The organism is Priestia sp. D51 (assembly GCF_053345675.1).
This window is the reverse complement of the sequence record NZ_JBLTIR010000002.1, coordinates 902401-956693: the sequence shown is the minus strand read 5'-3', so window position 1 is coordinate 956693 and position 54293 is coordinate 902401. Positions and strand designations below refer to the sequence as shown.

Below are 54293 nucleotides of genomic sequence, written 5' to 3'. Positions count from 1 at the left end.
CCTTTTTTGTTTGGGCATTTTTATATATAGTAGAAAGAGATAGTTATATATAATAGAAGCTTTTAGAGAAAAAAGAGAAATACATAATGAGAGGAATCGTTTCAATGATTATAAGACAAGTGGATGAAAAAGATTTAAACCAATTAATTACGTTAGAAAACAAAGGGTTTACACCTGAAGAAGCTGCCTCAAAAGATGCATTTATCACGCGAATTAAAACCATTCCTGATACGTTTATCATCGCCGAAGAAAATGAAGAAATAATCGGATATGTGAACGGACCCGTCATTTCAGCTCCGTTTATTACGGATGATTTGTTTGAAAAAACGATTTCCAACCCTGAGACAGGCGGTTATCAAAGTATTTTAGGTATCGTTGTAAACCCCAAGCATCATCATAAAGGAATCGCCAGTATGCTGCTAAAAGAGTTTGAAAAACAAGCGCGGAACAAACAGCGCGTAACGGTGACTTTAACGTGTAAAGAAGAATTGATTCCGTTTTACGAAAAAAATGGATATGTGAATCAAGGAGTTGCGCAGTCCCAGCATGCAGGCGTGCAGTGGTTTAATATGAGTAAGGAGCTTTAATGTTACTACTATGAATTGCTTGTTACACCGCTAATGATTTCCGTGCAAGGCTTCGCTTTCCGCGGGCGGCCGCTGAGCCTCCTCGTCGCTTGCGCTCCTGCGGGGTCTCACCTGTTCCGCTTTTTCCCGCAGGAGTCTTCGCCTTGCCCTCCAATCATCAGCTAGAAGCACCTACATACACGAAACCTACGTTCATCATACCCATAAAAAAATTAGCAAGAGGTGAATTCTTAACCAAACTCGTTCGCCTTGTCCTTCAACTAACCTACTTTTGTTCTAACCTCTATTTCAGTTATGTAAAAGACGCTACTTTGTCAAACATATTTGACAGTAACAAGGAAGATAATATAAGATATGAGTGTAAAAAGTTTTTTACATTTTAGAGATGAGTGATGAATGGTGGAAAACCGAATTAAAGAACTGCGTAAAGTTAAGCGGATGTCTCAAGATGAACTGGCGAAAGTATGCGGCGTATCGAGACAAACGATTAACGCAATTGAAAACAATAAGTATGATCCAAGCTTAGCGCTGGCTTTCCAGCTGGCCCAAGAACTGGGAGCAACAGTAGATGAGCTGTTTTTATTTCATAAATCATGAGTTAGTTAAAAAAAGGTAATGTGAAGCAACGATCTTCCTAGTAGGCGTGTTGACGATTCTGTCTTATACGCGAACAATACATAAGTAGGTAGAAGATTAATACTATTTCTATTGCTTCATATAAAAAATTTACCAAGCGATGGTGGTGAAATGAATGGAAAATCGAGCTGCAGGAGTAGCTCTTACAAGTACAGGCATGTTACTGTTGATGATAACGTTAATACTTCCTGTTCCGGGATTAATCTACAGTCTGCTTGTAGGAAGCAGCATTGTACTAAAAGGATGCGGAACAGGAGGAATAAAAAGGTGTATCACCTGAATGCAGCGTGATGTAGAAAAGGAGGTTCCTTTTGAAAAAAAGAACGATTATTATAGCTGCACTTCTATTTATCGTCATATTTTATTTTACATATACCGGGAAAGCCTATCAGTTAAAAGACGTCATAAAAGTAGAGGAAGCAAACGTTACGCGTATTGAAATAGATACGGACGAAGGAAAACGTGTAGTAGATGACAAAAAAGCGATAAAGCAAATCGTACATTCTTTGGCAAAAATAGAAGTGAAAAAAAGCAAGGAGCTGGACCCAAAGTTTGACCAGGCGTACTGGGTAAAAATCGTCGAAAGCGGAAAAGATGCGTACGGCTTAACGATTTACGATAATGACTACATAAAAGCGTTTAACTTTGAAGATAAAAAACAGGCGACATATACGATTGTTAAAGATCAAAAAGTAGATGTTAAAAAGCTGTTTTCAACTAAATAAAAAACCTACTAAAAAAGACAGCCTGTGCTGTCTTTTTTTAAAAAAATAATAGATTGAAAATTTTGACTATTTTAAGTGGAATTAATCCTTGCCTATATAATTAATAAATGATTGAATTAGGTCAATATCGGGGTTAACTAACAGTGCTGGAAGAAGGCCAAATGTTAATAATACAAGGACGTTTGATCCAATAAAGATGCGAAGTGCTTTTTTGATTTTCATGATATTTCCTCCCTTTTTTATATTTTCGTATAAAAAGAGAAAAAAATCAATAGAAATGTGACGAAAATGTGAACTTTTTGTCTGGTAGTCCCTGATAGATTATAAAAATTCCCTCTCTATACTAGATAAAGAGGGGATATAGTAAATCATAAAATATGTAGAAACATTAAAAGTACATGCGCAGATTCCCGATAAATCGGTAGAGAAAATAGCATGAAAAGCCAATTAAGATACATCCAGCTGCAATAGAAACCCATTTGATATAAAGCTGATTCAGCACTTTTCTAGTTCCAGAGACAATTGTCATTAAGCCCAGGTCATGAATTAAAATTCCCGTTAATATTCCGGCAGCAATTACTAGGAAATGAAAAGAGTGAGAGGATTGAAGCGAATTTGTCAGCACCGTTCCAAACACGCTCAGCCAAAAAATGAGATTGCTAGGAGAAATGGCAACAAAGATTCCGTTCACATAAGAAGAGGCAAACGACTTTTTTACGTGTTCTCCAGGAGCCGTTATATCATGATCCGCGTGTCTAATGCTGTCATAGCCAATATAAAGTAAAAAAAGTGCCCCTACAAGCCACATAACAAGCTGGATAAAAGGAGCAGACAAAAAAGAAGCCAGTCCAGAGTAAAGAAGCACAATTAGCAACAAATCAACCGTCATGCCTCCAAGTCCCACAACCCAGCCGTGAAGAAAACCATTTTTTAAACCTTGCTTCGTCATTTCAATCGTTACCGTACCAACGGGAAGGGCAATCGAAAGACCGAGCAGCACATTTGTTAAAAATAACGTCACCAAAAACAAAACCTCTTTCAATCTCGTATCTACTATCGTTTTCCGTTTAAGTGGTCTTTCATTATATAAAAATATGTAATAAAATTCAATATTATGTATAAAAAAACATGTAGTGAATATAAAGGAGGAAAAAAATAAATGAAATTGATTTGTGAATCGTTGGAAAAAGAAGACTACACGCAAGAACTTCCTGAAGTGAATTTTACACATTCTTTGATTCAACAAAAGGTATGTGAACTCAAAAGCGGCTCGTCTTATTCTCCAATAGCGTACATAAAAAAAGCGTATGAGTTTGTGAGAGATGAAGTTTCTCATTCATGGGATATTCAAAGCAGAATCATCACAAAAACGGCTTCAGAGGCTTTAAAAGAAAAGGAAGGAATTTGTTACAGCAAATCTAATCTACTAGCCGCTTTGCTGCGTGCAGAAGGGATTCCGACAGGCTTTTGTTATCAAAGATTAATCCTTGGGGATACGATAGACACAGGCTACTGTATTCATGCGTTAAATGCTGTCTACATCAAAAGTGAAAAGAAATGGATTCGATTAGACGCGAGAGGAAATAAAGAAGGAGTGCAAGCCGACTTTTCGCTAAAAAAAGAAAAACTGGCTTTTCCAGTAAATCCTGCACAGGGTGAAGTAGACTATGCGACTATTTATACAAAACCTCGCAAAGAAACAATGGACGTGTTGTCTCAGCACGAAGACTGCTTGGATATGTATTTGCACTACTTGCCTACCGAGCTATAAAAAGAGGCTGGGATAAACGTATTTTAGTTGAAGGAAGATCCGAACGATGAATGGAGAACCTTAATAGAGAATGAAATTCGTTCGGATTTTTTATTGATAGTTTCATGTATGTGGCTGCTTCTAGCTGGTGATTGGAGGGCAAGACGAAGACTCCTGCGGGGAAAGCGAAGTCTTGCACGGAAATCAACAGCGGTGTAACAAGCGGTTCAGCTCATTTCTCCATTTTATTCGTCTTTAACTGAAAAATTAGTATGCCATCTCTTCACCATTTTAAACGCTTTCCTGCACGGTGGCTGACGGTCTTTTAAACGCAGCAACAAACCACACAATATTCGTAATCAGTAAGCCTAAGCAAGAAATCATTACTCCTATGATGGAAGCTAAGTTTCCTGAGAAATCTTCCAGTCCAAATAAAAACAGAGCCGGCATTAGTAATAGAGTACTAGCAGCGATTAAAAGTCCAATGCTGCAAAAAGCAGTCATCACAAATTTTAAGAAATGCATTCCCAGCATATAAAATGCTAAAGGCAACAGATATAAAAATAGAATCATGCCAAGAGATAACCACATCCCAACTGAGCCGAACATATTAACGTTGGGGCCTGAATCTGCTAAAGGAGAAAGCGAAGCAAGAACTATGATAGAGCAGAAAAATAGGGCGGAAAGCAAGGTGGTGATCGCCACACTATTTTTTGCTGTAGAATTACGCACTGTTTGTTAACCTCCTTTCCAAATTAAAAGTATATGGATTAATTTTACAATATAAAAGTCCGGAAATCACCAATTTTTTACAAAAATGTTCGATAGGCTGGATAATAATGAAGAGAAGATGGGTTGAGATAATACACGTGAACATATTTTTTGTGTGGACCTGGATAGTGGGTTTCGTGCCAGTATTGCGTCAGTATTGTTTGAATAGGGTGCGAATGAGGGGCCTCTCCGTAATGTCCGTAGTAGATACCGCTGCCTGAATAAGGAGAATACATAAAATCACCTGCCTGCTTAAATGAATGTGTTACACGGTATGTTTTTATACGGATCAACGTTCTTCTAAAGTGTAAAAAGGGCACAAATAGTTCGTTTGCTGTATAAATGCCTCACTCCAGTAAAAAAGACCTCTAAAAGCACGAGGTCATAAGCTAAGCATCTGTATGTTCTTTACTTGGATTCCTTTGAAAATCCAAAAAACGAGTTCCTTGAAACGTCAGTATTCCTTCGTCTCCTTCTGCAAGCTTGCCGTACTGGCTGCCTGAAACAGTAAATTCAGAGCGGTCGGTGCTTTCAAATTGAAAGGTTACGTAGTAAGTTGTAGACGTATGAGAGTGGTGATGTTCGTGAGCATGGCTGTTATGGTGCTGGACGTTTGTCCGTTTGCCCGTAATTTTTGCTTTTACGGATAGACGGGGAGACTGCTCATTTTTGCTCCACGTGCTGATTCCTTTAAAAATAGAAAATAAGAAAATACCAATAACAATAACAAAAAATAGCATAACAAACGTAGGCATTCCGTTAAGTAACGCATCGTCTGGAAAAAAAGCGCCTCCGCTTAGGTCAGCATCACCTTCAAAAACAATGTCATCTCCGGACGGATCATCTTCAAATATCATTTCATCTTCAAACATTCGTATTCCCCCTTACTATAAATACGGTTCCTGAATGGAAAAAGTTTCATCTTTATAGTAGTCTTATGATAGGATAGCTAGTTACTATTCATACATATGAGTGAACAAGGAAAAGGAGAGATCAACATGGGGAAATACAAAGTTGTTATGTCTGGAAAGACGTGGCCAAACGCTTACGAAAAGCTAGCGGAACACTGCGATATTCAAATGTGGGAAGGAGAAGGGAAGATTCCACAAGAAACGCTGCGCGACTGGCTTCGTAATGCTGACGGCTTTTTTAATATCGGCCACATTACAGTAGATGAAGAATTGTTAGAAGCAGCACCGAATCTGCGCGTTATTTCTCAATCAGGCGTCGGGTATGACAGTGTAGATGTCGAAGCGTGTACCAAAAAAGGCGTGCCGTTTAGCAATACGCCAGGAGTGCTAGTAGAAGCAACGGCAGACTTAACGTTTGGTCTCTTATTGTCAGCAGCTCGCCGCATTCATGAAGGCTATGAAAAAGTGAAACAAGGAAACTGGGAAACGGTATTTGGCGTTGATTTATTTGGAAAAACGCTTGGTATTGTTGGAATGGGCGATATCGGAAGCGCCGTTGCCAGACGAGCAAAGGCATCGGGGATGAACATCGTTTACCACAACCGAAGCCGCAAGCATGAAGCCGAAAAAGAGCTTGATGCCGTATATCTTTCGTTTGAAGAACTGCTTCACACAGCTGACTGTATCGTATGCTTAGTACCGCTTTCAGATCAAAGCAAAGGCATGTTTGGAGAAGCGGAATTTAAAGCTATGAAAAACAGCGCGTATTTTGTAAACGCAGCGCGCGGAGGATTAGTGGACACGGAAGCACTGTACGAAGCGCTGAAAAATGAAGAAATTGCGTATGCCGCACTGGACGTAACAGACCCAGAGCCGCTTCCGGCAGATCACAAGCTGCTGCAGCTTTCAAATGTGCTAGTAACGCCGCATATTGGAAGCGCTACGTACGAGACGCGCAATCGTATGGCAGATCTAGCCGTACAGAACCTGCTTTTAGGTCTTGAGAAAAAGCCTTTAGTGACGTGCGTGAATGAAGAAGTGAACTACAAGTAAGGAGAGATTTTTTGTTAAAAGCATTACAGCTTATTTTTTCAATTATTACCGTTGGACTGGCTCTTTATATGATGCTCACTCACAATGACCAGTTCCTTTCGCTTTTAAATATACTTCTAGGCTTAACGATGCTAGTTTTAGGAGCAATTGAATGGCAAAAAAGAAAGAAAACCAGCGCGTGGCTGCTGTTTTTCGTTGCGCTATTCAGCTGGTTTGTCGGTCTTTATCGCATGACCATTTAAAAACGCTTGGCATACGCCAAGCGTTTTTTTAATGTGCTTTTAGCTGCGTTTCTAACACGTTTTCAATAACGGAAGCTACTCCGTTTTCATCGTTTGTTAACGTAACGTCATCAGCTAGTGCTTTAATTTCTGCGTGCGCATTTGCCATAGCGATTCCTTTTCCAGCTCTTTGCAGCATCGATACGTCGTTAAAGCTGTCTCCAATGGCAATGGTATCGTGAAGAGAAGCGCCAAGCTCTTTTACAACGTAGTTTAATGCGTTTCCTTTTGACGCATCTTTGTGTTCGAGTTCAAAGTTATGATCAGCGGAAGAGACAAGCGTCATGTCGTGCTGCTTGCTAAAGTGATCCCAGCCTTTTTTTCGTTTTTCATCATCAAATGAAAAAGCTAATACGTTATAAAGCTCAGCGTTTGTATTTAAAATATCTTCATACGATGCAACAAAGGCAAATCCCGTTTGGCTGTACTGCTTAGCCGCCGCGTGATGAAGTCTTTGTTCGTCCACGTTTTTGTTGGCGCTTTTTACCCGGTCAATTTCAATGGACAGTAGCTCACGGCCTGAGTTTGGTGTATAAATCGCATGTTCAGCAAACACTTCATAATAAAATTCGTTTGCATCTAGCCACTGAAGCGCTTCTTTTACGTGCTGGTCATCAATTGGAACAGAACGTCTGAGCTGTCCGTCCGGGTCATGAATAGTCGCTCCGTTTGCGGCAATCACCCAAAGGTTGGAAAGCTCAGCTTTTTTTAAAATTTCCTGCACGTCGAAATAAGCGCGCCCCGTAGCAACCACGACTTCAACTCCGTGTTTTTGCGCTTTTTTAATTGCTTCTGCATTAATTGTGCTAATTTCACTGCTGCTATTTAAAAGAGTTCCATCTAAGTCTGTAAAAATCATCTTCATAAACTATCTCTCCCTTTGATTATTATTACTTGTTTTTGCGTGTTTTATCTTGTTTATCCTACAATAAACGAAAAAACACTGATAATCAAGCGTTTTTACATTGTTTTTACAAAAGAAACAAGTATAATAAAGTAAAAAGCAGAAAGAAAACAGGTGAACAAGCAATGTTAAAACAAGAAAGACGCAAACAAATTATGAATTTGCTTGAAAAAGAAGGGCGCATTGTAGCTACGACGCTTAGCCAAACGCTGAACGTTTCAGAAGATACAATCCGCAGAGATCTGCGGGAAATGGACGCGCTTGGTCTGTTGCAGCGCGTACACGGAGGAGCGCTTCCGCGTTCCACGTCTGCGGTTGATTACAAAGAGCGTAAACGTGAATTGATGGATGTTAAGCATTCACTTGCCGTTGCGGCGCTTCCGTTAATTAAAGACGGGCAGGTGCTCTTGATGGACGGAAGTACAACAAATATTCAGCTCGTCAAAGCTTTTCCAAAGAATTTAAACGTTACGGTTATTACAAACAGTCCGTTAATTACCGTTGCACTAGCGGAACATGACTTTGTAGAAGTTGTTTCTCTTGGAGGAACGTTTCGAAAAGAATCGATGGTTACAGTAGGACAAAGCGTGGTTGATACGCTTAAGCAAATTCGAGCGGATCTTTGTTTTTTAGGCGTATACGCAATCGATCCTAAAATCGGTATGAGCATTCCTTTGCTTGAAGAAATGCACATCAAAAGTCAAATGATAAAAAGCGCGAGTGAAGTAGCGGCTATTGTAACAGCTAAAAAACTCAATACGTCTTCAACGTACACGTTCAGCTCAGCCAACTCACTAGATTGGCTCATTACAGAAGAACATGTGAACGAAACCGTGTTAAATGCTTATCGCGAAATCGGCATTGAAGTGATCACAAATAAATAGTAGTTTTGGTAAGGAAGTATATGGTAATGTAGAGTAAAAAAGGAGCTTGAGCGATGAGCGAACAAATAGATGTTACGCAGGAATTAGCGAAGCTTCAGCAAAGAGTCGAACACCTAGAGGAAAGAGTGGAAAAAGCAGAGTCCAGGCAAGGCCCTTTATGGTTTCTATGGGAAGCTATACGATCAATTTTAATTGGACTATTTATTGTAGGACCTGTGGTCGCCATTATTTTTGGCGTGTTAGGGGCACTATCCGGAAAATAAAAGACCCGTTTCTTTATTGAAACGGGTTTTTTATTATTATTTGTTTTCTGAATCAGAACGAAACTTCGTGCTGACAAAAATGATAATGGCTAATAGAATCACAATTGGCAGCCAAATAATTTCAAATTTATAAGCTGGCTCTGCAAGTGCGGCGATAACAGCGCCAAAGCAGTAAAGCACAAGAGACAGCGCGCGAAGAATCGCATCGGTGTTAAACGTTTTGCGGTAGCGAGGGCTGCGAAAACGTGCCGTTACGTCTTCAAAGAAGTTAGCAAGCGTCCCTGTTAATACAGTTGTAGAAATTCCGGCTACGCCAAGCTTTCGAGCAGCCGTTGTTTGAAGACCCATTGCTGAGCTTAATAAGAAAATAAATAAGTAAGTTAAGTGTAAAGAAGGAGAAAACGAAGATAAAAGTGCAAAAACAAGTAAAATCAATCCTTCTATTCCAAGGGCAATCGTTACGGCTTTAGGCCAAAACGTTTTTTCTTTGTTTCCAACTAGGATTGCAGCTCCTACAACTCCTACAATAAAACCTCCTAAAGCTGTGAGGGAATGAAAAACAGTTGTTTCAAGCGAGTTTCCGATTGCTAACCCAAGCAGCACGATGTTTCCCGTCATATTTGCAGTAAAGATATGGCCAAGGCTTAAGTAGCCAATCACATCGACGATACCTGCTGTTACGCAAAGAACGAGCAAAATAATGTTTCGATAAGTAGAATTCGTCACGGTAAGTCATCCTTTCTTTTTATACCAACTAAACAGTTTACCGTGAAGAAAAAAATCTGTCCAGAGAGTTGTCCTACAAATTTTCAAGTGTGTCCCACCCAAAAGCCACTTCAGATAGAGATGTACCATCAATGATAACGTCGGCGCGATCGATTCTTTTTCCGCCAAGCGCTTCATAAAATTGACAGGCGCCGTTTTGTTCAAAAGCCCATGTGAGCATCGTATGTATATCACGGTCTACAAGCTCTTGCGCTATTTTATGCATAAGCGCTTTGCCAATTCCTTTTCGCTGATGCTCTGTGAGTAAATACATGGCATACAGTTCTCCGGTATAGGAAGGATGCTTGTTGGTTCTTTCTTTACCATAAGAAGCAAAGCCTACGATTTGACCGTTTTCTTCTGCAACGAAAACAGAATTTGATTCCAGCTGCTTTTTCCAGACGGCTTTTCGTTTTTCAGCGTTCAACGAATGTAAAAAAGAATCCGGAACAAGTCCTTTATAAGTCGATTTCCAGCTTTCTACGTGTACGTGGGCAATGCCCGCTTCGTCACCAATTCTCCCTTGACGTATCATCTGCTCACCTCGTTTTTTTTTTTTTTTCTATATTTTAACATAAACCTAAAGGTGATATCCCCGTTTTTCCGTTTTCTTTGTATATATATAGTAGCTATTTTACATAACAAAGGAGATGACGTAATGAGTAAATCATTATTAAAAGATCAGCCGTTACTTGTACTGCCGGCGCTTGCAGTCAAAGTAGGAGTGAACGGAGCGTTGTTTCTTCAGCAGCTTCACTACTGGCTTGAAAAAAGCGTAAACGTGCAGGACGGATATACGTGGGTATACAATACCAATCAGCAGTGGCTGCAGCAGTTTCCGTTTTGGTCGCTTTCAACGATTCAACGCATCATTTCAAAGCTTGAAAAAGAAGGGTTAATTGTAAAAGGAAAATACAACCGCTCTAAATTTAACAACACGGTTTGGTACCGAATTGATTATGAGCAATTAGAAAAGCTTATGCCAAGCGATGAATTTGAAGAGCTCGAAGATGTCAATATGACAGAAAGGGCTAGTCAAATTGAAGCAGCGGAGCCGGTCACAGTGACGGCGTCATTAACAGAGACTACAGCAGAAAATACAAATCAAATAAAAAGAGAAGAAGACGCGCATGACGCTTACGTCCGAACGTTAGAAGGCGCTTTTATCGCTAGAAGAAACCGAGGGATGTATCCTTCAGCGAATGACTTGAAGCATATGTACGAAGTCGCAAAAAGCGAAATACCACTAGAAACGGCGCTATCAGGACTGCACGAAGCATTCGATCACTACGTACCTAAATACAGCGGTGATACGATTCGAGCGTTTGCTTATATTAAACAGCATCTTTTTCATAAGCATTACGTAACATCACAGCGTACGCTAGCGAGTCAACAGACTGAAAAGCCGATTTCCTACGTCAATAAAAAGCGTGTCGTTCGCAGAGAATTGACGCCGGATTGGCTAAGAGAAAATGAAGAGGCAGCGCCTTTAGCTCCAGCTTTTAAAGACGACGCTCACTTTGAAGAAGAAAAGAAAAAGCTCGCAGAAAGTCTTCGCGAGCTGGAGCAAGAATTAAAAAATAATTGAAAATAACACTGGACTTTTATAAGATAAAAGATAGTAAACCTTTTGAAGACGAAAGGTTTACTTGGTAAAAGAAAAGCGGCTTTTAAAGAAGGTGCGCCATAAACGTGATAAAATTTTTGTTTTTGCTGTTCATGCCTACAATCTTTGTTTTTTTCGGTTTGTGGCTTATCCAAAATGTGTTGGTAACATTTGTTTGCTTTTACGGCTGGATGTTTATGATTTTATATGCGAATAATAAAATTAACTTTAAGGTAGCGCTTACAAAGAAATCTCTGTATGTGGGAACTCTCAGCGGAATTCTATGTGCTGCTGCGATAATTGGAAGCAGCCTGCTTTTTTCTGGTAAAATCTTTCATGTGAAAGATATGCAAGCGGTTTTGCAAATATGGGGATTTAGCGGGTGGAAAGTTGCCGTTTTAGCCGTCGTTTTGATTTTTATTAATCCTGTTTTAGAAGAAATGTATTGGCGGGTGTATATACAAAATAAAGTGAAAAAGCATGTTTCTGTACTTGCTTCGAGCACTGTTACATCAAGCTTTTATACGCTTTATCACGTATTCATTATCCTTCCTGTTTTCGTATTTCCGTTTAATATGATCTCGGTAATAGGCGTCTTTTCAGCAGGTATGATGTGGGCGTATATAAGAGAGCGATATGGTATCAAAGGGGCCATCATCAGTCATGCGCTAGCGGATGCGGCGATTATGATTGTATACGGATTATATGTAAGATAGTGGTATTATATCAAAAAACCATGAATCGTTATTCATTTATAACTTGTTTTCATGGTATAATAACAATAATAGTAAAATTTTATCAACACATTTGAATTGAAATAATGTATACTTGTAATACAAAGATTGAAGCGTTTACATAAATCGGAATACACATAGTTAATCTGGGTCCGATGAACACTAAAAAAAGAGAGAGAGATAATTACTTGGAGGAGGAATAGAAGTATGTTTGTACCTATTGAGCGTAAAAAAGTATCTAGTCAAGTGCTTGATCAATTAAAGAAGATGATTAAAGAGAAAACGTTCCCGCCAGAGTCTCGTTTACCGTCGGAACATGAACTGTCAAAAATGTTTGGAGTGAGCCGCGCACCGATTCGTGAAGCGCTAAGCGTTCTTTCTGCCAGTGGATTGATTGAATCAAGACAAGGCGGAGGAAGCTACGTAAAGCGTGTAAACTTAGTGGGCATGCTTGATCCAATGACGTTTGAAATGGTTGAAGCAGATCAGGTTCTTGAACTAATTGAAATGCGTATTATCATTGAGTCGCAGGCAGCAAGCTTAGCCGCGCTGCGCCGCACAGATGAAGAACTGATTGAAATTAAAGAATCGTTAGAAGCATTTAAAAAGACGGTTCATAACAGTGAAGAGATTGGACATGAAGCAGACTATCGTTTTCACCATGATATCGTGAAAGCAGCTCATAATTCATTCCTTCTTCATGCTGTAGAAGATTTAGGGCATTTATATCGAAAAGCGCTTGCTTATTCATTAAATAAAAGCCAAAAAGAAAATCGCAAGCAAACGGATGCTGACCATGAACGCATTTTTGAAGCGATTAAAAATGGAGAGCCAGAAGAAGCAGCAGAAGCGGTCCGTGATCACTTAGAGCACGTTCGCCAAAAAGTAATGGTATCTCAATAATAAAAAAACGACAGCCCGAGTGGCTGTCGTTTTTTATTACTCAGACCATTCATGTGAGGAAATAGCACACGATGGAAACGAAAATTTATGCTTAAGCCGGTGCAAATGTGCCGGCTTTTTTGTGTGTGGAAGGAGAAAATATCTAATTATACTCTTTTGGCGTTTGGCTGGCTGATTATCGCAGGGATTTGTATTATTGTCGGGCCTGTGGTGGAGTTCGTGAGGGAGAAGAAGGATAGAGATACAGTTTAATTTGTCAAAACAATACGAATTTCAAATGTGTTAGTTATAAAAAAGATCACAAATCATATTCTAGTGAATGTGGTTTGTGATTTTTTTGTAAAGATATTTAAAATTAGGTTAATTTTATAAAACTCCACCATGGATTTAAGTGGAATTTTATCGCTGTATTTGATGATCTTTTGACGTAAATGAAAGGAGGTGAAGTAATTGCATATCGTCTCTTTAGAAAAAGCATGTTATGCAGAACTTCAAGCAGTAGGTTCAAAAGCTTACAATCTTTCAAAAATGATTCAGCACGTTTCTCATATCCCTAAAGGATTTGTTTTGACATCTCACGCATTACTTTCCTTTTTAACATTTAACCAAATAGAAATAAAAACAGAAGATAGCAGCGTCATAGAAAAGAAGATTCAAAGCGGTACGTTTTCTGCAGCTCTGCAAAAAGAAATTGTTTCTTCGTATGCTAACGTTCAAGGTGCTGGTATAAAAGCCGTAGCCGTAAGATCTTCTTCCGCACTTGAAGATTTGGAAAATGCGTCTTTTGCCGGACAGTATGAAACGATATTAAATGTAAGAAACAGCGAAGAACTTTTGGCAAGTATAAAAAGATGCTGGGCTTCTTACTTTTCATCCATGGTTCAAGCGTATGCCGAAGATAAGGAAATTTCGCTTTCTAATCCCCAGATGGGTGTCCTTGTACAAGGAATGGTTGAAGCCGATGTATCGGGAGTAATTTTTAGCGTAAATCCTATTACAGAAAGTGAAGATGAAGTGGTCATTAACGTGGCGTACGGCTTAGGAGAAGGAATCGTATCAGGTGGTGTTACGCCGGATTTATTTATTATTCATAAACAGACAAGGAATATAATGAAAGAACTAGGATTAAAAGAATATAAGCTAGTGTCAGGTTTTACAGGAATAACAAAAGCGATGACAACGAATAAAGAAAAAAATGAATTTTCTATATCAGATGAAACAGCACTACAGCTGCTTCGTCTAACGAATCAAGTAGAGGAGTATTGCCAGTACGCTGTAGACATTGAATTTGCCATAAAAGATGAAAATATTTATCTGCTTCAAGTAAGACCGGTTACTACATAATGAAAAGGAAAGGGGAAATCAAATGAACGTATTATCTGCATTTCAAAACGACCTATTTTTAAGTGAGGAAGAAAAACAAACGGGGTTTTGGGTACAAGATAATTTACATATCGCACATGCACTAAGCCCTTTATACGCTTCTTTTCAGCTTCCGGCAATGACGTATGGGACAAAGCAAGGTTTTGAAACGTTAAAACTGCCTATTGCTCAATTTGTAGTGAAATTAGCTGATGGAAAAATGTATCAGCAAAATATCCCGTTTCCTGGTGACATAAATTATCGCTTAAAGGAGCACCAAGAAGCAGTGAAGCCGCTGTTGCCTCGACTTAAACCTAGATTATACGAGTACGTTAATGAGGTGTTTTTACCTTTTTATAAGGAAGTCAAAAGAAATGCGGAACGTCCTTTATCTTTAAAAGAAGCAGGGAAAAAAGTAAAAGAGCTGCATGATTTTTATAAAAAAGCTTGGCAGCTTCACTTTGAAATTGTCATGCCAAGAAGTGATTTAGGAATGATTTTAGAAGAGCTATATGGAAACTTGACCGGAGACGCGAATACCGCCTACGTATATGATCTGCTGGAAGGCGTGATGAACAAGTCACTTGAAACGGATCAAGCACTGTGGGAACTAACTGACACGGTAAAGCGTTCCGGCCCGTTAAAACAAGCTTTTACGGAACAAAGGTCAGAAGAAATAGAAGCAAATCTATTAGGCACAGCTGAAGGCAGAGAATTTTTAAAGAATCTGCAAAGCTTTTTAAATGAGTATGGCTATCGTTCTGCAAATTCGCACGAGTTTATTGATGAGACGTGGGTAGAAAATCCTTTACATGCGCTATCGATTATTGCTGGCTATGTGCGTAAAGATTACGACTTTAAGAAAAATTATGAAGACGTCGTAAAAAAGAGAGAAGAAAGCTATCGTGATGTACTCGCAAACATGCCGGAGTGCGAAGAAAAAGAGCAGTTTAAGCTGTTTTATGGATGGGCTTTGGACGCATGGGGGTTGGACGAAGATCATCATTTTTATATCGATGCGATGCTGCCTGCTACAGCAAGACTTTTTTTGCTGAATGTAGGAACTCTTTTAGCTGATCACCAAGTGATTCATCAGCCTCAAGATATTTTTCATTTTTATTACGATGAATTGCTGGAAGTATTAAAAAAACCCGTGGCATCTCATGAACTTATCGCCAATAGAAAGCAGGAGTTTAAAGAAAATCGTCATAAAAAAACGCCGCCTGCTTATGGAACGCCTCCTCAAACAGGAGAAGATCCTTTATTGGAGCGGGTATTCGGAAAAATGGGGCCTCCAGAAGTAGATGAAACGCAAAAAATCTTTAAAGGAAGTGCCGCTTCAAGAGGTGTTTATACGGGAGTGGTAAAAATCATTTCAGATCCAAGTCAATTTTCTAAGCTTAAACAAGGAGATGTTCTTGTGTGTGAAACAACAGCACCTGCTTGGACCACGTTATTTTCGCTTGCTGGCGCGATTGTAACCAATGCAGGAGGAATTTTATCTCATGCAGGAACAGTGGCTCGTGAATATAAACTTCCAGCGGTTCTTGGCACAAAAGTAGCCGTGGATCTACTAAAAGACGGAGATGTTGTTACCGTAGACGGAACTAACGGAGTGGTGACGATTGAACAGCAGTAAGCCGTCTTTGATTATCTTTTCTATTTTAACGGGAACTTTTTTAATTCCCGTTAATTTCACTATGATTGCGGTAGGCTTACCGTCTATTGCCAAAGCGCTTCATCTTTCCATCGTACATGTATCAGTAGTGGTAACTATTTATTTAATTGTGATGGCAGTTGCTCAGCCCATTGCGGGGAAACTTGGGGATTTGTATGGAAATAAAACGATGTTTGTAGCTGGAATGATTATTTTTCTAGTAGGATCTGCCGCCTGTGTGTTTTCATATAACTTACTTTCGCTCACCGTTTTTCGAACGCTGCAAGCATTAGGAGGTGCACTGGCTACTCCTAATGCAACAGCGATTATGAGACACAGTTTACCAAAAGAAAAGCTTGGAAGAACGCTTGGGTTATTTGGATTATCAATGGGGCTAGGAGCAGCTGTAGGGCCTGTATTAGGTGCTTTTTTAATCAAGTATCTTGGATGGACGTCGATTTTTTGGTTTAACGTTCCTTTTGCTGTGCTATCGCTGATTTGTTCATTTATATACGTGCCGTCTAACGTAAAACAAAAAGCAAAAATGCTGGATATAGGGGGCGCTTTATTGCTTGGAGTAAGCATGACGAGCTTTACGCTAATGCTGACGCACCGTGATTTGTTTAATGCTTGGACTATTTTTATATGCATAGCGTCTATCGTTCTTTTCATTGTGCAAGAACGCAAAGTCCAAGAGCCGCTGATTGATTTTAAGCTTTTTAAGGTTCGTCCCTTTTTTTCGTCAAATCTTTCTATTCTATGCAGTAATTTTATGATGTATAGTACTATTTTGTTTGTTCCTCTTTTGCTAGAGAAGCAGTATGATATTCGTTTAATTGGTTTGCTTCTTTTCTTTTTTTCATTAGCCATGTCTATTTCTTCTTGGCTAGGAGGATTGTTAGCGGAAAAGGTAGGAAAAGAACATCCGATCCGATTATCGTTTCTTATTTCACTGCTTGCGGCGATGCTTTATTTCCACTTAGCGAATGCATCCATTTCTTATACCATTGTATCTTTATTAGTAGGAGGAGTGGGAGCAGGAATTGGTGTTTCATCTATGCAGGCTATGAATATTCAATCTGTCAGAAAAGAGCAATCGGGGACTGCATCGGGCATTTATTCCACTTTTCGTTATATTGGAGGAATGTTAGCGTCAGCTGCGGTGAGCCTGTTAGTAGGTACTACTGGTCTATTGGTGGTTTTATGTATAGCTGGAATAGCAGGATTCCTTGTGTCGTTAGTTGGAAAAGAAAAGCAAGTTTCCTTGTCCAAAGACGTTTTTAAATAAAAAGGGAATAGCCAGCGGAGAAGCAGACATTCGTTTTATTGCGCGTGCTGAAAATGATGATGTGCTGGTCCAAAGGCTATTCTATTTTTAAGTGATCGCTCTTTCTTCAATTTTACACACCCACCGGTAATACTGCACCACCATCCAAAACAACAGTGGATTTAAGAGGAGCGAATACCACCACGCCCACCATCCGTAGTGAAAATAACCCCAAGGAGCAGGGAGAAGAGCCACTACTTCATAAAGTAAAACAGCAACCGACCAAAATAAAATATAGGCGGCTTTTTTTGTGAGTTTCCCGGCAAGGGGATAGTAGGTAAGAAAAAGCATGTTTACAGGCGGAATGAGAACAGTATAAGCAAAGATACCTTGCCAGTCCGTCTCTTGTGTAAAATACCAGTAGCCGTGAAATTTGAAATTAATAAAGACGTCAAAGATGTGCTGAGCAGCAATGGTGAACATCCAAATGTGTACAATTTGATTTACTGTGAAGCGCTTGTTTGTTTTAAAAGCAAGAATATTAAATATTAAAATAGAAAGAATTAATCCAATCATATTGGTTCTCCTTTTGGCTTCTTGACTATATTGTATAATTTTAGGAGATTAAATCCAATAGAGAAATGGACATACTATGAATTTTCTGCGGTATTTTTTACAGGGACGGACTGTGTTTTTTTTCGATTTCTTAAAAATGCGATCACGAGTAAAAAAGCAGGAATGACAATTTGAAACGGAAGATGTAAAGTGAACGGAATAATTTTTAAACCTTCATAGACATGTTCGAAATAGTTTTGAGCAAGAGACAATGAATAAAACAAAATGACCAAGCCGATTGGAAATACAAGCGGTGACGGGTTTTTAAGCTCAAACACGTGGGAAAGGCCCAGCACAGTGGCGTAGAAAAACAGACCGATTTTAAAGAAACCGCCAGTGATTAAAGCCACCATAAAAAATACATCAAGCCGCTCTAAAAACCCTACAAATTGAATGCTTTGAACGGTGCTTAAAAGCGGAAAAGCAGACCTCGACGTTAAGGTAACGCCCAGCACACCTATATTCACAATCATTGTGATCATAAGATTAATACCGTTTAACGTGATTGCGCTGAATACAATCAGAGCGGTCTTTTTCACATTTTTTGTATACGGGAAAATCATTGCAAATACAATCACTTCACCAAAAGGAAAATAAAGCGTTTGGCTGTAGGCAACGCGAAGCACCGGAGCGATGCCTTTTTCAAGAATCGGCCGCAGGCTTGTAAAATCAATGAGGCCGGAAACAAAAATAAGAATAAAGCCAGCAACGGCGAGTACGTAAATGAAGAAAAACAGCAGTTCCGCCGAACGTGCCATTACTTCAATTCCTTGGCGAACGGTATAGATAATTCCGAGCATCAGTAAAGCGTTCACTATAAAAAGCGGCGTATCGGGATAGACGAACGTAAGAAGCATCGCGCCAAAATCGCGCAGCACCCGCGCGGCTCCATTCGCAAAATATAATATGTAAAGAAAAGCAAGTATGCGTCCCGGCACTTTTCCAATAATTTTTTCGATATACTCCGTCAGGGCTAAATCCGGATAATAGCGGTGCAAGCGAGAATACATAAAAATAAGTGCATAGCTGCTGATCATACCAACTAAAATAGCAATCCAAGCATCTTGCTTAGCGTCCATTGCTAAGCCGACCAAAAAGGCGCTGCCAATCTCAAAGAGCGTAATTAACACAAACAGCTGCCATCCGCTAATTCGAGCTTTTTCCACTGCCTATCCGCCTCCTTTTCTACAGCTAGTATGCGCTTTTTAACGTGAAGCATATGCATCATGTAAGTAAAGAGTTGGAAAGGAAATAGGGATATTTTGTTAAAAACTAAGTGCGCTAGCCGAAGATATAAGAGAGAAGTACGTAAAAGGAGAGAGCGTATTGGATTTATTTGAAGTTATATTGAGTATCCATATTGGACTCGGAATGATTTGTTTGCTTTCAGGAGCGGTGTCCATGCTAGCGGCTAAGAAAAAAGGAGGGCATACCAAATGGGGAGAAGTGTACCACGGTGTTTACGCAGCCCTAGCCGCTACAGCTATCATGTTAGCGATTTGGAAATGGAATGAAATTGCCTATTTATTTTATATTGCGGTGTTTTCATACGGATTAGCGGTATACGGGTACTTAGCACGCAAGCAAAAATGGAAGAGCTGGCTTCAGCATCATATTCGCGGGATGCTGGGGTCTTATATCGGAGCGGTTACCGCGCTGCTTGTGAATATTGGAGACAGTATTCCGCTGTTAAATATGCTTCCGCCTCTTTTTTATTGGTTTTTGCCGACGATTATTGGCAGTCCGCTTATTTACTTAGTCGGAAGACGCTATCGAAAAACTCCTTCCGTTTCTAAAAAAATATCATACTAACGAAAAAAGCCTTTTCTCTATAAAAGGCTTTTTTCTATGGCGAACATTTGTGCTATGATAGAGAAGCAAGGAGGATACAGCATGAAAGAAAATCATCAGTTTACCATACATACAGATAAAGAAAAGCTTGATATAGATGTCATCTACTCGTACCTTCATCATGAATCGTACTGGGCAAAAGGAATTCCGCTTCACCTTGTTCAAACATCTATTGAACATTCCGTTTGCTTTGGCGTATATGATGAGTGTGATAAACAAGTAGGATTTGGGCGAATTATTTCAGATTTTGCGACGTTTGCTTATTTGGCGGATGTGTTTATTCTTCCGTACGCGCGAGGCAACGGCCTTGGAAAAGCATTGGTACAAGAAATGATTCGCTATCAGCCGATTCAACACGTACGAAAAATTTTACTAGCGACAAAAGATGCTCACGGTTTGTACAGTCAGTACGGATTCAAAGAAGTCAAAAACAAGCAGCTGTTTATGCAAATTTTTAAAAAAGGCATGTACGAGCGGGCGCTTTATTCAAAGGAAGATAAAATACTGCCTGGAAAAGAGGGATAGGTATGGCTGAAGAGTTACGTAAAAGCGTATTTAATGAAGCGTTGATTACGCACTTAAGCGACACTTTTTCACGTGAAATGAGCTCATTTGATCAAAAAGCGTTTCATGAGCTGGTTTTTCAACAGGACTGGGAAGACTTAGCGCTGAAAGAGCGCATGAGAAGAATTACGCTTTCCATGCATGAAGTGCTGCCAGATGATTATGAAGAAGCGCTTCATATTTTATATAAAGCGGCTCCAACGGTAGGAGGGCTTCAAGGCACGGTTTTTCCAGATTACGTGGAACTATACGGATTAAACGATTGGGAAGCTTCCATAAAAGCACTCGCGTTTTTTACGCCGTTTTCCACATCAGAATTTGGGGTGCGTCCGTTTTTAATTCAAGATAAAAACCGAATGCTTGAACAAATGATTGAGTGGGCAGGAGATGAAAACCATCATATTCGCAGATTAGCAAGCGAAGGGAGCCGACCTAGACTTCCGTGGGGACAATCAGTACCTGCGTTAAAGCAGGATCCAAAACAAACGCTGCCGATTTTAGAGCAGTTAAAACGAGATGAATCGCTCTATGTCCGCAAAAGCGTAGCCAATCATTTAAACGATATTTCGTACATAGAAAAAGATTGGATGCTTGATGTGATGAAAAGCTGGTACGGAAAAGACGCTAAAACCGACTGGATTCTTAAACACGCGTGCCGTTCACTGCTGAAAAAAGGAGATTCTGAAGCCCTGTCTCTTTTTGGCTATGGAGATGACCCAGGCGTAATTGTCACAGGTCTTGGCTTACATCCACATACGATTACAATCGGTGATAGCATTGACTTTTCATTTGAGCTATCCGTGGAAAAAACCATGCCGCTTCGCATAGAGTATGGAATTCATTACGTAAAAGCAAAAGGAAACCGCACTCAAAAGGTGTTTATGCTAAAAAATGTTCAAGCAAAAGCAGGCCAAACGCTTACCGTCATAAAAAAGCATGCATTTAAAGATTTAAGTACAAGAAAACATTACAGCGGTACGCATACGCTTTCTGTTATTGTAAACGGAGTAGTAAAAGCAGAAGCGGACTTTGTGATAGAGTAGCTCTTTCCTTATGGAGAGAGTTTTTATTGAAGAGTTTAACTATATGAAAAAAGGAAAGGTCGATGTGCACTACGATCTGGGCGCGACTGTTAAAAACAAAGAAATGCCTCTCGCTCCGTCCGATCAGAAATTAAAAAACCTCCAAAAGGTGGCGAGGTATGGAAAGCTCGTCATTACAAGAAATAACAAAGAAATTGGTCGATATGATTTAGAGACGTTAGAATCTGTAAAGAAATGATCAATAGCTGCATGGAGTATGTGCAGCTAAATTACGGACAGTCGGGGCTCAATGAAGGGCTAAAGTTTATAGCAGTTCATACATAAAAGAGAGGCTGGACCAAATGTATTTTAGCCGAAGGGAAAAATGAATCATTGATCAACATGTTTGATTAGTGGTTCGTTTTTTTGTTAGGGTGAACATAGATTTCATTTGTTTAGTTGCTTCTAGCTGTTGCTTGGAGGGTAAGGTGAAGACTCCTGCGGGAAAAGCGGGACAGGTGAGACCCCGCAGGAGCGCAAGCGACGAGGAGGCTCATCGGCCGCCCGCGGAAAGCGAAGCCTTGCACGGAAATCAACTGCAGTTGAACAAGAAGTCCGAATTGTTAATCCAGATTATTTGTCTTCAGATTGAATTGATTCTGCTATGTCTCAATCCTTTTTTTATATAAATGCACTCATTTGATACATTAAAAATAGTCAAAAAGGTTCAGCTCCCTTATCTTGAAGTTATTTCCTTAAACGGTATAATTATTTATGTAACATTTTAAATATTTTAAAAATTTAAAATGTCTAATCAAGGGGATGGGGAGGAGTAAATGAATGAAAAAAACTGTAAAACGAACGGCCGTGCCGGCGATTTTGTCAATTGGATTATTGTTGTCGCCGCTTGCGGTACAAGCTGAGATGCCTTACTACGGAAAAGACTACAGTCAGCCGGAAAAAATTAAAGCGCTTTATCCAGAAATAAAGGTGGATGAAGCAACGCCGGCATTTCTGAAAGGGCAAGACGCATTTACGACTCAAGAAGAAATGATGAGCTATGTTCAAACGCTTGCTCGTAAAAGTCCGTACGTAAAGCTAAAGATTATCGGTAAATCACAGCAAGGGCGAGACATTCCGGCTCTATATTTTTCAAAGGAAAAGAAGTTTGCCGATGGGAAGACATCTAAAAAGCCAACGATTTGGCTTCAAAGTCAAATTCATGGTAATGAACCGGCAAGCGGTGAATCCGTACTCGCCGTTGCAACGCGTTTGACACAAGACTTTGGAAAAGATGTGTTAAATAAAGTCAACATTGTCATTGTGCCGCGCATTAATCCTGACGGATCTTATGCATTTAAACGTCAGCTAGCAAATAATTTAGACGGAAACCGCGACTACATAAAGCTTGAAAGCCCGGAAGTACAGAGCGTACGAGCTGAATTTAACCGTTTTTCACCAGAAGTCGTCATCGACGCTCATGAATATACGCCTTACAGCAGCGGATTTAAAAATATCGGTAAAGAAGGCGTGTGGAAGTATCACGATATTTTACTGCAGTCCGGTCGAAACTTAAATATTCCGCAGAACATTCGCGACGTGTCGGATGAGCTTTTTGTGAACAGTACGCTTACAGCCATTGAAAAGCAAGGATATTCAGGAGAAGTATACTATACGTCTCAAGTGAATAAACAAGGACAGCTGGAAGTAGAAGAAGGCTCAGTTGAACCGCGAATCGGGCGAAACTCACTAGGCTTGTATCCATCGTTTTCATTTTTAGTCGAAAGCAGAGGAATTGGCATTGGTCGAGAAGATTTTCCTCGGCGAGTGAGTGCGCAAATTGCTACACAAGAAAAGCTGATTACACAAACAGCCAATCACGCCAAACAAATTAAAGCGCTGATTGCCAAAGAAAAAGCGGCGCTTGTCAAAAAAGGAAAAAATGCAAATGATCATGATCCAATTGTGGTGAACAGTGAAAATAAAAAAATACCAAACTCTACGTTAGAAATGGTCGATGTAGAAAGCGCGTCTGTTAAAGAAATTCCTGTGACGTACTACAGTGCAAAGAAAGCAACACCGACGCTTGTCCGCGAACGTCCGACTGCTTACCTTTTAAAACCGGGACATGAAGAGTTAGCAGAAAAACTGAAGGGACAAGGCGTAAAAGGCTTCAAGTTAACGAAAGAAACGGCTCTTTCAGTAGAAGCGTATAATGTCAGCAGCCGCATTGAAAATGAAGTCTACGAAAATAAACCAAATGTGGACGTGCAAACAATCGTCAAGTCAAAAACGGTGACGTTCCCAAAAGGAAGCTACGTCTTTTTAACGTCTCAGCCGCAAAACAATTTATTGTCTCTATCGCTTGAGCCAGAATCTGTGGACAGCTTCACAACGTTTGGTTATTTGCCTTCAGAAGTAGGACAAGAACTTGATGTTTACCGGTTTACGCGTTCCATTGAAAAATCGCCTTTGCAAAAAGAATCCCGTAAATAATGAAAAAGCGTGGAGCTTGGCTTCACGCTTTTTCATTATGATCACGTGACTGCTGTCGGTTTTTTCTTCTTCTAGAAAAGAAATAAATAAAAAAGCCGGCTAATACAAGAAGTGTAATAAGAAGAATACTAGTAGGAAAGTAAAGAGAGCCTATCTGAATGCCCAAGTAGTTTAACATTATCATAACTTCCTTTCTTGATAAAAAATGGTTTATTTTACTAAATACCCTTATAAGCTAATAGAAAACGTTTCAGCTGTTTTAGTAGGGAATGAATTGACTCTGTGCGCCAACAACCACGACATGACCTTGTCTCATCTCTTCTATATACCGGTTTGCCTCCCTGTTAGATAAGCCGAGTGAAGCCATCTTTGAAAGAAGCTCATCTTCTCTTGAAAGAAGCATATTGACCGCCGTTTCAAAAATACCTTGCTCTGCCATTCTGTACTTTTTTGTATGTGTTGCCTCCGTTAAATGCTGAGCCCATTCTTTATCGTAGGCCAGCAGATAAATCTCTTTGCTTGTAAATCCTTTCTTTAAAAAAGAACGGATGACGCAGACTGCCTCCTCTTGGTTTTCTGCTACTTGAATGTGTTTCATACACGAACCAAACCTCCTGATAAAAGATATTTCCGAAATACATCTTCTACTCATCATGTAGCCTTTGTTTCCAACTTTAAACTTGTTTTCTATGAATTTTCTCAGATAGTAAAAGAGAATAGAAACATCATAAATTTTCAAAAAAAGATGTTTGAACTTCAAAACAGAAGGCTAAACCTAGACTATACTAAAAAGTTCCATCAAAAATAGGAGGAGATTAAAATGAATTTACAAGATCAACAAACACAAGGCCAGCCCGAGCAAACGCAAGACCGCCAGCCGGGTATCGAAAGTGAGATGAATCCTCTCCCTATTTATGAGGATGACAATTACATTGGTACAGGAAAATTAAAAGGAAAAGTAGCGCTGGTTACCGGAGGAGACAGCGGAATTGGACGAGCTGTATCCATTGCTTATGCGAAAGAAGGAGCGGACGTAGCCATCGTTTACTTAAACGAACATAGCGACGCCGAGGAAACAAAAGCCCGCATTGAAGAAGAAGGTGTAAGATGCTTGCTGATTGCAGGAGACGTAGGAGACGAATCATTCTGTAACGAAGCGGTAGAAAAAACGGTGAGTGAGCTTGGAAAGCTTGATATCCTTGTGAACAATGCAGGAGAGCAGCATCCAAAAGAAAGCATTAAAGAAATTACGAGTGAACAGCTTGAACGAACGTTCAAAACGAACTTTTATTCATACTTTTATTTTACGAAAAAAGCGCTTGATTATTTAGGAAAAGGCAGTGCCATCATTAATACAACGTCCATTAATCCTTACCGCGGGAATCCTCAGCTGATCGATTATACGGCGACAAAAGGTGCAATCAACGGCTTTACGCGCAGTATGGCGCAAGCGCTTGTCAAAGATGGTATTCGCGTGAACGGCGTAGCGCCGGGACCAATCTGGACACCGCTTATTCCGTCTACTTTCTCAGGCGATAAAGTAGGAGAATTCGGTACAGATACACCAATGGGCAGACCTGGACATCCTGTGGAGCACGTGGGCTGTTATGTGCTGCTAGCTTCAAATGATTCATCTTATATGACGGGTCAAACGCTTCATGTCAACGGCGGAGATTTCATGAACACATAATTGCTTCACCTATTATAAAGGAGGAGAAAACGATGGGAGAGCGCCAGAAAAGATCTATTTCAAATACACCAAAAAAACGAGATGAAACGGAGCAGCGTGTAACAGATCAAGACGAAACGTTGTTTGAACGTTTTAAAGAAGAAGAAACAGTGGATCCTATGCCAATGGAAGATATAAGACTTGAACAAAAAGAAGAGAAAAATAAAACGAAAACAAAAGATGAATCGGGTTCTGAAAACATTCATCATCGAAAATAAAAAACAGCCTTCTCGGGCTGTTTTTTTATCTGTGTTTCTATATTAATGAGCATTAGAAGCAATGATAATTTTTGAATCATCTTCTAATGCCTGAGCAAGATTCGATTTAATTCGTATATGGTCAAAACTTAAACCAAGCTGCATCGCAGTAGTAGCTAATTCAGGACGAATGCCCGATAAAATCGATTTAACGCCAATTAAATCAAGCGCATTTATCAGCTGAAACAGCTCGTGCGCGACCATTGTATCAATCATCACCACGCCTGACAAATCAATATACAAATGAGAGATTTGCTTCTCGGCACACTGTTTTAACGTGCTTTCTAGGATCATTTTGGCTCTTGCCGTATCAATATCGCCGACTAATGGTAAAAGAGCCACGTCTTTTTTAATCACAATAACAGGTGAACTTAATTCATGAATCATTTCCTGCTGAGAGCGAAGGCGGTTTGAGGCATATTCCTGCGCTTCTGTGATGAATTTCAAAATAATAATATCAAATACCCGTACTACTTTTTCATTCCACATATCGATATGCTGCTGAGTGATGTCATCATGAAGTTCTGCAAATCGGCGAATATACTCGCAGTATTGTTTGCGGACGTTCATAAATTCTTTAATAATACTTTGAATGGGGGTTCTGAGATGCTGTTGGTCTTTGGCAACTTTATTTAGCCACGTGTTAAAAGATTCAAAAAAGCTTTTTTCATCTTCTATAAAGACGTTGCTAATATATAAATGAAATTCATAGTTTTGCGCTTTTAAGCGTTGAATGACGTCAGGGTCATTAGAGGTATATACGCCTTCAGAAGATGTTTTATCCAAAGATTCATACCATTCTTCCGTCATAGTTGGTGCGCTTTCTAGCAGATAAGAACGTAAAGCGATATCTTTCTTCACTGTTATTCTCCTCTCAAACTGATAAAACATGCGCAGGTGCGCAACGTATTTATTATAGCATCTTTTTTATAAAGATGGATATGAAATGTATGTTTATTTTGCGTGTGAGGTTTTAAGTGATTGTATATAGGGAAAAATTTTAATAAAAGGGGAAAGAGGGAAAGTATGAATACCGTGACGAGCGATCAGTGGAAATGGTATCAGTTTGATTTAGAAGAAGCCGATGGAATAGCTGATATAATCAAAGACTATCAGTATCCAAGAGATGAATGGTTTTGCCATCAGCTTCAAAAGAAAAACTCTAATCATATTCAAGTAGATGTAATAGGAGAAAGTGAGCTCATTTATGGTTCACTCATTTATCATAAGAAGTCATTTGATCAAAGGGATTACGATTCGTTTCATTTTTATATTACCGAGGAGTTTATTATAACCGCGGGACTGGATTTGAAAATCCTCGAACAAACCAACCATGAACGAATGATTGAACGCATGAAGCAGTCTGCTAATACGGCGGAAAGTTTTTTTATTCTTTTAGGTGAAATTATGAAAAAGCACTTAAATGGGTTTGATCAGTTTGAAAGTCATTTCAGAGAGCTTCTGTGGGAAGTGCGCCATAATAATAACATCGACGTGTTAGATGACATTCATAAAGCGCGCTATGACCTGCTTATATGGACAAATTTAATCAGTTCTGTTCGAGAAGTTACCATGGGAATCGAAGAAGCGTTTCATAAAAAAATTAACCAAACGATTCAATATCAGCGGATGTGTAAAAAAATAGAAATTGGCCTCACGCTAATTGAACAATATCAAAAAGAATTTGACGCGTTAATTAAATTAGAAGAAGTTGTGTCTACTCACAGAGGAAATGAGATTATGAAAGCTTTAACGCTGCTGACAGCCATCAGTACGCCTTTAACGGCTTTTGGAGCCCTTTGGGGAATGAACTTTAAAGGGATGCCGGAGCTTGATTTGAAGTTTGGCTATATCTATGCACTCATTTTAATTGTGCTTTCGACCATTGCCATTTATCTCTATTTACGAATGAAAGGGTGGACGGGCGATCTCTTAAAAGGAAGAAAAAAGAACTCATTTTTTAAATAAGCTTTAATAAAAGAGGTTGAGACATAACTAAATGAATCCAACCTAAAGACGAACAAATGAGATACATGAGCTGGACTGCTAGAAGGAACAAAACAGATCAAACTATATTCACCATCACAAAAAAACGAACCACTCATCAAATATATTAATGAGTGGTTCGTTTTTCACTTGGGCTAAATCTCAGCCTCTTTGTTGTTTGTTATCCTCGCCTCCACGTCGTAGGCTCACCTGAACGAAGGCATCTTGGGAATAAATCGTTTTCTTTCAGCTTTACTTGATTGCCGTTTTCGTCGGTATAGCGCCCAGTTTGCGGAACCACTTCTCCGGTTGAAAAGGCGTCATCTACGGGCTTCCACGTCGTTGATTCACGTGTGTGCGGGCAAGGTGTAAAAAGATCATCTTTTTGAAAGAGTTTAATTTCACCTTCCGCACAAATGTAAGCGCCCGATTCTGGTACAGCTTCACTCGTTCGATAAATGTTCTGTACGGTCTTCACACGCATCCAACCTTTCTTTTTGATTAGTTGTATTTTAATGTTCCTGTCGTGGCGTCCATGTACGTGCGGTCTTCTATAATATCCGAGTCGTCTAGCTTTCTAAAAGGAGCGCAGTAGCAGACAACACCCGTCTCGATTTCAATTTCTTGAAATCCGTATGCACGGCAAAGGTATTCGCCGACCTCGCTTGGAGCTGGATGCGTATCAAGCTCATCTAACGCTTCATTAAACATCTCTAAAAATTCTTTTTTTGAAAATTTTTTCTCATGATGCAGTGTTACTGGATCTCCAGAATCTGTTCCTTGTGCTAACGCGTAAAAATACATCGCCCTCACTCCTTACATATATATAGTCGTGCTTTTGCTGAAATGTAGAAACATTGATTGTTAGTAAGTAAATTCCCTTAAATAAACAAAATAAACGCATCTGGAAGAAAACGGTTTCTTTATGATTATAATCTTAGAGAGAATTCAGTGCTATCAGCGTTTGATAGCAAGCAGCCACAGGGTGATAATCGGCTTTAGGAGCCGGGCTTTTTTTCGAGTTATAGCGTTCGTTTTGTTGATTTAACAGCTGATACCAGCCTCCATATGTGTGATCGATAAAGTGTTTCTGACAGTAAGAGAACAGGGCGTCGTATGCTTTCCAATATCCGCTGTCTCCGGTTTTTACCCCGAGCAGTGAAGCCGCAGAAATGGCTTCGGCCATCACCCAGTAGTTTTTATCGGGGTCAATGACCTCTTCTTGAGGAGACAGCGCAAAGTAAAGACCTCCGTACTTAGCATCCCAGCCTCTGTTCCATCCCTTATCAAACAAATACTTTGCACGTTCTGTCATCCAGTTTTCCGAACGGTGCCGATCAAGCCATAAAAGCAGTTTGCTCCATTCAAACTGATGTCCTGGTATAAAGCCGTACGGACGAAATTCATCTTTTGTATTGTTTTTATTGTAGTCCCAATCCGGCTGCCAGTCTGTATCATAATGCTCCCAAATCATGCCGCCAGATCGTTCAGCAAGCTGCTGAGTAACGCCTTTTGCAAGCGCGTATGCCCGGTCTACGTATTTTTTATCTCTTGTTGCTTCAAAGGCAGAAAGCATCGCTTCACACATATGCATGTTTGCATTTTGGCCGCGATATAAAGAAGAAGCTGACCACGATGCGTCCCATTCGTCTCGGTAAAAGCCGTGCGCATCTTCCCAAAAGTACTTTTCCATCACGTCATAGACCTGTTCAATTGTTTCTTTTGCTTCTAAAATGCCGGCTTGGTACGCGATGGAAGAAGCTAAAAGAGCAAAAGCGTGGCCATATGTTTGTTTAGAATCATCTTTGACTTCTCCGTCATCGGCTATTTCAAAAAAATACCCGCCGTTCTCTCTATCATAATGGTTGTTTTGTAGAAAACGAATGCCGTGCTGAGCTGCTTCTTTGCACCAATCCGGTCCGTCTAAAAGAGCCCCTACACTGAAGATATAAATAAAGCGCGCCGTACTTACTAAGTGCTTTGAATGCGTGTTGTTGACGGTGCCGTCGTCGTAGTATTCATGGATATACCCGCCGTTTTTTTGGTCAATACAAGCGGGGTAGTAGAAATGAAGCGTATCAAAAATATGCTGTTTTAATGTGTGAGGTTTTCGAAACGCAGTTGAGGAAAAATCCGTTGCCGGGTTCATTTTATCACCATCTCAATCTTTGTTTTTAATTGTTTTTTACCCTAAGCCATTGGTAGTAAACGTAAGGGTTTTTTTGCTGTTTTTGCTCTATTATTCTATTTTTGTTGAAAATGTATCAGTTTGGAAACAAGTTTGAAATATTTTGATATACTTTTGACACGATTATCCGGTATTCTAAAAGTACGTGCTAGCTGGAACGAACAAATGTACAGAGCCTCTAGACGTCAAATGATTTTATTTAGTGTGGCTAGTTTAAGATTGAGCTTAAACATCGGATCCTGTTTTCACTTAATCTATTAAACTGGCAACATGTATTTCTATTATATTTTGCAAATGAGGTATAAAAAATGACAGAAGTGAACAAACAAAGATTTTACAAAAAATTAGCGGTAACAGGTCTTGCTTTTACACTTGTAGGAGCTGGAACTCTAGGTCTTCATTCCTTACATTTTACGGGTGAGCCAACTGTCGCAAGCGCAGCAGCGGAAACCTATACAACCACGGCGAATTTAAATATTCGAAGCGGTCCATCGACTTCCAACGCGATTATTGCGACAGTTAAACAAGGCACACAGCTAACGGTAGTTGGACAAGCAGCAAGCGGCTGGCTGAAAGTAAGCTATCAAGGCAAAACGGGCTACGTAAGCAGTGAGTATGTTAAAAAGTCAGGGAGTTCAACGACTAAAACTTATGTAACAACGGCAAATTTAAATATTCGAAGCGCTCCATCGACGTCAAGCACGATTGTTGTAATGGTCAAACAAGGCACGCAGCTAACGTCGACAGCACAAGCAGCGAACGGCTGGCTAAAAGTAAGCTATCAAGGCAAAACGGGTTACGTGAGCACGCAGTACGTAAAAGAATCAACGGGTTCTTCTGAACCGGCTCCAGCTCCAGCTCCGGAGGCTTCTGTCTATGTGGCAACGGCGAATTTAAATGTTCGAACAGCTGCTTCAACTTCTGGTGCGGTTATGGCAACACTGAAAGCCGGCACACAGCTCGACGTAACGGCTAAAGCAGCAAACGGCTGGCTAAAAATTACGTATCAAGGGAAGGTTGGCTATGTAAGCGGTCAATACGTACGAGCATTAGCTGGGATGAAAGTGGTTTCGAACCCTGAAAGTATACAAGTTGTTGTGAATAAACAAAACAAGCTTCCGGAAAACTACGTTCCGAAAGATTTAGTATATACAACGATTCCGTTTACATTCAAAGAACAAACGGAAAAGAAAAAAATGCGCAGTGAAGCAGCCGCTGCTATTGCACAGTTATTTGCGGGTGCGAAAAAACAAGGCGTTACGCTTCTTGGCGTATCAGCTTACCGTTCACATGCAACGCAAAGCGCGCTTTTTAGTTCGTATGTTCAACGAGACGGTTATGATAAAGCGGCAACTTATAGCGCACTGCCAGGCACGAGTGAACATGAAACAGGTCTTGGAATTGATGTAACAAAAGGAGACGGCACATGTGCTGCTCAAGACTGCTTTGGCGGAACAAAAGAAGCAGGTTGGCTCGATGCCCACGCAGCAGAATACGGATTTATTATTCGCTATCCAAAAGGGAAAGACGCGGTAACGGGCTATAAATATGAGCCGTGGCATTTGCGCTATGTAGGCAAACCAGTGGCGCAGGCGATTAAGAGTAAAGGCATTACTCTTGAAGAATATTACGGAATTAAATAGGTTTAAAAAAGAGGCTGGAATAAAAGTAGCTTAGTTGACGGAAGATCCGAACGCGTTTGATTTAGAATCAAACGCGTTCGGATCTTTTTATTGTTGTGGTAAAGATAGCTTTCATGTATGTAGGTGCTTCTAGTGGTTTGTTATGCCTCAATTTCTTTTATTTTTGTTCATCATGTTTACCCTTCTTGTGAAGGAGGGTAGGTAATGATACAAAAGAACTACTGTTTGTACATTTAAAGTTGAGTTTGTGTGTGAAAAGATCTAGTGTGTATTTCATACAGAAGTGTAAAGTACAGGGGGCGTTCATCTGTGAAAAAACGAAGGAGATGCATCCTATCATGTTGAAAGATCATATGTTTGAATTTTATTTTGATCAAATGAATGAGCTGGTTTTTTTGGCGGAAGTAAAGAACCAACATCTTTATTATAAAAAAATGAATAAAGCGGCTGCTAAGCTTGTACGGTACCAAGGAGAAGTGGGCATGCGGCTAGAAAGCGTACTCTCTGAGCGGGCGTATCACTCTCTTTACCCTTACTATATAAAAGCGGTGGAAACAAAAAAGCCAGTTACCTACCATGACATAAATACCTTCTCAGATGAAGCTGAAGCGTTTGAAACAACGCTTACCCCCATTTTTAATGATACCGACAATAGTACGCACCTATTAGTGATGAGTAAAAATATCCAAAAGTTAAAAAAAGATTTAGCCCAAAGTATGGAGCGGTATAAGTCGCTTTTTATGAACCATGAAAACGCCATATGTATGATGGATCTAAGCGGTAAAATTGTTCAAGCAAATCCTGCCTGTGAGCAAATGTTCGGCTACGATACGCAAGAGATCATCAATAGTTCTTACATGCAGCTTCTAGAAGAGCTGAAGATTGATGTTCGTGCTTTGCCTCTGCATCACATCATATACGACCAAAGCTACAGCAAAGAAATCCAAGCGTGGCACAAAGAAAAAGGAATGATTTATTTATATGTTACAAACGTGCCCATAATTGTGGAAAATGAATGGATGGGTATTTACTTGATTGCTCAGGACGTTACAAAGGAAAAGACAGCTGAAATAAAGCTGGAAAACACGGTGAAAGATTTAGCAAACATGAAGTATGCCCTTGATGAGTCCGCAATCGTAAGCGTCCTGGATCCATATGGAACGATTAGGTATGTCAATGATATGTTCTGTACGATATTTGGCTATGAAAAAGAAGAGCTAATCGGACAATCATACAAGTTATTTGATGTAAGCTATGATCTTCGGGTTCTTGAAAGTATTGGCCAAGGAAAGGTTTGGAGAGGGCAAGTCAAAAGCATAACAAAAGAAGGCGTTATCGTGTGGAGCCATAAGACCATTGTTCCGCTTACCGATATTCATCACCGAATCTCAAGCTACGTGCTGATTCAAACTGATATTACTGCGCAAAAAAAACTAGAAAATCAGCTGAAGTTTAAGGCGTTTCATGACAGTTTGACGGGGGTGCCGAATCGAATGATGCTGCAAAAACAAGTGCAGGCTGCGATCGAGCAAAAGGAAAGATTTGGCCTGCTGTTTTTAGACTGTGATAATTTTAAAGAAGTGAACGATCAATTTGGTCATGATATTGGCGATGCATTTTTAATCCAGTACGCACATCGCTTAACGTCTTGCATTCGCACATGTGACGAAGTGTATCGCCTCGGAGGGGATGAATTTGTTATTTTGCTTCGGCACATTGAAAGGAGCGAGGAAATCCAGCAGATCATGGAACGAATTCACCGAGAGCTTCAAAAAGAATGGAGTATTGAATCCTGCATCTTTACAGCTACATCGACCATTGGAGCCGCTTATTATCCAGAAAACGGAGAATCGTTTCAAGAGCTGTTAAAACAGGCGGATCAAGCGCTGTACGAAGGAAAACGACAGGGGAAAAATAACGTAAATTTCTATAAAAAAAACCAATCTGTAGCCGATTCTATAGATAAAGAAAGTACTGTCTAATATAGAAAGGGATAAATATGAATAAACATAAGTTAATGGTTGTTTTATCAAGCGGAGCAGTGATACTTTCTCTGCTCATACATATCATTCATCGTATTTGGCCGATGGAGATGTCCGGCATGTCGATGGAACATAATTCAGCGCCAGGCGAAGTGTCATTGATCTTTTTGATGCTTCCTATTGTTTTTCTTGGTGTGCTGCTTGTACTGTATGTTAAAAAGCATGAGCTAGTACCTGCGTTTGTGACGCTAACGCTCACGTTTTCAAGCATCAGCACGGTTATAGGCGGAGGAGGAATGGTTGAGTATCACTTTTCAATTTTTATGGTGATAGCCATTCTTTCCTACTATGAAAATGTAAAGCTATTATTGTTAATGACGGGTATTTTTGTCGTCGAGCATCTAGTGGGATTTTTCGTGCCATTTTTTACACCGATTATTTTCGGAGCGTCTTCTTATTCCTTTTCGATGCTTTGCCTTCACGCCGCTTATCTGATTTTTACATCAGGGGCAACCGCTTGGCAAATTACTTCAAAGAAAAAATACACAGAACAGCTTCAGCAGCAAAATAAACAAAAGCAGCATATTATTTATGACATGATGAAAAAGCTGCATGAAACGAATGGTCAGGTAAGACAAACGGTTGCTGACTTAAAGGAAAGCTTAGAAGAATCGCAAGCAGCGAGTCATCATACGACGGCTTCAATGCAAGAACTAGCCGCAGGAGCGGACCAGCAGGTAATAATGGCTCAAAAAAGCAGTGAGTTTCTAGAAGAGATGACGCAAGGCGTAACCAAAATAGCCGAGGCTTCAGCGGCAGTCAGCGAAGCTTCTGATCAAACAGCAAATGAAGCCGTGCAGGGAAAAGAAAAAATTCAAGAAGCCATTCAACAAATTCATACAATCGATTCTTCTGTTCAGCATGCAGCTAGCGTTATTCATCAGTTAAAAGAACGTTCTGCAGAAATCAACGATATTATGAGTGTGATTTCAGGCATTGCTGCACAAACAAATCTACTGGCGCTAAATGCTGCAATTGAAGCAGCGCGCGCAGGCGAAAATGGTAAAGGGTTTGCGGTCGTAGCAGCGGAAGTTCGCAAACTTGCAGAACAATCCAATCAGTCAGCCGAACAAGTAGCAAGACTCATTCAGCATATTCAGCAAGAAACGTCTCAAGCCGTAGCATTTATTCAATCAGGAACTGCTGATGTAAAAAACGGTATTTTACTAGCCAACGAAGCGGAAAATGTTTTTAATCGAATCGCCGACGCATCTACGTATGTTCATGAACAAATTCAGCAAACGGCTGCTTCCGCACAGCAAATAGCAGCGGGATCTACGCAGGTGCTCCATGCCGTCAGCGAGATGACCTCTTTTGCGAACCAATCAGCCGCAAGCAGCAGCAGTATTTCTTCCGCTTCCGTGCGTCAGCTGCAATCACTGCAGACTATCGACCAAACGGCGGAATTTTTAAGTGAGTTAGTTGAAGAGCTTGGCAGCGTAACGGAAAAGTTAGCGAAGCAAGCGTGAGTGAGGTAGATACCGCTTATATAAATTTATGTAAACAACATAAAAAACACCTCTTTCGCACAAAAGTCGAAGAGGTGTTTTTGTATTCGAAGAGTATTCCATTGGACAGTCTACCCATAACCTGTATGTAATTGTCACTTTATCAGTCAACTGGATGTACTTTTATAGCGCTGGGTCCTTTAGCTCCTTCTTGGATTTCAAACTCTACTTTTTGTCCTTCTGACAGGTTTTTATATTCCTCACGGTCGATCGCATTGGAGTGAACGAACACTTCTTTTGATCCGTCCTCGGTTGTGATAAATCCAGATCTTTTTGATTCGTTGAACGATTTAACGGTTCCTTTATGTTTGCTCATTGATAAATCCCCCTTATAAGTATAGAAATAATTTCTTAATAGGTTTTTACCCAAACGCTGAAATCTCAATCATTTTTATGGTCGTTATACCGATTAGAAGAGTAGGGAAGAGCAAATAGGGAGGGCTTAACAATTTTTTCATTTCGGTTATATTTTTATATTGTCTGTGACATAACTATTGTTATAAAATGTAATCGTTAATTCTGCTAACTAAAGGAGATAAAGAAAAAAATGAGGGATGAGTTGTTATATATTGGGAAGAAAATTATCGATAATAAACAGGAATTAGCGATACAATTTTCTGATCTGATGGACTCTGAATATAAGCGGAAGCTTGTTTACCATGAAGAAAGCGAAGTTTTAAAATGGAGAGCAGAACTCATTGAGTATTTAGGCGAGTCGTTATTCGAAGAGCACTCGGTCGTTTTAAAGAAAATCATTCAGTGGGGTACAGATATAGGAAAAGTGGCTGTGGAAAACGGACTTTCGTTGAGTCAAACGTTAAAATCACTCGCGCTGTTTCGAACAGTGATATGGGGTGTTTTTACAGAAGAGCTGCAGCAGAAGCAGTTTGCTCCTATTACGATGCTTGATGTAAGTAAAAAAATTGATCCGATGCTTGATCAGCTTAATCATATATTTGTCGAAATTTACGAAGAACATAATACCGAAACCATAAAACGCGCTTATGCAGCGCTAGAAGAATTATCAGTTCCCATCGTTCCTCTTTCTGAAGGAATCGCTGTGATGCCAATCGTTGGACAAATTGATACGCATCGTTCGCAGCTTATTATGGAAACAGCCTTAGAAAAAAGTGCTCAGCTGCAGCTGAGTTATTTAATATTTGATATTTCAGGTGTTCTGATCGTCGATACGATGGTAGCGGACAATATTTTTCAAATTGTAAAAGCTTTACAGCTTATCGGCACTAAAACGATGATTACCGGAATACGTCCGGAAATTGCGCAAACCGTTGTTGATTTAGGCGTCGATTTTGGAACAATCAAAACAAGAGCGACGTTGGAAAAAGGTCTTGAAGAAATAGGCTTCAGTAAACTGCCAGAAAATCCGCAAAGAAAACCGAACAAATGGCTTTTTCAATAAATAAAAAAAGTAAGAGGCTTAGACAAAGTATGTTAGTTGAAGTCAAACCCGAACCATTAATTTAATTGATGGTTCGGGTTTTTTTGTTGTTATGGTTGTTGTTATGGTGAACGTAGGTTTCATGTATGTAACTGCTTCTAGCTGGTGATTGGAGAGCAAGACGAAGACTCCTGCGGGAAAAGCGGAACAGGTGAGACCCCGCAGGAGCATAAGCGACGAGGAGGCTCACCGGCCGCCCGCGGAAAGCGAAGTCCTGCACGGAAATCATCAGCGGTGTAAAAAGCAGTCCAACTCATTTATCTCATTTGTTCGTCTTTCGATTGGGTTGATTCAGTTATGTTTCCATCTCTTCGTTTTCTCGTGTCTCTAAAAAATAAAAGAAAGGCTTATATTACGAAAAATTTAAGAGGAAGTCACGGCGTCACATGTTACATTCTTTGTAAAAAGGGGTACTGGTAAAAAGAAGCATTTCAAGCGCTTTTCAATTACAGTAGCCGTCTAAAATTAATTAATTGTCAATTTCGAATAACATAAATTATTTAAATACTTAGACAAACAAATGAGGAAAATATATACTTATTAGTGTTGTCACGAAAAGATAAAGGGGAGAAACAAGGATGGATATCAAACGTCAAAACGTTGATTTTGGTAACTCAATTTTTCAAACGCTAGTGGATGGTTATTACTATGAAATTCCTACAAACGTAGTAGAAATCACAAAAGATCAGGCAGAGGGTCATTTTCCTTCAAGTGTAAATGAACCGGAATTACTTCTTCAAAATTTACTGATTTCTACCACAATTGAAGGGGTTGAAAAGTATTATTTAGTAGGAGACGCCGCAGAGAAACACGTGCTAGGCAATATCCATATTAATAAGTTACATAATAAAACTGAATCTAATATTCCTTATGTGATGTTTTTAGCTTCAGTTGCTTATTACAACATACTTAAAGGAAAAGACAAAGAGGATAATCATGTGACGATTAATTTTTTCTCGACTATGCTTCCGATTTGGCTGCTTAAGAAAACAAATAAATTCAGTGAAATGCAGCAGAAGATGGCCGAACGTTTTCAAGGAGAGCATACAGTAACGGTATTGACTCCTGGGTTAGAAAAAACGGTCACTGTGAACATTGAAACGAGCAAATGCCGTATTGAAAGCGAAGTGGCTCGCTGGGCGATCAAAAAAGATTTTGAATTACAAGATAGAGAAGAAGCAAATGCATTCAAACATTTTGAAACACTAATTGTAGATTTGGGCGGAGGTACGGTTGACCTGGCACTGCTTCCTGCAGGGCTTCAAGCTCCTAAAAGCAGAAATTCGTTGAAGTGTCTTACGGATATTTCATATTTGAAGCATATTGAAAAGCTAAGAAATGAAAAGCTGCTTGAGTATTTTGATGATGTTCGTTCATTAGAAGAATTTATTATTGCCAATATCCATAAAGCAAAAATGGAGCAAAGAGACGGCAACAGCGGGAAAAAAGTCGATCTCACGGAGCCTATTCACGCTTCGCTTAGAGAATACACGCAAATTTTATTAACAAAAGTTGAAAATCTATTTCCATCGCCAAAAGATAAAGTCTATAAATATATTTATATTGGAGGACTGGCTCCTATCCTTCAACAGTTTATTGCAGAGCAGATTGATAACATGTACGGGGAAGAAATCAGAGAAGAAAACCATCTTTTCTTGCCGGAGACACGAAAGTTAAATTTATACGGTCTTGAAATTTTAAGCAGACATGAAACAAACGCAGCGGTTCACGCTTAAAAAGGGGGAGCATACATGAGTCATCAACACACTCGCCTTAAGGAAGCACTAGACGATTGGTACGGTCAGCTAAGCTCCCAGGTGGCTGCACCATTTTACTTATTATCAAATGCGTTTCTAACAGCTGGGAATCTATCAGCAGATATGATGGGAGCAAGGGGAAAGACCGTAAGTAATAGAGATGAACATGCAAGTTTTACAATTGAAACTGCTGACATTCCGTCAGAAGTGTCTTCATTTCTAAAAGAAAAACAGCAGGCAAACGAGCTGCAGGACTATATAGTGAGGCTCATACAGCAAGACTTGCAAAAAATGAATAAAAAAGATGAAGTCGAGTCGCTCGTTCATTCACTTCGAAAAGAGCTGTTGGGCGAAATTGACTTGCTAAAACAAGAAATGAATTCACGTTTTGCTGCAAATCGTGAGGAGTATGAGTCTAAGCAGTCAAATGAACTTCAGGATTATGTAGCGAAGCTTGTGGAACAAAACGGGCAGAAAGACAGCCGCGAAGAAGATTTTCAATCGTTAGTTCATTCATTGAGAACCGAGCTGTTAGGAGAAATTCACTTGCTTAAAAAAGAGCTTGGCTCTGCATCAGCTCCTTCTTATAAGCAGCTGAAACCCGTTACGGATGAGGAAGAAACGTTTAAAGAAGGTCAGTTAATTAAAAGTGAAAAAGTGACCGGAACCATTCAAGAAGATATCGATGTAGATTTCTAAACAGAAAGTAGAGGCGTGCTATGCCTCTACTTTTATTATTTTTCTATTAAAAATGGAGCTGGGGCAAAAGTATTTTTGCTAAAGGAAGATCCGAACGAGTTTGATTCTTGATTGTGAATCCAACTTGTACGGAAATTAACAGCGGTCCGATGTAAAAGCTTTAGCGTATACATCATAAATCTTTTTGGTTTCTTTTTAGCTTTTTTCGAAAATATAAGCAAATATCAAATGTAACGATGGTACAAATACTGCATTTTATCATAAACCAAAATAGAGCTTCGTTTATGCCAAATCCGCCAATCGAAGCTTTTAGTTCATTTAGCTGCCTGAGAATTAAATTTATGTCGTTTTCATAGGCCACAGTAAAAGATTTAATCACAAGCATGGTCATAATGACTGCTTCTACCGATATATATAGAACTTTTCTTGCTAGTTTAAGGGAAGGATTTACGTTTGATTTAGGAATTTTATAAAATAATTTCATCGCCCGTTTGCCTTTCAGTTATTTTAAGCTGTTTAAAAAGGTTCGTTTATTCTATAATTCTTTCTTTGGCTATAAAATCCTTTATGTATAGCAAGTTAAAAAAAGCCCGCTAGAAAAGGTCGTACACCGATTTTCTAGTGGGCTTCTTTAGTCAACATCTGTCTATTCACTTAGTATTGATCCTGAAAAAGCGTTCCAATCCTGCATAACGCTCTGCTTATTTTTAATGTTCTTCAGCCAGAGCGTTTGCTTTTGTCACATGAACTGTACCGAATGGGTGGTTTGGAGGAGCGTAGATGGAGTAAAGTTTTAGCGGAGTGGTACCGATATTGGTGACATCATGCCACGTTCCGGCAGGGATAAATATCGCATCATCATCGTAGACTTTTCGTTTAAAGGTTAGATTGTTTTTACTTTTGCCCATTTGAACAACGCCTTGCCCTTGTTCAATACGCAGGAATTGATCAACGTTAGGGTGGATTTCTAAGCCGATATCTTCACCTGGCTTTAGACTCATTAACGTCACTTGTAAATGTGTTCCCGTCCATAAAGCAGTGCGGTACGTATTGTTTTGCTTTGACGCTTCATTAATGTTAATCACAAATGGCCTTGGTCCGTAGTCCTTTAATTTACCGTTTCTTTGCTGAAACTGTTCGCTGGTGTGATAGTGATTCGGCACATAATAACTATATGGCTGCCAGCCGTAGTACACTGGGGTCTGCCACTGATGATAATAAGGTGCATAGTGCATACTCATTCTCCTTTTCTCGTTTCATTTTTCTTTTCATCCTATGCTTTTGTCAAAACGGTTGATACCATTTGCCTTTTTGTCCGCGGTCTTTATCCACTTATTTTTTGCCCAAATCATGTAATTAATGATTTCTCTGAGCTCTTTGATTGTTTTTCGGTGGTTAAAAAATACTTTCATCACTTTAATACGATAATTCAGTAAAAAATATATCGTATGAAAACGTTTTATTTGATATAATTTTAGAAGATGAAAATTATTTTAAAGGGTGACGTTCATTGAAAGAAAAAAAACTTCAAGAATTAACTGAACATCTTAATAATTTATTCAACAATTTAATTCATGGATCTATCACAGAAGGTGAATTTAATGAGCTGTCCGAAGAGCTTTACAGAAAGCAAACGAGGCTGCGCTATGAGATAGAGTGTGAGAAAGGTTCGTATTACCGAGAATATTTTAAAGGCTAAGGCTTTGTATTAGACTGCTTTATAAGAAATAAGAAAAGACCTCCATTTAGGGGGCCTTTTCTTCACTTCTAGTAGTAAGTGGAGTGATACTTTCTATTTCAATAAGTATATTAGTATATTTACTTCATAAAAAATACAGCTGTTGAAGGTCTAAAACTCGCTATTCACCCCCAAAAACCTGTATGATAGGTTTAAGATTGCCGCATATGAGATATATGTATAGTAAAAAGGGGTGATGAGCTGTGAAGTGGTATAAAGGAGTTGTCATGCAAGTCTTAATGACAGAAATCGAAACAGCAAGAGAGAACATGGTTATGTTAGGACTTACAGAAGGTCTTACAAGTCGTAATACAGTTCGAATCAGTCAAACCCTTGATTATTTATTAAATGAACTAAGTAAAGTGATGGCCGCAGATTAATCGTATTTTATATAAAAATGAAAAGAGCTGCTGACTTCACGGCAGCTCTTTATAAGTTGCCTTAACGTTTACTTTAATGTTTATAATACTATTTATACAGTTACCTCATAGTAAAGAAAATAGCGGAATCTACTATATATATCGTATAGTAGAAACCTAGAAGATGAGTTGAAAGCACCCGTAAAAAGGGAAGCTTGGATACATAAAGCAAACGCCGTACTAAGAATGGCGATGGAGGGTATAGTGGAATGGAATATCATATTAAAGAGGCCGCTGCAAAGGTAGGGCTGCCTACGCATACGCTTCGATACTACGAACAGCAAGGGCTTTTGCCTTTTATAAAAAGAGACGAAAACGGAAATCGTATTTTTAGCGAGTCTGATATCGAGTGGCTGGAATTTATTATTTGCTTACGAAAAACAGATATTTCCCTTTTAGAATTACGTAAAATTGTTGAATTAACACAAGAAGGTGATGATACAATCGGTTTGCGCAAGCAGATATTTGAAAAGCATAGAGAGAAAATGATGGAAAAACAAAGAGAGCTGGACGCAGCTTTTAGAAAAGTGGAAACAAAAATCGACTACTATGATAAATTAGAGCAAAAGTATCAGGAAGAGCTTTCATCTAAAGCCTAATTTACCGTTTGTTTTTTATTTTATAAAGAAATAAAAAGCGGGCAGCTAATCCAATTAGCTGCCCGCTTTTTTAAAACTTATAGTGTAGAAATGTCAATAACAAATCGATAGCGAACGTCGCTGCGAAGAACGCGCTCGTACGCTTCGTCTACTTGATTTGCATCAATGACTTCAATCATAGGAGCAACGCCGTGTTCAGCCGCAAAATCAAGCATTTCTTGTGTTTCACGAATGCCGCCTACAAGTGAACCAGCAATGCTGCGACGTCCCATGATAAGAGAGAATACGCTGTATTGATCTGGGTTAGCAGGTGCGCCCACGTTAACAAGCGTTCCATCTACGCGAAGTAAAGATAAATATTGATCCACGTTCAAGTTAGCCGATACCGTGTTTAAGATAAGGTCAAAACGACCAGCTAATTCAGTAAATGTCGCTTCATCACTTGTTGCAAAATAATGATCCGCACCAAAGCTTAGCGCTTCTTCTTTTTTATTGTTAGAACGGCTTAATACCGTCACTTCAGCACCCATTGCATGTGCAAATTGAATCGCTACATGTCCAAGGCCGCCCATTCCCACGATCGCCACTTTTTTGCCAGGACCAGCATTCCAGTGCTTTAATGGAGAAAATGTTGTAATCCCTGCGCATAGAAGCGGACTTGCTGCATCCATACTTAAGTTATCAGGAATACGAACAACGAATCCTTCTTTTACGACGATTTTTTGGCTGTAGCCGCCGTATGTACGGTTTCCGTCGTAATCCAATGAATTGTACGTTTGAACAACGCCTTTTGTACAGTATTGCTCGTCACCGTTCACACAGTACTCGCACTCTCCGCAAGAGTCAACGAAACATCCAACGCCTACGCGATCGCCAACCTTGTATTTTGTTACGTTTTCGCCAACCGCTTCAACCACTCCTGCGATTTCGTGACCAGGAACCATCGGGAACATCCCGCCGCCCCACTCATCAAATGCACTATGAATATCAGAGTGACAGATACCGCTAAACTTAATATCAATTAAAACGTCGTCTGCTCGCAGTTCTCTGCGTTCAATTGTCGTATTTTCAAATTTTGCCTTTGCGTGCGGTGCACTTAAAACACGTGATGTTGTTGTATGTTGATGATTATTACACATAAGTAAAAACACAATCCTTTCGTATTAAACATAACCAGTTGCTACTAAACGTGCATTCACTGACTACGCTTGATGTATTTAAAAACTACAATACTAGCTTAAACGTTAAAGTCGACTTTAAAGCAAGAGTTTTTTGAAAAAAATTTCGTTCTATGACTTTATGAAAAAAGGAAAGGAAGGAATAGCATGGCAGCTTTCTATCTATGTTTAGTTAAAAGAAATTCTTCAAGGGTGCGAGCGGCAGCTTGTTCATCAACTCCATTTGTCAGCAGTGTTATTTCATCTCCTTTCTTAACAGCCAAAGCCATTACCTTCATGATGCTTTTTCCACTTACACATTTTCCGTCTTTCCCAAGAAAAATATCACTTTGAAACGAACACGCTTCGCGTACAAACAAAGCTGTATGTCTAGCTAGAAGTCCACCGGAAAGTTGCACCGTTATTCTTTTAATTAGCATAGTGTTTCCCCTTTTTTGTATTTTAAAAACTATAAAACTAGCTTAAACGTTAAAGTTAACTTTAAGGCAAGGGGGAATTTGGATAAAAGAGTCATTTAAATGACGGTAACTAAAAGTAAATACGGTAGACATGTTCAGAAAGGTTAAATAAGAACTGATTGTTAAAGGAATTTCCACGCTCTAACTAGAAAAACAATAGATATCATTTTCTGGAGGAATACGATGAAAGAGATAAAAAGGTTAGAACCGTTGCAAGCAGCTACACAATTTATTTCTAAGCATTATCCTAATTGTCAGGGGGCATTACTTGCCGGAAGCGTAGTCAGAGGCGAAGCTACACATACGTCCGACCTTGATCTTGTTATTTTTAACGATAGCTTTACCTCTTCTTTTAGGGAGTCACTCATTGAATTTGGATGGGCCATTGAAGTTTTTGCTTATAACCTGGCTTCATACCAAGTCTTTTTTAAAAGCGACTGTAAGAGGGCTAGACCGTCACTTCCAAGAATGATTTCCGAGGGAATTATTTTAGTGGATAAAGGAGTAATCCAGTCTATAAAAAAAGAAGCGAAACACTTACTTGAAAAAGGCCCGGAAAAATGGTCGGAAGAGACGATTAGATTAAAAAGATATTTTATAAGCGATGCGTTGGATGATTTAATCGGTTCTTCAAATACAGGTGAAGCCCTTTTTATTGCCAACAGCCTCGCTTATATAACGCACGAATTTGTATTAAGAGCAAACGGTCATTGGATCGGGGATTCTAAATGGATTGTCCGGTCTTTGAATCACTATAATGAACGCTTTAGTAAAGAGTTTGTAGAGGCATTTGATACCTTTTATAAAACAGGGAGTAAAGATAAAGTGATTCAACTGGTTGATAAAGTGTTAGAACCATATGGAGGCCGGCTGTTTGAAGGGTTTTCACTGGGGAAAGAGAGAGCCAATCAGTAGCATAGTGCTTATTATAACCCCACTACTATTTCTTTCTAGTAGTGGGAATTATTTTTTGGAATATTTTCATATGCTTAAAGAGTTTGTCCGTTATCAATCGTAAACACTTGGCCCGTCACGGACTCTTGTTTTAACTGAAAAAGAATAGCATCTGCGATATCTTCAGGAGAAGAAATGCGCTGAAGAGGTAGGTTTCCTGCCAGCTGATACATTTTATCTTCGTTGCCAGACCACCATCTTGTATCGACTGCACCAGGAGAGATACAGTTTACTCGAATATGGGGGGCTAAGGCAATCGCTAACGACTTCGTCATCGTATGAATCGCTGCTTTTGTTGCTGCATAGGGAATGGAAGAGCCAATTCCAGTTTTGCCGGCAACACTTCCTACATTAACAATCGCCCCTGACTTTTGTTTTTTCATATGTGGAACGGCTGCTTTTACACAGTGAAACATGCCTTTTACGTTTACATCATATAAAGAGTCCCATACGTCATCCGTTGCAGACTCTAAGTCATGCATCGGGATTTGAGCAGTAATACTAGCGTTATTCACTAATCCATCTAACCGTCCGAATTGTGTAATCGTTTGATGAATCATTTCATTCACTTCGTGCTCGTTGGCTACGTTCGCTTTAAAAGCAAATGCGATGCCTCCTTTTTCAGTAATCTCCTTCACAACTTTTTTCGCTTCTGTTTCTGAGTTGCTGTAGTTTATCACAAGTTTTGCGCCTTTATCGCCTAGCTTTAAAGCTGTTGCTTTGCCTACACCAGTGCCGCCGCCGGTAATAATAAATATTTTATTTTTAAAATCGTTCATTTCTCTTAACCTTCCTTTCTCTCAACATCTTTTATTATATCTTCGATGAAAAAAAGGATATAATAGGTAATACTAAGAGAGGTATCATTTAAAATGATAGCAACGGAGGAATTAGAATTGGAAAGCCAAGACTTACGAATATTCAAATGCGTGGCAGAAGCAAAGTCACTATCAAAAGCTGCGGGGGTATTAGGGTATGTGCAGCCGCATATCAGCCAGCGGATTAAAAATCTAGAGGAAGAATTAGACACCAAATTATTGATACGTACGAATCGAGGAGTTACGTTAACAAACGAAGGGGAAGCTTTGTTTGACTACGCACAGCGTATTTTACGTTTAATGGAGGAAGTTAAAGCAGAAGTTAATCCGAATAAGTTTAAAAGATCCTTGATTATTGGTGCCTCGCAGACGGTTTCCGCTATTAAAATTCCTTCTTTATTCTCATCTTTTCTGAAAGAACAACAAAATATTGAAGTTAAAATAAAAACAGATAGAAAACAAGCCTTACAAGAAATGCTCTCGTACGGAGAAATTGACGGACTTTTTCTTAGCGGTATCTATAATGAGGCTCAGTTTGAAACGGTTTATCACTATGCAGAAAAAATGGTGCTTATTTCACCTCTATCCGCAGAGAGAGTAGAAACAGGTCAACTAACGTTACTCATTAATAGTGATGTAAACTGCATCTATAGAAACAGACTATTAGCGTTTTCAAAAGAACATCATATACATAAAGCCAATATTATGGAATTTGATTCATTAGAAGCTATTTTACAAGGCGTTCGTGATGGAATAGGCATGAGTGTAGTCCCGGCTAGCGTAGTAAATTCTCGTGGTGATATGAAAAGCATTGAATATCAAGAGCTTTCAGAAGACGTTCATATTGATTTTGTAGTAAAGAAAGGGAAGCAGCGCTCTCAAAGTCTTAAAAAGTTTATTCATTTTTTAGGGAGTCTATAGATTCTGTCCTGAGGTGGCGTGATGTCTTCTCTTTTCCAATACATTAAAAAGAACCCTTAATGCCTGAAATGCGCTTCAAGGGTTCTAGCTTTCTTATATTCCAAAGATTATGCAGCTAATTTTCTACATTCATCCGCGCATTTCAAGCAGGCCTCTGCACATTTTTGACAGTGGTCATGATCGTGTTTCTTACACTCGTTACCGCATTTTTCGCAAATTTCAGCGCAAACTCCTGCTAGTTCGGCAACGAAAGGCGTTCCTCTTTCTAAAGCTTGTTCCAAATATCCGCAAATATCTGCACATTCTCGGTCAAAACGGATACAGTCCACCATCATCCCTACATTTTCTTCCTTTAGGCAAGCATCAAAACATTGGTTGCAGGCACTCATACATTCATGCAGCGTTTGAATAACAGTTTGATAATTTTCGTTAGACATTGTAAAATTCCTCCTTATTTTTTCTTCTCTCTATTACATTAGACTATAGTTTAGTTTAGTAAACATAATAAACATAAGAGTGCTGTAAAACTTATTAAGTAATGAGCAGTCTCTCTTTTTACGTTTAAATATAGGGGTGGAGGGTATGTGGTTGATAGATAAATCTTAAAGGAGTGTAGCACATGAGCTGGCTAGAAATACTTTCTTATATCGCTATTGCAATCGGAATTATTCAATTTTTAGTTATTACAATCGACGTGATCAGGCATCCGCAGATGATGTTTGTGATGAATATTGTGTGGCCTATTACGGGGCTATATTTTCCTGTCGCCGGGATATGGTTTTACTTTAAATTAGGGCGTAAAGATCGAAAAAAACACGATCATGCTCATCATTCCTCTGATCATACGCATGATGCTCATGAGGGTGATCATCACGAGCACCATCATAGTGAAAAGCCTTTTTGGCAAAGTGTTTTTGTATCGACTACGCACTGCAGCAGCGGGTGCTCGATTGGAGATTTAATTGGTGCACCGATTGTATTTTTAACAGGCTGGACGATTTCCGGAAGCGTACTTTTTGCGGATTACGTAGCGGAATTTATTCTCGCTTATATAGCGGGAATTGCTTTTCAATACTACGGCATGAGTATGAAAGATAATAGCTCAAAAGAAGAGTTGAAAAACGCGTTAAAAGCGGATACGTGGTCCCTTATTGCCTTTGAAATCGGCATGTTTGGCTGGATGGCTTTATCACATTATGTCTTTTTTACACAGGCACCCAAACCAGACAGCGCGGTCTTTTGGTTCATGATGCAAATCGCCATGATTATTGGCTTTTGTACAAGCTATCCAGCGAACTGGGTACTTGTTAAAAAAGGTGTAAAACATGCAATGTAATTTTACTTGGGGCTACTGCCGTTGATATCAGGTTTAAAGCTACAGGATGGGGCAGAATAGTATCGACTCCGAGTTTCGTCTAAAAAAGGAAATCATTTTAATTTAACAGGAGGAGATTTGATGTTTGATTACACGGTAAAAACATCGAAAAGCTTAGAAGAAGCGATTAGTTCTCTAGAAGAAAACTTAAAAAGCGAAGGGTTCGGTGTGTTGTGGAATTTTGATTTAACTGCAAAGCTACAGGAAAAAGGGCAGGACTTTCATACACCGTTTACAGTATTAGAAGTGTGCAATCCGAAAGAAGCTCAGCGTGTTCTTTCGCAAAACCTTTTAGTAGGATACTTTCTGCCTTGTAAAATGGTTGTATATCAAGATGGAAGTGAAACAAAGATTGGCATGCCTAGACCTACGGCAATGATTAATATGCTTCATAATGAAGAGCTTCAACGACTGGCAGAAGATATTGAAACAAGGTTAATCCGCTGTATTGATCAATCGGTGTAAGTGTTACTCAGAGAAAAAATATCAAAACAAAAAGATATCTGAGGGGTATCTTTTTGTTTTTTAATCTTATTAAGATATGAGAAGTGCAAACGGAATTTTTGATACATGAATAATTTGCTTTCAGTTGCCTACTCTAAAAGCAAACGGTAATAAAAAGGATGATAGTATGAATTTTATCTGGCAATCTGTAATCTTGATTTTATCGGGAATATTATTACTAAGAATAGCGGGGAGAAAATCGATTGCTCAAATGACGCTCGCTCAAACGGTCGTTATGCTTTCTCTAGGTACCATCATCGTGCAGCCCATTGTTGAAAAAAGTATGTTAAAAGCGATTGGCGGCGCAGCTATCTTTGTTCTTGCTATTTTAGTTTTAGAGTATTTACAATTAAAATTTAATGGGTTTGAAAAATTTCTGACAGGTAAGTCTAAAATCGTTGTAAATAATGGTCAATTAGATACTAAGCAGCTTAAAAAATTACGTTTAACCGCCGATCAATTAGAAATGAGATTACGAAATGCAGGCATATCAACTATAAAAGATGTTAAAACCGCAACAATTGAACCAAATGGACAGCTAGGGTACGAACTTCAAGAAGATGCAGAGTCTTTGACTGTAGGTGACTTTAAACAGTTAATGAAGGTATATATGTCATCCTTTTCTCAAACAAATGGACCTTCGCAAGATTTACATAACGAGGTATCGTCTAACCCTTCTTCAGATATATTTGAAGAAATTAATCACGGTTCTAAACCAAACCCTAAATACCTTCAGTGATACAGTCACTAAAAAAGACGGCTTTTTCATATAATAATTATTAAGTAAATGAGCATAGTTGTTTTAGGTTCAAATCGCAGATGATTTGAACCTTTTTTGGGATTAAACTCAGAAGCTAACGTTTATAAATCATTACCACTATGTAGGATGGTTTTTATCGTATACATACTTGTAACGATCTACCAAGGACTTTTGTTTTTGAAAACAGAAATAGTTTATAAAAAAACAAAAGGAGTAGATTCTATGAAGGTTTCTTTTTCAAATTCTATAGAAAATGTTGAGTGGTCGAGAATGAAAGAAATTTATCACTCGGTAGGATGGACGAACCATAATGAAGAAAAAATTAAAAAAGTATTTCAATCAAGCAACGTAGTAACGATTGCTTATGATGAAGATAACATAGCAGGGTTTGGCAGAGCTCTTTCAGACGGTGTGTTTAATGCTGCGATTTATGATGTTGTTGTTGATGAGCATTATCAAAACAAAGGAATTGGACAGAAAGTTATAAAAAATTTGCTTGCTCAGCTTGACGATATTTCCTGCGTTCATCTTGTTTCTACAGCAGGTAATGAAGAGTTTTATAGAAAAGCAGGATTTCGGAAAATGAAAACCGGAATGGCTCGTTATTTAAATCCTTCTTTAGCGGAAGAGTATTTAGAATGAGCGATGTCTAAGATCATCGCTTATATAAATTAGCTTTATATATCCATATATAATTACAATAGAACTTCTTATTTTTTATCTAAAACGACTATTATTTATTAAAAAAGATATAAAAATTATTGTTTTTCGATAAATAATTGTTGATTTCCTTATATATACATGGTAAATTAATCCTAACAACAGTTATGGAGGATGTTTACATGAAACGAACAAATGGTTATCGAATTCTTTTTTATCTGGTCAACACGTTATTTTGGTTTAATATTTTTGTAGCAGGTATTATGGGCATGCTGGTTATTTATCTTCATTTTGACGACTCAATCTTACAGAACTCATCTTTTAATTTATCATTAGGAAAAGGATTGTTTGATATTAAGCTGAATGAAAGTCCCGATACAAAATTAGTCCAAATTTGGGTTCTGGCCTTATTGATTTCTTGTTTTCTATCGATTGCAATGCTTTGGAATTTTAAAGTATTATTTAAAAATGCAGCTAAGGGAATTATCTTTGTTTCAAGTAACACAAAAGCCATTTTTGCAACAGGTATTATCTTTTTAATAGGATCGTTTGCAGCTGGAGTTCCCAAGTTTTTTATAGCAGCTAAGTTAGCTCCTTTATTAAATGTCAAACATGGAACTATTACTATTTCATACTCAATAGATGGTATTCTGTTTATAGCAGCTGTTTTTATTCTTCTTTTAGGGGCCTTCTTTAAAAAAGCAGTTGCAATTGCCCAAGAAAATGAACTTACTATATAGGAGGTCAGAGATGATTAGAGTCAATTTAGATGTCATGATGGCCAAAAGAAAAATATCTTTAAATGAACTAGCAGATCGAGTAGGGATTACTAAAAGCAACCTCTCTATCTTAAAAACTGAAAAAGCGAAGGCCATACGTTTTACTACGTTGGAAGCCATTTGTGCAGTGCTAGATTGTCAGCCAGGTGACATTTTAGAATATGTACCAGATGAATAAAAAAAGAGGACGTAGATAAAATCTATGTCCTCTTTTTCTTTCTGGTGTTGAGAATTTATAATTTGTATATTTCAATTTAGTACTATATGGTATTATTTTCTTTAGTTAGGAGGGTATTTGAAATGAGTGTTTCCAAAGAAAATAAGCCGATTTTATTAACCGTTATTTTGCTGGCAGCTGCGTTTGTTGTATTTTTTGCAAATCGGCTGCTTCCCCAAAATTCAATTTTTCCAAGTGAAACCGGTGATTTGACCACTCTGCTGTGGCTGTTTTTTGCGATAGATATTGGCTTTATTGTGGCGTTAGTTTTAGGAGTTCAAACAAATAAGCCGAGCGTCGTGTGGTTTAGCATTATCACAAACAGCATCTTTTTTGTGTTGCTTTCTAGCTTGATTTTTTTATTAGCGATTGCAAATGGAATTTCTGAGCCGTAAGTTTATTATTTTTATTATAGGTGAATGATTAGGATTTAGAGAGGTTGATAGGTATGATGATAGGCGGTCCTTTACTGATTGCCCTGCTGCCAGGTGTACTTATACTCATGTTAACTTGGCTGTTCAGAAAAATGAAATGGAACAAGGTCATTAGAATGCTTCCTTCAATGCTAACCGTTATGGCTGCCGCTGTGTTTGTTTATATTGGCTATGTAGAAGTAAGAGGGTTTGAAGGCGCTGGCTATTTGTTTTTATCCGTATGTTTACTGTTGTTTGCGACTGTTGCATTTATCATTGCCAAAAAACCTGTAGGATAATTTTTATAAACTTTATAAATTCTTTATAAATCCCTCCTATACTACGTGTAGGGGGGATTTAAGATGAAAAATATTATTTTAGAGGTAAAGAGCGTTTCAAAAAAAGTGAGACGTCGTCACTTAGTTAAAGAAGTATCGTTTCAAATTGGGGAAGGAGAAATATGCGGACTGTTAGGGCCAAACGGAGCTGGTAAAACGACGTTAATTCGTTTATTGACGGGGTTGATTAAGCCAACTGGGGGAGAAGTTTTTATTACTAATAAACCTATTGTTTCACAAAGAAAAGAAGCGCTGCAAAGCGTTGGTGCAATTGTGGAGTCGCCCATCTTTTTTCCTTATATGACGGGAAAAGAAAACCTGACAAATTTAGCTCGATTGCATCCATTTTCAACAAAGCAAGAAAGGCAGCAAAGAGTGAAAGAAGTGCTTGATATTGTGGGATTAACCGGCAGAGAAAATGATAAAGTTCGAACGTATTCTCTTGGGATGAAGCAAAGGCTCGGTATTGCTCAAGCACTCCTAGGCGACCCGGACTTATTAATACTAGATGAGCCAGCCAACGGCTTAGATCCAATGGGCGTACGTGAACTGCGCGAGCTGCTTTTTACCTTAAAACGTGACTATAACAAAACGATTCTAATCTCTAGTCATTTACTGGATGAATTACAGCGAGTATGTGATCAAATTGTGGTGATGAGAGAAGGAGAGCTAATGTGGGACGGCGCTTTAGATCAGTTAGCATCCGGTAAAAATCTTGAAGATGCGTTTGTAGAGCTGGTGTCGCAATGAAGGAGCTGTTAGTAGCGGAGTGGGAAAGACTTTGGAAACGAAAAGTGGCCTGGCTGACCTTTTTGTTAGTGCCGGTGGTGCTGTTAGTTGCTTCTTCTTATCTCCAAAAACAAAATGGAGCACTCACAGTCGATTTACCACAGTATACGTTTGCGGGAAACTTTCCTGTGCTGAGCTTAGCCGAAATGTTATTTACAGTTTTTAATGCCATGTTCTTAGTTTTTATTACGCTCGTGGTTACTGAAGAGTACCGGTCAGGACAGCTGCGAATGGTCATGATCCGCTCGTATTCGTTTAAAGAAATTATCATCGCAAAGGCCGCAGTGATTTTGCTGTTTAATTTACTGTTTTTTATCACGTATTTCTGTGTGAGCTATGCGATAGGCTTTCTAATGTTTGAACACCCGCAAAGCTACTTTGTATTTTATCACAGTCATACTTTTAACATAAAAGAAGCGCTAGTATATAATCTTGCATTCTATGGATATGCCTATTTAACGACGATTGCAATATGCTGTGTGCTGTTTTTTATCTCTGTTATTAGTAAAACGACCACTACAGCTGTTGGAATTGGGGTTGCTTTTATACTAATCTCGTTTTCGTATCCGACTTTACTAAGAGGATTTAGGCAGTGGATGAGTGAAGAGTTTTTTGGACAGCTGTTTTTCACTTCCATACCGATGATTCAATGGCAGGGGATCACAGTCATGATGGCAGAGAAACCGCAGTTTGTAGGCTGGAATTTCGGCGTTTTAGGTTTTTATATTTTATTTTTTGGCGGTTTAACATATGTAGCTATTCGAAAAAAAGAATCGTTTCTATAAAAGGAGAGAAGACATGATGACAGGACTTTTTATCAGTGAATTAGAGCGAACGTTTAAACGGAAAAAGACAGCAGTGGTACTAGGTGTGTACATAGGATTACTTGCTTTTATTTGGTTCTTTTTCTTTCAAAGGGGAGGCATTTCATTTTTTGATGCGGCTCATGACGTAAAAATTGATTCTTTAAATTCAGCACCACTGCTTCTTCGAGACCTATCGTTTGTGATTACGTTTATTGTTATTCCTATGTTTGTGGCAGATAGTTTTAACGGCGAGTACACGTCCGGAGCGCTACGTATGGTATTAATTCGGCCGCATCATCGTTTGAAGCTGTTTTTTGTAAAGTGGGCAGTTCAATGTTTACTAGTTTTTATTATTCTTTGTATTACGTGGGTAGTGGGGACATGTCTTGGAAGAATGGTTATGCCTCATGTGAATGAAACGACGTTTTTAGGCGGACATACGCTAGGGACTTTAGGGGCGTTACTATATTCGTTGAAATTTTACGGCATTTGTTTTTGCATCTTTATAGCGGTTATTAGTATCGGGAGTATCCTGAGTGTTCTTATGCCTAATTCCATTTTATCTTACGTCGCAACCATTGGTGCTTTAATTGGAAGTGTGTATGTGTCAGATAAACTAAGCTTCTTTTTCTCCGTAACCGATTCTGTTTTTCATGAATTAAGCAGGCCAAACTCTGAATTTTTAGTGAACCTATTATTTCCAATTTTGCTTATTAGCCTTATAATAAACCTATTCGTATGGAAAAAGAAGGAATGGGTAGGGTGAGATGGAGATGAAGCAAACAATTTTACTAGTGGACGACGAAAAAGACATTATTTCATTTATGAAAGATGCGCTCCAAGATGAAGGATATGAGGTGGTGTTTGCTTACGAAGGGCAAGAAGCGTTAACAAAGTTAAAAATAAATCCAGACTTAATTGTGCTGGATGTGATGATGCCAGGCATGGACGGCTTTGCACTTTGTGAAATGATCCGAAAAAGCATATCGTGCCCCATTATCTTTTTAAGCGCTAAACAAACGGAGCAGGACCGGGTAAAAGGACTATTAGTGGGTGGAGACGATTACTTAGTTAAGCCCTTTAGCATGAAGGAACTAAAAGCCCGCATTTATGCCCATCTGCGCCGAGAGCAGAGAATTAACAGTAACTCCTATAACAGGCTTCATTTTGGAGAGTTAACCATTGATTTAAACGGCTATCAAATTTTACATAGCAATGAAGTGATTCCGTTTACTTCAAGAGAATTTGAGATTATTCATTTTCTGGCTCTTCATCCAGGTCAGGTTTTTACACGCGAGCAGCTTTATGAAAAAGTTTGGGGCTACGACGCGGAAGGAGATTCGTCTACGATTACGGAACACGTAAAGAAAATTAGAGCAAAACTATTAAAATATGACGAAACGCCTTACATCTCAACCGTTTGGGGAATTGGCTACAAATGGGTAAAATAAAAAAATGGATGAACCGAGCAACATTAAAAGCGCAGTTTGTGTTATCGTTTCATTTAATCTTACTGTACAGCCTGCTTGCGACGCTTTTAACGTGGGGCATTGTGATTGCAGTAAACTGGTTTCTTATGCCTGGAGCACTGAATCCCGCAAATTATTATGAAAAACAAATTCCTGGTATTCTTCAGTTCGTAAAAGAAAAAGAAGATGCGCTCCTTTCAAGAGATGCTAAAAATCAAGTAGA

At 39.1% G+C, this 54293-nt stretch carries 72 protein-coding genes (1 of these 72 running past the window's edge); 48 read left to right on the top strand and 24 right to left on the bottom strand.

Features of this window, described 5'->3' with window-relative positions; genetic code table 11:
- The first annotated feature begins 86 nt into the window (after window positions 1–86).
- Window positions 87–587 carry a GNAT family N-acetyltransferase gene (locus tag ACNHOZ_RS11900; RefSeq protein ID WP_034267037.1) on the top strand — a complete coding sequence of 167 codons (501 nt, stop codon included), beginning with the start codon at window positions 87–89 and terminating at the stop codon, window positions 585–587.
- Between the two features lie 22 nt (window positions 588–609).
- Here the strand turns inward: ACNHOZ_RS11900 and ACNHOZ_RS11895 are convergent, their stop codons facing one another.
- Window positions 610–741 carry a hypothetical protein gene (locus ACNHOZ_RS11895; RefSeq protein ID WP_259345520.1) on the bottom strand — a complete coding sequence of 44 codons (132 nt, stop codon included), beginning with the start codon at window positions 739–741 and terminating at the stop codon, window positions 610–612.
- 242 nt (window positions 742–983) lie between these two features.
- Between ACNHOZ_RS11895 and ACNHOZ_RS11890 the strand changes: the two genes are divergently transcribed.
- The 3 genes from ACNHOZ_RS11890 (at window position 984) to ACNHOZ_RS11880 (ending at window position 1948) form a co-directional block, all read left to right on the top strand.
- Window positions 984–1184: a helix-turn-helix transcriptional regulator gene (locus tag ACNHOZ_RS11890; protein WP_063247495.1), complete on the top strand. Its 201-nt coding sequence runs from the start codon at window positions 984–986 to the stop codon at window positions 1182–1184.
- A gap of 154 nt (window positions 1185–1338) precedes the next feature.
- Complete coding sequence (locus ACNHOZ_RS11885) at window positions 1339–1503, top strand: hypothetical protein (RefSeq protein WP_168761083.1); 165 nt, start codon at window positions 1339–1341, stop codon at window positions 1501–1503.
- A gap of 31 nt (window positions 1504–1534) precedes the next feature.
- Window positions 1535–1948 carry a DUF5301 domain-containing protein gene (locus ACNHOZ_RS11880; RefSeq protein WP_048019413.1) on the top strand — a complete coding sequence of 138 codons (414 nt, stop codon included), beginning with the start codon at window positions 1535–1537 and terminating at the stop codon, window positions 1946–1948.
- A gap of 81 nt (window positions 1949–2029) precedes the next feature.
- On the opposite strand, the gene ACNHOZ_RS11875 is transcribed toward ACNHOZ_RS11880, so the two are convergent.
- Both ACNHOZ_RS11875 and ACNHOZ_RS11870 read right to left on the bottom strand, forming a co-directional pair.
- On the bottom strand, window positions 2030–2170 hold the full coding sequence (locus tag ACNHOZ_RS11875) for a hypothetical protein (protein WP_013058226.1): 141 nt from the start codon (window positions 2168–2170) through the stop codon (window positions 2030–2032).
- Between the two features lie 166 nt (window positions 2171–2336).
- Window positions 2337–2969 (bottom strand): LysE family translocator, encoded by a 633-nt coding sequence (locus ACNHOZ_RS11870; RefSeq protein ID WP_048019640.1) that lies wholly within the window; start codon window positions 2967–2969, stop codon window positions 2337–2339.
- A 138-nt stretch (window positions 2970–3107) separates the two neighbouring features.
- On the opposite strand from ACNHOZ_RS11870, the gene ACNHOZ_RS11865 reads away from it, so the two are divergent.
- The gene (locus ACNHOZ_RS11865) at window positions 3108–3719 is read left to right on the top strand and encodes a transglutaminase-like domain-containing protein (protein ID WP_243494969.1); all 612 of its coding nucleotides are present in this window, start codon (window positions 3108–3110) and stop codon (window positions 3717–3719) included.
- Between the two features lie 270 nt (window positions 3720–3989).
- Here the strand turns inward: ACNHOZ_RS11865 and ACNHOZ_RS11860 are convergent, their stop codons facing one another.
- The 3 genes from ACNHOZ_RS11860 to ACNHOZ_RS11850 form a co-directional block, all read right to left on the bottom strand.
- Window positions 3990–4430, bottom strand: coding sequence for a DUF5391 family protein (locus ACNHOZ_RS11860; protein ID WP_243494968.1), 441 nt, complete (start codon window positions 4428–4430; stop codon window positions 3990–3992).
- Window positions 4431–4507: 77 nt separating this feature from the next.
- Entirely contained in the window at window positions 4508–4705 is a 198-nt protein-coding gene (locus ACNHOZ_RS11855) for a hypothetical protein (RefSeq protein WP_047750298.1), read from the bottom strand.
- A 153-nt stretch (window positions 4706–4858) separates the two neighbouring features.
- A complete protein-coding gene (locus ACNHOZ_RS11850; RefSeq protein WP_243494967.1) occupies window positions 4859–5341 on the bottom strand; it encodes a DUF2500 domain-containing protein in 483 nt (160 codons plus the stop codon).
- Window positions 5342–5467: 126 nt separating this feature from the next.
- Between ACNHOZ_RS11850 and ACNHOZ_RS11845 the strand changes: the two genes are divergently transcribed.
- Both ACNHOZ_RS11845 and ACNHOZ_RS11840 read left to right on the top strand, forming a co-directional pair.
- Window positions 5468–6433 carry a 2-hydroxyacid dehydrogenase gene (locus ACNHOZ_RS11845; RefSeq protein ID WP_063247490.1) on the top strand — a complete coding sequence of 322 codons (966 nt, stop codon included), beginning with the start codon at window positions 5468–5470 and terminating at the stop codon, window positions 6431–6433.
- An 11-nt stretch (window positions 6434–6444) separates the two neighbouring features.
- Window positions 6445–6675 carry a DUF3953 domain-containing protein gene (locus ACNHOZ_RS11840; protein WP_049165787.1) on the top strand — a complete coding sequence of 77 codons (231 nt, stop codon included), beginning with the start codon at window positions 6445–6447 and terminating at the stop codon, window positions 6673–6675.
- A gap of 28 nt (window positions 6676–6703) precedes the next feature.
- On the opposite strand, the gene ACNHOZ_RS11835 is transcribed toward ACNHOZ_RS11840, so the two are convergent.
- Window positions 6704–7579 carry a Cof-type HAD-IIB family hydrolase gene (locus ACNHOZ_RS11835; protein ID WP_243494966.1) on the bottom strand — a complete coding sequence of 292 codons (876 nt, stop codon included), beginning with the start codon at window positions 7577–7579 and terminating at the stop codon, window positions 6704–6706.
- A gap of 164 nt (window positions 7580–7743) precedes the next feature.
- Between ACNHOZ_RS11835 and ACNHOZ_RS11830 the strand changes: the two genes are divergently transcribed.
- Together ACNHOZ_RS11830 and ACNHOZ_RS11825 are read left to right on the top strand one after the other, a co-directional pair.
- The gene (locus ACNHOZ_RS11830) at window positions 7744–8502 is read left to right on the top strand and encodes a DeoR/GlpR family DNA-binding transcription regulator (RefSeq protein WP_014458988.1); all 759 of its coding nucleotides are present in this window, start codon (window positions 7744–7746) and stop codon (window positions 8500–8502) included.
- Between the two features lie 53 nt (window positions 8503–8555).
- A complete protein-coding gene (locus ACNHOZ_RS11825; RefSeq protein WP_028414708.1) occupies window positions 8556–8765 on the top strand; it encodes a hypothetical protein in 210 nt (69 codons plus the stop codon).
- A 36-nt stretch (window positions 8766–8801) separates the two neighbouring features.
- Here ACNHOZ_RS11825 and ACNHOZ_RS11820 read toward each other — a convergent pair whose 3' ends face one another.
- Window positions 8802–9491 carry a YoaK family protein gene (locus ACNHOZ_RS11820; RefSeq protein WP_028414707.1) on the bottom strand — a complete coding sequence of 230 codons (690 nt, stop codon included), beginning with the start codon at window positions 9489–9491 and terminating at the stop codon, window positions 8802–8804.
- Between the two features lie 73 nt (window positions 9492–9564).
- Entirely contained in the window at window positions 9565–10065 is a 501-nt protein-coding gene (locus ACNHOZ_RS11815) for a GNAT family N-acetyltransferase (protein ID WP_028414706.1), read from the bottom strand.
- Between the two features lie 123 nt (window positions 10066–10188).
- On the opposite strand from ACNHOZ_RS11815, the gene ACNHOZ_RS11810 reads away from it, so the two are divergent.
- The 6 genes from ACNHOZ_RS11810 to ACNHOZ_RS11785 all read left to right on the top strand — a co-directional run bounded on the left by ACNHOZ_RS11810 (window position 10189) and on the right by ACNHOZ_RS11785 (window position 17080).
- Window positions 10189–11118 (top strand): hypothetical protein, encoded by a 930-nt coding sequence (locus ACNHOZ_RS11810; RefSeq protein WP_243494965.1) that lies wholly within the window; start codon window positions 10189–10191, stop codon window positions 11116–11118.
- Between the two features lie 104 nt (window positions 11119–11222).
- Window positions 11223–11852: a CPBP family intramembrane glutamic endopeptidase gene (locus ACNHOZ_RS11805; RefSeq protein WP_063247487.1), complete on the top strand. Its 630-nt coding sequence runs from the start codon at window positions 11223–11225 to the stop codon at window positions 11850–11852.
- Between the two features lie 225 nt (window positions 11853–12077).
- Window positions 12078–12773 carry a FadR/GntR family transcriptional regulator gene (locus ACNHOZ_RS11800; protein ID WP_013058211.1) on the top strand — a complete coding sequence of 232 codons (696 nt, stop codon included), beginning with the start codon at window positions 12078–12080 and terminating at the stop codon, window positions 12771–12773.
- Window positions 12774–13223: 450 nt separating this feature from the next.
- Window positions 13224–14117, top strand: coding sequence for a PEP/pyruvate-binding domain-containing protein (locus tag ACNHOZ_RS11795; RefSeq protein WP_243494964.1), 894 nt, complete (start codon window positions 13224–13226; stop codon window positions 14115–14117).
- Between the two features lie 22 nt (window positions 14118–14139).
- On the top strand, window positions 14140–15774 hold the full coding sequence (locus ACNHOZ_RS11790) for a PEP-utilizing enzyme (RefSeq protein WP_255902022.1): 1635 nt from the start codon (window positions 14140–14142) through the stop codon (window positions 15772–15774).
- Window positions 15761–17080 (top strand): MFS transporter, encoded by a 1320-nt coding sequence (locus tag ACNHOZ_RS11785; RefSeq protein ID WP_447697129.1) that lies wholly within the window; start codon window positions 15761–15763, stop codon window positions 17078–17080. The genes ACNHOZ_RS11790 and ACNHOZ_RS11785 overlap by 14 nt, the downstream gene beginning before the upstream one ends.
- Before the next feature lie 87 nt (window positions 17081–17167).
- Here the strand turns inward: ACNHOZ_RS11785 and ACNHOZ_RS11780 are convergent, their stop codons facing one another.
- Window positions 17168–17635, bottom strand: coding sequence for a hypothetical protein (locus ACNHOZ_RS11780; RefSeq protein WP_447697128.1), 468 nt, complete (start codon window positions 17633–17635; stop codon window positions 17168–17170).
- Window positions 17636–17709: 74 nt separating this feature from the next.
- Window positions 17710–18840, bottom strand: a complete 1131-nt coding sequence (locus ACNHOZ_RS11775) for a GerAB/ArcD/ProY family transporter (RefSeq protein WP_255902013.1) — start codon at window positions 18838–18840, stop codon at window positions 17710–17712.
- Window positions 18841–19000: 160 nt separating this feature from the next.
- Here ACNHOZ_RS11775 and ACNHOZ_RS11770 point away from each other — a divergent pair, with 160 nt between their 5' ends.
- The 5 genes from ACNHOZ_RS11770 to ACNHOZ_RS11750 all read left to right on the top strand — a co-directional run bounded on the left by ACNHOZ_RS11770 (window position 19001) and on the right by ACNHOZ_RS11750 (window position 23607).
- The gene (locus ACNHOZ_RS11770) at window positions 19001–19486 is read left to right on the top strand and encodes a DUF2306 domain-containing protein (RefSeq protein ID WP_255902011.1); all 486 of its coding nucleotides are present in this window, start codon (window positions 19001–19003) and stop codon (window positions 19484–19486) included.
- A gap of 81 nt (window positions 19487–19567) precedes the next feature.
- The gene (locus ACNHOZ_RS11765) at window positions 19568–20050 is read left to right on the top strand and encodes a GNAT family N-acetyltransferase (protein ID WP_255902010.1); all 483 of its coding nucleotides are present in this window, start codon (window positions 19568–19570) and stop codon (window positions 20048–20050) included.
- Between the two features lie 2 nt (window positions 20051–20052).
- On the top strand, window positions 20053–21132 hold the full coding sequence (locus ACNHOZ_RS11760; RefSeq protein ID WP_255902009.1) for a DNA alkylation repair protein: 1080 nt from the start codon (window positions 20053–20055) through the stop codon (window positions 21130–21132).
- 43 nt (window positions 21133–21175) lie between these two features.
- Window positions 21176–21370 carry a hypothetical protein gene (locus tag ACNHOZ_RS11755; RefSeq protein ID WP_447697127.1) on the top strand — a complete coding sequence of 65 codons (195 nt, stop codon included), beginning with the start codon at window positions 21176–21178 and terminating at the stop codon, window positions 21368–21370.
- A gap of 581 nt (window positions 21371–21951) precedes the next feature.
- The gene (locus ACNHOZ_RS11750; protein ID WP_255902008.1) at window positions 21952–23607 is read left to right on the top strand and encodes a M14 family metallopeptidase; all 1656 of its coding nucleotides are present in this window, start codon (window positions 21952–21954) and stop codon (window positions 23605–23607) included.
- A gap of 22 nt (window positions 23608–23629) precedes the next feature.
- Here ACNHOZ_RS11750 and ACNHOZ_RS11745 read toward each other — a convergent pair whose 3' ends face one another.
- Window positions 23630–23785: an intracellular growth attenuator family protein gene (locus tag ACNHOZ_RS11745; RefSeq protein WP_141483553.1), complete on the bottom strand. Its 156-nt coding sequence runs from the start codon at window positions 23783–23785 to the stop codon at window positions 23630–23632.
- Window positions 23786–23866: 81 nt separating this feature from the next.
- Complete coding sequence (locus tag ACNHOZ_RS11740) at window positions 23867–24205, bottom strand: general stress protein (protein WP_063247478.1); 339 nt, start codon at window positions 24203–24205, stop codon at window positions 23867–23869.
- A gap of 222 nt (window positions 24206–24427) precedes the next feature.
- Between ACNHOZ_RS11740 and ACNHOZ_RS11735 the strand changes: the two genes are divergently transcribed.
- Window positions 24428–25297, top strand: a complete 870-nt coding sequence (locus ACNHOZ_RS11735) for an SDR family oxidoreductase (protein ID WP_047750323.1) — start codon at window positions 24428–24430, stop codon at window positions 25295–25297.
- 32 nt (window positions 25298–25329) lie between these two features.
- Window positions 25330–25554: a hypothetical protein gene (locus ACNHOZ_RS11730; protein ID WP_028414694.1), complete on the top strand. Its 225-nt coding sequence runs from the start codon at window positions 25330–25332 to the stop codon at window positions 25552–25554.
- Window positions 25555–25596: 42 nt separating this feature from the next.
- Here the strand turns inward: ACNHOZ_RS11730 and ACNHOZ_RS11725 are convergent, their stop codons facing one another.
- Window positions 25597–26454 (bottom strand): STAS domain-containing protein, encoded by an 858-nt coding sequence (locus ACNHOZ_RS11725; RefSeq protein ID WP_255902007.1) that lies wholly within the window; start codon window positions 26452–26454, stop codon window positions 25597–25599.
- 165 nt (window positions 26455–26619) lie between these two features.
- On the opposite strand from ACNHOZ_RS11725, the gene ACNHOZ_RS11720 reads away from it, so the two are divergent.
- The gene (locus ACNHOZ_RS11720) at window positions 26620–27561 is read left to right on the top strand and encodes a magnesium transporter CorA family protein (protein WP_048019434.1); all 942 of its coding nucleotides are present in this window, start codon (window positions 26620–26622) and stop codon (window positions 27559–27561) included.
- 199 nt (window positions 27562–27760) lie between these two features.
- Here the strand turns inward: ACNHOZ_RS11720 and ACNHOZ_RS11715 are convergent, their stop codons facing one another.
- The 3 genes from ACNHOZ_RS11715 to ACNHOZ_RS11705 form a co-directional block, all read right to left on the bottom strand.
- Window positions 27761–28063, bottom strand: coding sequence for a hypothetical protein (locus ACNHOZ_RS11715; RefSeq protein ID WP_205689803.1), 303 nt, complete (start codon window positions 28061–28063; stop codon window positions 27761–27763).
- A 17-nt stretch (window positions 28064–28080) separates the two neighbouring features.
- Window positions 28081–28383 (bottom strand): hypothetical protein, encoded by a 303-nt coding sequence (locus tag ACNHOZ_RS11710; protein ID WP_048019436.1) that lies wholly within the window; start codon window positions 28381–28383, stop codon window positions 28081–28083.
- A 133-nt stretch (window positions 28384–28516) separates the two neighbouring features.
- Entirely contained in the window at window positions 28517–29728 is a 1212-nt protein-coding gene (locus tag ACNHOZ_RS11705; RefSeq protein WP_255902006.1) for an AGE family epimerase/isomerase, read from the bottom strand.
- A gap of 347 nt (window positions 29729–30075) precedes the next feature.
- On the opposite strand from ACNHOZ_RS11705, the gene ACNHOZ_RS11700 reads away from it, so the two are divergent.
- The 3 genes from ACNHOZ_RS11700 to ACNHOZ_RS11690 all read left to right on the top strand — a co-directional run bounded on the left by ACNHOZ_RS11700 (window position 30076) and on the right by ACNHOZ_RS11690 (window position 34921).
- On the top strand, window positions 30076–31410 hold the full coding sequence (locus ACNHOZ_RS11700) for an SH3 domain-containing protein (protein WP_168761075.1): 1335 nt from the start codon (window positions 30076–30078) through the stop codon (window positions 31408–31410).
- 338 nt (window positions 31411–31748) lie between these two features.
- Entirely contained in the window at window positions 31749–33392 is a 1644-nt protein-coding gene (locus ACNHOZ_RS11695; RefSeq protein WP_063247477.1) for a sensor domain-containing diguanylate cyclase, read from the top strand.
- A gap of 17 nt (window positions 33393–33409) precedes the next feature.
- The gene (locus tag ACNHOZ_RS11690; RefSeq protein WP_255902004.1) at window positions 33410–34921 is read left to right on the top strand and encodes a methyl-accepting chemotaxis protein; all 1512 of its coding nucleotides are present in this window, start codon (window positions 33410–33412) and stop codon (window positions 34919–34921) included.
- A 142-nt stretch (window positions 34922–35063) separates the two neighbouring features.
- Here the strand turns inward: ACNHOZ_RS11690 and ACNHOZ_RS11685 are convergent, their stop codons facing one another.
- Entirely contained in the window at window positions 35064–35276 is a 213-nt protein-coding gene (locus ACNHOZ_RS11685) for a cold-shock protein (RefSeq protein WP_048019439.1), read from the bottom strand.
- A 231-nt stretch (window positions 35277–35507) separates the two neighbouring features.
- Here ACNHOZ_RS11685 and ACNHOZ_RS11680 point away from each other — a divergent pair, with 231 nt between their 5' ends.
- The 4 genes from ACNHOZ_RS11680 to ACNHOZ_RS11665 all read left to right on the top strand — a co-directional run bounded on the left by ACNHOZ_RS11680 (window position 35508) and on the right by ACNHOZ_RS11665 (window position 38875).
- Entirely contained in the window at window positions 35508–36380 is an 873-nt protein-coding gene (locus ACNHOZ_RS11680; RefSeq protein WP_063247475.1) for an STAS domain-containing protein, read from the top strand.
- Window positions 36381–36524: 144 nt separating this feature from the next.
- The gene (locus ACNHOZ_RS11675) at window positions 36525–36659 is read left to right on the top strand and encodes a hypothetical protein (protein ID WP_255906673.1); all 135 of its coding nucleotides are present in this window, start codon (window positions 36525–36527) and stop codon (window positions 36657–36659) included.
- A 338-nt stretch (window positions 36660–36997) separates the two neighbouring features.
- Entirely contained in the window at window positions 36998–38155 is a 1158-nt protein-coding gene (locus ACNHOZ_RS11670; protein ID WP_255902002.1) for a ParM/StbA family protein, read from the top strand.
- 15 nt (window positions 38156–38170) lie between these two features.
- Window positions 38171–38875: a hypothetical protein gene (locus ACNHOZ_RS11665; RefSeq protein ID WP_255902001.1), complete on the top strand. Its 705-nt coding sequence runs from the start codon at window positions 38171–38173 to the stop codon at window positions 38873–38875.
- A gap of 172 nt (window positions 38876–39047) precedes the next feature.
- On the opposite strand, the gene ACNHOZ_RS11660 is transcribed toward ACNHOZ_RS11665, so the two are convergent.
- Complete coding sequence (locus ACNHOZ_RS11660) at window positions 39048–39359, bottom strand: hypothetical protein (protein WP_255902000.1); 312 nt, start codon at window positions 39357–39359, stop codon at window positions 39048–39050.
- A 223-nt stretch (window positions 39360–39582) separates the two neighbouring features.
- On the bottom strand, window positions 39583–40110 hold the full coding sequence (locus tag ACNHOZ_RS11655; protein ID WP_033580183.1) for a cupin domain-containing protein: 528 nt from the start codon (window positions 40108–40110) through the stop codon (window positions 39583–39585).
- 275 nt (window positions 40111–40385) lie between these two features.
- On the opposite strand from ACNHOZ_RS11655, the gene ACNHOZ_RS11650 reads away from it, so the two are divergent.
- From ACNHOZ_RS11650 to ACNHOZ_RS11640, 3 genes are all read left to right on the top strand, one after another.
- A complete protein-coding gene (locus ACNHOZ_RS11650) occupies window positions 40386–40574 on the top strand; it encodes a hypothetical protein (RefSeq protein ID WP_028414680.1) in 189 nt (62 codons plus the stop codon).
- 242 nt (window positions 40575–40816) lie between these two features.
- Entirely contained in the window at window positions 40817–40993 is a 177-nt protein-coding gene (locus ACNHOZ_RS11645) for an aspartyl-phosphate phosphatase Spo0E family protein (RefSeq protein ID WP_230683488.1), read from the top strand.
- Window positions 40994–41241: 248 nt separating this feature from the next.
- Window positions 41242–41631, top strand: coding sequence for a MerR family transcriptional regulator (locus tag ACNHOZ_RS11640; RefSeq protein WP_033580184.1), 390 nt, complete (start codon window positions 41242–41244; stop codon window positions 41629–41631).
- Between the two features lie 77 nt (window positions 41632–41708).
- Here the strand turns inward: ACNHOZ_RS11640 and ACNHOZ_RS11635 are convergent, their stop codons facing one another.
- The gene (locus ACNHOZ_RS11635) at window positions 41709–42770 is read right to left on the bottom strand and encodes an NAD(P)-dependent alcohol dehydrogenase (protein ID WP_028414678.1); all 1062 of its coding nucleotides are present in this window, start codon (window positions 42768–42770) and stop codon (window positions 41709–41711) included.
- 197 nt (window positions 42771–42967) lie between these two features.
- Window positions 42968–43228 (bottom strand): HPr family phosphocarrier protein, encoded by a 261-nt coding sequence (locus ACNHOZ_RS11630; protein WP_049165740.1) that lies wholly within the window; start codon window positions 43226–43228, stop codon window positions 42968–42970.
- Window positions 43229–43450: 222 nt separating this feature from the next.
- Here ACNHOZ_RS11630 and ACNHOZ_RS11625 point away from each other — a divergent pair, with 222 nt between their 5' ends.
- Window positions 43451–44182: a nucleotidyltransferase domain-containing protein gene (locus ACNHOZ_RS11625; protein ID WP_255901997.1), complete on the top strand. Its 732-nt coding sequence runs from the start codon at window positions 43451–43453 to the stop codon at window positions 44180–44182.
- Between the two features lie 74 nt (window positions 44183–44256).
- On the opposite strand, the gene ACNHOZ_RS11620 is transcribed toward ACNHOZ_RS11625, so the two are convergent.
- Window positions 44257–45000 (bottom strand): SDR family NAD(P)-dependent oxidoreductase, encoded by a 744-nt coding sequence (locus ACNHOZ_RS11620; RefSeq protein ID WP_255901995.1) that lies wholly within the window; start codon window positions 44998–45000, stop codon window positions 44257–44259.
- A gap of 117 nt (window positions 45001–45117) precedes the next feature.
- Here ACNHOZ_RS11620 and ACNHOZ_RS11615 point away from each other — a divergent pair, with 117 nt between their 5' ends.
- Entirely contained in the window at window positions 45118–45960 is an 843-nt protein-coding gene (locus ACNHOZ_RS11615; protein ID WP_243494941.1) for a LysR family transcriptional regulator, read from the top strand.
- Window positions 45961–46067: 107 nt separating this feature from the next.
- Here the strand turns inward: ACNHOZ_RS11615 and ACNHOZ_RS11610 are convergent, their stop codons facing one another.
- Complete coding sequence (locus ACNHOZ_RS11610) at window positions 46068–46397, bottom strand: four-helix bundle copper-binding protein (protein ID WP_045290877.1); 330 nt, start codon at window positions 46395–46397, stop codon at window positions 46068–46070.
- 182 nt (window positions 46398–46579) lie between these two features.
- Between ACNHOZ_RS11610 and ACNHOZ_RS11605 the strand changes: the two genes are divergently transcribed.
- From ACNHOZ_RS11605 to ACNHOZ_RS11545, 13 genes are all read left to right on the top strand, one after another.
- Window positions 46580–47296: a DUF4396 domain-containing protein gene (locus ACNHOZ_RS11605; RefSeq protein ID WP_255901991.1), complete on the top strand. Its 717-nt coding sequence runs from the start codon at window positions 46580–46582 to the stop codon at window positions 47294–47296.
- Window positions 47297–47416: 120 nt separating this feature from the next.
- A complete protein-coding gene (locus tag ACNHOZ_RS11600) occupies window positions 47417–47800 on the top strand; it encodes a DUF302 domain-containing protein (protein WP_028409477.1) in 384 nt (127 codons plus the stop codon).
- Window positions 47801–47966: 166 nt separating this feature from the next.
- Window positions 47967–48578: a DUF421 domain-containing protein gene (locus ACNHOZ_RS11595; protein ID WP_063247464.1), complete on the top strand. Its 612-nt coding sequence runs from the start codon at window positions 47967–47969 to the stop codon at window positions 48576–48578.
- A 243-nt stretch (window positions 48579–48821) separates the two neighbouring features.
- Window positions 48822–49241, top strand: a complete 420-nt coding sequence (locus tag ACNHOZ_RS11590; RefSeq protein WP_048019462.1) for a GNAT family N-acetyltransferase — start codon at window positions 48822–48824, stop codon at window positions 49239–49241.
- 200 nt (window positions 49242–49441) lie between these two features.
- Entirely contained in the window at window positions 49442–49999 is a 558-nt protein-coding gene (locus tag ACNHOZ_RS11585) for a DUF2975 domain-containing protein (protein ID WP_048019463.1), read from the top strand.
- 10 nt (window positions 50000–50009) lie between these two features.
- Window positions 50010–50216 carry a helix-turn-helix domain-containing protein gene (locus tag ACNHOZ_RS11580; RefSeq protein WP_048019464.1) on the top strand — a complete coding sequence of 69 codons (207 nt, stop codon included), beginning with the start codon at window positions 50010–50012 and terminating at the stop codon, window positions 50214–50216.
- Window positions 50217–50338: 122 nt separating this feature from the next.
- The gene (locus tag ACNHOZ_RS11575) at window positions 50339–50650 is read left to right on the top strand and encodes a hypothetical protein (protein WP_255901986.1); all 312 of its coding nucleotides are present in this window, start codon (window positions 50339–50341) and stop codon (window positions 50648–50650) included.
- A 53-nt stretch (window positions 50651–50703) separates the two neighbouring features.
- On the top strand, window positions 50704–50967 hold the full coding sequence (locus ACNHOZ_RS11570; protein ID WP_063247463.1) for a YesK family protein: 264 nt from the start codon (window positions 50704–50706) through the stop codon (window positions 50965–50967).
- A 63-nt stretch (window positions 50968–51030) separates the two neighbouring features.
- Window positions 51031–51756, top strand: a complete 726-nt coding sequence (locus ACNHOZ_RS11565) for an ABC transporter ATP-binding protein (protein WP_063247462.1) — start codon at window positions 51031–51033, stop codon at window positions 51754–51756.
- Entirely contained in the window at window positions 51753–52580 is an 828-nt protein-coding gene (locus ACNHOZ_RS11560) for an ABC transporter permease (protein WP_048019468.1), read from the top strand. Before ACNHOZ_RS11565 ends, ACNHOZ_RS11560 begins: the two co-directional genes overlap by 4 nt.
- A 13-nt stretch (window positions 52581–52593) precedes the next feature.
- Window positions 52594–53367, top strand: coding sequence for an ABC transporter permease (locus ACNHOZ_RS11555; RefSeq protein WP_048019469.1), 774 nt, complete (start codon window positions 52594–52596; stop codon window positions 53365–53367).
- A gap of 7 nt (window positions 53368–53374) precedes the next feature.
- Complete coding sequence (locus ACNHOZ_RS11550) at window positions 53375–54052, top strand: response regulator transcription factor (protein WP_033580353.1); 678 nt, start codon at window positions 53375–53377, stop codon at window positions 54050–54052.
- Window positions 54040–54293: the 5' end (the start) of an ATP-binding protein gene (locus ACNHOZ_RS11545; protein WP_447697126.1), read on the top strand. The gene runs 1210 nt beyond the window's last position; 254 of the gene's 1464 nt are visible here — the first part of the coding sequence; its start codon is at window positions 54040–54042; the stop codon falls past the right edge of the window. Before ACNHOZ_RS11550 ends, ACNHOZ_RS11545 begins: the two co-directional genes overlap by 13 nt.

Coding starts and splice junctions, on each gene's coding strand:
- ACNHOZ_RS11610 (WP_045290877.1), bottom strand. CDS start 46,397: ATGTCTAACGAAAATTATCAAACTGTTATTCAAACGCTGCATGAATGT.
- ACNHOZ_RS11865 (WP_243494969.1), top strand. CDS start 3,108: ATGAAATTGATTTGTGAATCGTTGGAAAAAGAAGACTACACGCAAGAA.
- ACNHOZ_RS11600 (WP_028409477.1), top strand. CDS start 47,417: ATGTTTGATTACACGGTAAAAACATCGAAAAGCTTAGAAGAAGCGATT.
- ACNHOZ_RS11665 (WP_255902001.1), top strand. CDS start 38,171: ATGAGTCATCAACACACTCGCCTTAAGGAAGCACTAGACGATTGGTAC.
- ACNHOZ_RS11760 (WP_255902009.1), top strand. CDS start 20,053: ATGGCTGAAGAGTTACGTAAAAGCGTATTTAATGAAGCGTTGATTACG.
- ACNHOZ_RS11825 (WP_028414708.1), top strand. CDS start 8,556: ATGAGCGAACAAATAGATGTTACGCAGGAATTAGCGAAGCTTCAGCAA.
- ACNHOZ_RS11815 (WP_028414706.1), bottom strand. CDS start 10,065: ATGATACGTCAAGGGAGAATTGGTGACGAAGCGGGCATTGCCCACGTA.
- ACNHOZ_RS11685 (WP_048019439.1), bottom strand. CDS start 35,276: ATGAGCAAACATAAAGGAACCGTTAAATCGTTCAACGAATCAAAAAGA.
- ACNHOZ_RS11715 (WP_205689803.1), bottom strand. CDS start 28,063: ATGCGTGTGAAGACCGTACAGAACATTTATCGAACGAGTGAAGCTGTA.
- ACNHOZ_RS11660 (WP_255902000.1), bottom strand. CDS start 39,359: ATGAAATTATTTTATAAAATTCCTAAATCAAACGTAAATCCTTCCCTT.
- ACNHOZ_RS11755 (WP_447697127.1), top strand. CDS start 21,176: ATGAAAAAAGGAAAGGTCGATGTGCACTACGATCTGGGCGCGACTGTT.
- ACNHOZ_RS11560 (WP_048019468.1), top strand. CDS start 51,753: ATGAAGGAGCTGTTAGTAGCGGAGTGGGAAAGACTTTGGAAACGAAAA.
- ACNHOZ_RS11750 (WP_255902008.1), top strand. CDS start 21,952: ATGAAAAAAACTGTAAAACGAACGGCCGTGCCGGCGATTTTGTCAATT.
- ACNHOZ_RS11705 (WP_255902006.1), bottom strand. CDS start 29,728: ATGAACCCGGCAACGGATTTTTCCTCAACTGCGTTTCGAAAACCTCAC.
- ACNHOZ_RS11845 (WP_063247490.1), top strand. CDS start 5,468: ATGGGGAAATACAAAGTTGTTATGTCTGGAAAGACGTGGCCAAACGCT.
- ACNHOZ_RS11800 (WP_013058211.1), top strand. CDS start 12,078: ATGTTTGTACCTATTGAGCGTAAAAAAGTATCTAGTCAAGTGCTTGAT.
- ACNHOZ_RS11555 (WP_048019469.1), top strand. CDS start 52,594: ATGATGACAGGACTTTTTATCAGTGAATTAGAGCGAACGTTTAAACGG.
- ACNHOZ_RS11885 (WP_168761083.1), top strand. CDS start 1,339: ATGGAAAATCGAGCTGCAGGAGTAGCTCTTACAAGTACAGGCATGTTA.
- ACNHOZ_RS11900 (WP_034267037.1), top strand. CDS start 87: ATGAGAGGAATCGTTTCAATGATTATAAGACAAGTGGATGAAAAAGAT.
- ACNHOZ_RS11640 (WP_033580184.1), top strand. CDS start 41,242: ATGGAATATCATATTAAAGAGGCCGCTGCAAAGGTAGGGCTGCCTACG.
- ACNHOZ_RS11695 (WP_063247477.1), top strand. CDS start 31,749: ATGTTGAAAGATCATATGTTTGAATTTTATTTTGATCAAATGAATGAG.
- ACNHOZ_RS11605 (WP_255901991.1), top strand. CDS start 46,580: ATGAGCTGGCTAGAAATACTTTCTTATATCGCTATTGCAATCGGAATT.
- ACNHOZ_RS11655 (WP_033580183.1), bottom strand. CDS start 40,110: ATGCACTATGCACCTTATTATCATCAGTGGCAGACCCCAGTGTACTAC.
- ACNHOZ_RS11730 (WP_028414694.1), top strand. CDS start 25,330: ATGGGAGAGCGCCAGAAAAGATCTATTTCAAATACACCAAAAAAACGA.
- ACNHOZ_RS11680 (WP_063247475.1), top strand. CDS start 35,508: ATGAGGGATGAGTTGTTATATATTGGGAAGAAAATTATCGATAATAAA.
- ACNHOZ_RS11710 (WP_048019436.1), bottom strand. CDS start 28,383: ATGTATTTTTACGCGTTAGCACAAGGAACAGATTCTGGAGATCCAGTA.
- ACNHOZ_RS11745 (WP_141483553.1), bottom strand. CDS start 23,785: ATGTTAAACTACTTGGGCATTCAGATAGGCTCTCTTTACTTTCCTACT.
- ACNHOZ_RS11875 (WP_013058226.1), bottom strand. CDS start 2,170: ATGAAAATCAAAAAAGCACTTCGCATCTTTATTGGATCAAACGTCCTT.
- ACNHOZ_RS11740 (WP_063247478.1), bottom strand. CDS start 24,205: ATGAAACACATTCAAGTAGCAGAAAACCAAGAGGAGGCAGTCTGCGTC.
- ACNHOZ_RS11700 (WP_168761075.1), top strand. CDS start 30,076: ATGACAGAAGTGAACAAACAAAGATTTTACAAAAAATTAGCGGTAACA.
- ACNHOZ_RS11790 (WP_255902022.1), top strand. CDS start 14,140: ATGAACGTATTATCTGCATTTCAAAACGACCTATTTTTAAGTGAGGAA.
- ACNHOZ_RS11830 (WP_014458988.1), top strand. CDS start 7,744: ATGTTAAAACAAGAAAGACGCAAACAAATTATGAATTTGCTTGAAAAA.
- ACNHOZ_RS11735 (WP_047750323.1), top strand. CDS start 24,428: ATGAATTTACAAGATCAACAAACACAAGGCCAGCCCGAGCAAACGCAA.
- ACNHOZ_RS11570 (WP_063247463.1), top strand. CDS start 50,704: ATGATGATAGGCGGTCCTTTACTGATTGCCCTGCTGCCAGGTGTACTT.
- ACNHOZ_RS11850 (WP_243494967.1), bottom strand. CDS start 5,341: ATGTTTGAAGATGAAATGATATTTGAAGATGATCCGTCCGGAGATGAC.
- ACNHOZ_RS11625 (WP_255901997.1), top strand. CDS start 43,451: ATGAAAGAGATAAAAAGGTTAGAACCGTTGCAAGCAGCTACACAATTT.
- ACNHOZ_RS11765 (WP_255902010.1), top strand. CDS start 19,568: ATGAAAGAAAATCATCAGTTTACCATACATACAGATAAAGAAAAGCTT.
- ACNHOZ_RS11580 (WP_048019464.1), top strand. CDS start 50,010: ATGATTAGAGTCAATTTAGATGTCATGATGGCCAAAAGAAAAATATCT.
- ACNHOZ_RS11690 (WP_255902004.1), top strand. CDS start 33,410: ATGAATAAACATAAGTTAATGGTTGTTTTATCAAGCGGAGCAGTGATA.
- ACNHOZ_RS11635 (WP_028414678.1), bottom strand. CDS start 42,770: ATGTGTAATAATCATCAACATACAACAACATCACGTGTTTTAAGTGCA.
- ACNHOZ_RS11630 (WP_049165740.1), bottom strand. CDS start 43,228: ATGCTAATTAAAAGAATAACGGTGCAACTTTCCGGTGGACTTCTAGCT.
- ACNHOZ_RS11810 (WP_243494965.1), top strand. CDS start 10,189: ATGAGTAAATCATTATTAAAAGATCAGCCGTTACTTGTACTGCCGGCG.
- ACNHOZ_RS11575 (WP_255901986.1), top strand. CDS start 50,339: ATGAGTGTTTCCAAAGAAAATAAGCCGATTTTATTAACCGTTATTTTG.
- ACNHOZ_RS11550 (WP_033580353.1), top strand. CDS start 53,375: ATGAAGCAAACAATTTTACTAGTGGACGACGAAAAAGACATTATTTCA.
- ACNHOZ_RS11780 (WP_447697128.1), bottom strand. CDS start 17,635: ATGATTGGATTAATTCTTTCTATTTTAATATTTAATATTCTTGCTTTT.
- ACNHOZ_RS11565 (WP_063247462.1), top strand. CDS start 51,031: ATGAAAAATATTATTTTAGAGGTAAAGAGCGTTTCAAAAAAAGTGAGA.
- ACNHOZ_RS11670 (WP_255902002.1), top strand. CDS start 36,998: ATGGATATCAAACGTCAAAACGTTGATTTTGGTAACTCAATTTTTCAA.
- ACNHOZ_RS11585 (WP_048019463.1), top strand. CDS start 49,442: ATGAAACGAACAAATGGTTATCGAATTCTTTTTTATCTGGTCAACACG.
- ACNHOZ_RS11835 (WP_243494966.1), bottom strand. CDS start 7,579: ATGAAGATGATTTTTACAGACTTAGATGGAACTCTTTTAAATAGCAGC.
- ACNHOZ_RS11855 (WP_047750298.1), bottom strand. CDS start 4,705: ATGTATTCTCCTTATTCAGGCAGCGGTATCTACTACGGACATTACGGA.
- ACNHOZ_RS11720 (WP_048019434.1), top strand. CDS start 26,620: ATGAATACCGTGACGAGCGATCAGTGGAAATGGTATCAGTTTGATTTA.
- ACNHOZ_RS11620 (WP_255901995.1), bottom strand. CDS start 45,000: ATGAACGATTTTAAAAATAAAATATTTATTATTACCGGCGGCGGCACT.
- ACNHOZ_RS11590 (WP_048019462.1), top strand. CDS start 48,822: ATGAAGGTTTCTTTTTCAAATTCTATAGAAAATGTTGAGTGGTCGAGA.
- ACNHOZ_RS11595 (WP_063247464.1), top strand. CDS start 47,967: ATGAATTTTATCTGGCAATCTGTAATCTTGATTTTATCGGGAATATTA.
- ACNHOZ_RS11890 (WP_063247495.1), top strand. CDS start 984: ATGGTGGAAAACCGAATTAAAGAACTGCGTAAAGTTAAGCGGATGTCT.